This window comes from Bacillus sp. R86525 (genome assembly GCF_042466195.1).
Classification (GTDB): Bacteria; Bacillota; Bacilli; order Bacillales; family Bacillaceae_G; genus Bacillus_A; species Bacillus_A nitratireducens.
Genome location: NZ_JAXHPX010000007.1, coordinates 3,917,308 through 3,974,978 on the forward strand (window position 1 = coordinate 3,917,308; position 57,671 = coordinate 3,974,978).

At 34.9% G+C, this 57,671-nt stretch carries 60 protein-coding genes, 2 riboswitches and 1 other annotated feature (2 of these 63 only partly in view); of the genes, 18 read left to right on the forward strand and 42 right to left on the reverse strand.

Annotation, left to right across the window (positions count from 1 at the left end; translation table 11 throughout):
- The 8 genes from gudB to SJY24_RS22880 form a co-directional block, all read right to left on the reverse strand.
- Positions 1 to 366, reverse strand: the 5' portion of a protein-coding gene (gene gudB, locus SJY24_RS22845) for an NAD-specific glutamate dehydrogenase (RefSeq protein WP_071744887.1). Its footprint begins 921 nt before the window's first position; 366 of the gene's 1,287 nt are visible here — the first part of the coding sequence; the start codon lies at positions 364 to 366; its stop codon lies beyond the left edge, outside the window.
- Between the two features lie 356 nt (positions 367 to 722).
- Positions 723 to 1,331 carry a genetic competence negative regulator gene (locus SJY24_RS22850; RefSeq protein WP_377866286.1) on the reverse strand — a complete coding sequence of 203 codons (609 nt, stop codon included), beginning with the start codon at positions 1,329 to 1,331 and terminating at the stop codon, positions 723 to 725.
- A 77-nt stretch (positions 1,332 to 1,408) separates the two neighbouring features.
- Positions 1,409 to 2,284, reverse strand: a complete 876-nt coding sequence (locus SJY24_RS22855) for a MerR family transcriptional regulator (RefSeq protein ID WP_377866287.1) — start codon at positions 2,282 to 2,284, stop codon at positions 1,409 to 1,411.
- On the reverse strand, positions 2,284 to 3,060 hold the full coding sequence (locus SJY24_RS22860; protein WP_377866288.1) for a metallophosphoesterase: 777 nt from the start codon (positions 3,058 to 3,060) through the stop codon (positions 2,284 to 2,286). Before SJY24_RS22860 ends, SJY24_RS22855 begins: the two co-directional genes overlap by 1 nt.
- An 80-nt stretch (positions 3,061 to 3,140) precedes the next feature.
- A complete protein-coding gene (locus SJY24_RS22865; RefSeq protein WP_098762991.1) occupies positions 3,141 to 3,611 on the reverse strand; it encodes a LysM peptidoglycan-binding domain-containing protein in 471 nt (156 codons plus the stop codon).
- Positions 3,612 to 3,633: 22 nt separating this feature from the next.
- Entirely contained in the window at positions 3,634 to 4,197 is a 564-nt protein-coding gene (locus tag SJY24_RS22870) for a CPBP family intramembrane glutamic endopeptidase (protein WP_001025786.1), read from the reverse strand.
- A complete protein-coding gene (locus tag SJY24_RS22875) occupies positions 4,197 to 5,726 on the reverse strand; it encodes a RecQ family ATP-dependent DNA helicase (RefSeq protein ID WP_377866289.1) in 1,530 nt (509 codons plus the stop codon). The genes SJY24_RS22870 and SJY24_RS22875 overlap by 1 nt, the downstream gene beginning before the upstream one ends.
- On the reverse strand, positions 5,716 to 6,777 hold the full coding sequence (locus SJY24_RS22880) for a YpbB family protein (RefSeq protein ID WP_377866290.1): 1,062 nt from the start codon (positions 6,775 to 6,777) through the stop codon (positions 5,716 to 5,718). Before SJY24_RS22880 ends, SJY24_RS22875 begins: the two co-directional genes overlap by 11 nt.
- Before the next feature lie 281 nt (positions 6,778 to 7,058).
- Here SJY24_RS22880 and SJY24_RS22885 point away from each other — a divergent pair, with 281 nt between their 5' ends.
- Positions 7,059 to 7,307, forward strand: a complete 249-nt coding sequence (locus tag SJY24_RS22885; RefSeq protein WP_001151994.1) for a ferredoxin — start codon at positions 7,059 to 7,061, stop codon at positions 7,305 to 7,307.
- Between the two features lie 276 nt (positions 7,308 to 7,583).
- Here the strand turns inward: SJY24_RS22885 and SJY24_RS22890 are convergent, their stop codons facing one another.
- Positions 7,584 to 8,162, reverse strand: coding sequence for an ECF transporter S component (locus tag SJY24_RS22890; protein WP_000810848.1), 579 nt, complete (start codon positions 8,160 to 8,162; stop codon positions 7,584 to 7,586).
- Between the two features lie 164 nt (positions 8,163 to 8,326).
- Positions 8,327 to 8,466, reverse strand: a riboswitch (FMN riboswitch).
- 248 nt (positions 8,467 to 8,714) lie between these two features.
- On the opposite strand from SJY24_RS22890, the gene SJY24_RS22895 reads away from it, so the two are divergent.
- Positions 8,715 to 9,401, forward strand: a complete 687-nt coding sequence (locus SJY24_RS22895) for a hypothetical protein (protein WP_000710841.1) — start codon at positions 8,715 to 8,717, stop codon at positions 9,399 to 9,401.
- A gap of 170 nt (positions 9,402 to 9,571) precedes the next feature.
- Here the strand turns inward: SJY24_RS22895 and SJY24_RS22900 are convergent, their stop codons facing one another.
- From SJY24_RS22900 to SJY24_RS22965, 14 genes are all read right to left on the reverse strand, one after another.
- Positions 9,572 to 10,186: a peptidoglycan DD-metalloendopeptidase family protein gene (locus tag SJY24_RS22900; RefSeq protein WP_377866291.1), complete on the reverse strand. Its 615-nt coding sequence runs from the start codon at positions 10,184 to 10,186 to the stop codon at positions 9,572 to 9,574.
- An 85-nt stretch (positions 10,187 to 10,271) separates the two neighbouring features.
- Positions 10,272 to 10,853, reverse strand: a complete 582-nt coding sequence (locus tag SJY24_RS22905; RefSeq protein WP_377866292.1) for a cob(I)yrinic acid a,c-diamide adenosyltransferase — start codon at positions 10,851 to 10,853, stop codon at positions 10,272 to 10,274.
- A 134-nt stretch (positions 10,854 to 10,987) separates the two neighbouring features.
- Entirely contained in the window at positions 10,988 to 12,763 is a 1,776-nt protein-coding gene (gene resE, locus SJY24_RS22910; RefSeq protein WP_080119866.1) for a sensor histidine kinase ResE, read from the reverse strand.
- On the reverse strand, positions 12,763 to 13,479 hold the full coding sequence (gene resD, locus SJY24_RS22915) for a DNA-binding response regulator ResD (RefSeq protein WP_000426861.1): 717 nt from the start codon (positions 13,477 to 13,479) through the stop codon (positions 12,763 to 12,765). The genes resE and resD overlap by 1 nt, the downstream gene beginning before the upstream one ends.
- 301 nt (positions 13,480 to 13,780) lie before the next feature.
- Positions 13,781 to 14,938 carry a cytochrome c biogenesis protein ResC gene (gene resC / locus SJY24_RS22920; protein ID WP_377866293.1) on the reverse strand — a complete coding sequence of 386 codons (1,158 nt, stop codon included), beginning with the start codon at positions 14,936 to 14,938 and terminating at the stop codon, positions 13,781 to 13,783.
- A gap of 14 nt (positions 14,939 to 14,952) precedes the next feature.
- Positions 14,953 to 16,578, reverse strand: a complete 1,626-nt coding sequence (gene resB / locus SJY24_RS22925) for a cytochrome c biogenesis protein ResB (RefSeq protein ID WP_000910542.1) — start codon at positions 16,576 to 16,578, stop codon at positions 14,953 to 14,955.
- Positions 16,579 to 16,699: 121 nt separating this feature from the next.
- Positions 16,700 to 17,221 carry a thiol-disulfide oxidoreductase ResA gene (gene resA, locus SJY24_RS22930; protein WP_377866294.1) on the reverse strand — a complete coding sequence of 174 codons (522 nt, stop codon included), beginning with the start codon at positions 17,219 to 17,221 and terminating at the stop codon, positions 16,700 to 16,702.
- Between the two features lie 106 nt (positions 17,222 to 17,327).
- Positions 17,328 to 18,056: a 23S rRNA pseudouridine(2605) synthase RluB gene (gene rluB / locus SJY24_RS22935; protein ID WP_000440549.1), complete on the reverse strand. Its 729-nt coding sequence runs from the start codon at positions 18,054 to 18,056 to the stop codon at positions 17,328 to 17,330.
- A gap of 289 nt (positions 18,057 to 18,345) precedes the next feature.
- Complete coding sequence (gene spmB / locus SJY24_RS22940) at positions 18,346 to 18,876, reverse strand: spore maturation protein SpmB (RefSeq protein ID WP_002201161.1); 531 nt, start codon at positions 18,874 to 18,876, stop codon at positions 18,346 to 18,348.
- On the reverse strand, positions 18,873 to 19,469 hold the full coding sequence (gene spmA / locus SJY24_RS22945) for a spore maturation protein SpmA (protein ID WP_000247803.1): 597 nt from the start codon (positions 19,467 to 19,469) through the stop codon (positions 18,873 to 18,875). Before spmA ends, spmB begins: the two co-directional genes overlap by 4 nt.
- Positions 19,462 to 20,586, reverse strand: a complete 1,125-nt coding sequence (locus SJY24_RS22950; protein ID WP_377866295.1) for a D-alanyl-D-alanine carboxypeptidase family protein — start codon at positions 20,584 to 20,586, stop codon at positions 19,462 to 19,464. Before SJY24_RS22950 ends, spmA begins: the two co-directional genes overlap by 8 nt.
- 112 nt (positions 20,587 to 20,698) lie before the next feature.
- Complete coding sequence (locus SJY24_RS22955; RefSeq protein ID WP_377866296.1) at positions 20,699 to 21,613, reverse strand: superoxide dismutase; 915 nt, start codon at positions 21,611 to 21,613, stop codon at positions 20,699 to 20,701.
- Positions 21,614 to 21,719: 106 nt separating this feature from the next.
- Positions 21,720 to 22,211 (reverse strand): YpuI family protein, encoded by a 492-nt coding sequence (locus SJY24_RS22960; protein WP_000067564.1) that lies wholly within the window; start codon positions 22,209 to 22,211, stop codon positions 21,720 to 21,722.
- A gap of 22 nt (positions 22,212 to 22,233) precedes the next feature.
- Positions 22,234 to 22,623 (reverse strand): hypothetical protein, encoded by a 390-nt coding sequence (locus SJY24_RS22965; protein ID WP_016129016.1) that lies wholly within the window; start codon positions 22,621 to 22,623, stop codon positions 22,234 to 22,236.
- Positions 22,624 to 22,817: 194 nt separating this feature from the next.
- On the opposite strand from SJY24_RS22965, the gene mprF reads away from it, so the two are divergent.
- Positions 22,818 to 25,406 carry a bifunctional lysylphosphatidylglycerol flippase/synthetase MprF gene (gene mprF, locus SJY24_RS22970; protein WP_377866297.1) on the forward strand — a complete coding sequence of 863 codons (2,589 nt, stop codon included), beginning with the start codon at positions 22,818 to 22,820 and terminating at the stop codon, positions 25,404 to 25,406.
- Positions 25,407 to 25,410: 4 nt separating this feature from the next.
- Here mprF and SJY24_RS22975 read toward each other — a convergent pair whose 3' ends face one another.
- Complete coding sequence (locus SJY24_RS22975) at positions 25,411 to 26,217, reverse strand: hypothetical protein (RefSeq protein ID WP_377866298.1); 807 nt, start codon at positions 26,215 to 26,217, stop codon at positions 25,411 to 25,413.
- Positions 26,218 to 26,393: 176 nt separating this feature from the next.
- Between SJY24_RS22975 and deoD the strand changes: the two genes are divergently transcribed.
- The 4 genes from deoD to SJY24_RS22995 all read left to right on the forward strand — a co-directional run bounded on the left by deoD (position 26,394) and on the right by SJY24_RS22995 (position 30,074).
- On the forward strand, positions 26,394 to 27,101 hold the full coding sequence (gene deoD / locus SJY24_RS22980; RefSeq protein WP_000110708.1) for a purine-nucleoside phosphorylase: 708 nt from the start codon (positions 26,394 to 26,396) through the stop codon (positions 27,099 to 27,101).
- Positions 27,102 to 27,302: 201 nt separating this feature from the next.
- Positions 27,303 to 29,120, forward strand: coding sequence for a sensor histidine kinase (locus SJY24_RS22985; protein WP_377866299.1), 1,818 nt, complete (start codon positions 27,303 to 27,305; stop codon positions 29,118 to 29,120).
- Between the two features lie 107 nt (positions 29,121 to 29,227).
- Positions 29,228 to 29,758, forward strand: coding sequence for a tyrosine-type recombinase/integrase (locus SJY24_RS22990; protein ID WP_000806236.1), 531 nt, complete (start codon positions 29,228 to 29,230; stop codon positions 29,756 to 29,758).
- 121 nt (positions 29,759 to 29,879) lie between these two features.
- Positions 29,880 to 30,074 (forward strand): DUF3924 family protein, encoded by a 195-nt coding sequence (locus SJY24_RS22995; protein WP_001094855.1) that lies wholly within the window; start codon positions 29,880 to 29,882, stop codon positions 30,072 to 30,074.
- 201 nt (positions 30,075 to 30,275) lie between these two features.
- On the opposite strand, the gene SJY24_RS23000 is transcribed toward SJY24_RS22995, so the two are convergent.
- On the reverse strand, positions 30,276 to 30,401 hold the full coding sequence (locus SJY24_RS23000) for a hypothetical protein (protein ID WP_001117482.1): 126 nt from the start codon (positions 30,399 to 30,401) through the stop codon (positions 30,276 to 30,278).
- A 42-nt stretch (positions 30,402 to 30,443) separates the two neighbouring features.
- Complete coding sequence (locus SJY24_RS23005; protein ID WP_377866300.1) at positions 30,444 to 31,289, reverse strand: DUF72 domain-containing protein; 846 nt, start codon at positions 31,287 to 31,289, stop codon at positions 30,444 to 30,446.
- A gap of 159 nt (positions 31,290 to 31,448) precedes the next feature.
- On the opposite strand from SJY24_RS23005, the gene SJY24_RS23010 reads away from it, so the two are divergent.
- The 3 genes from SJY24_RS23010 (at position 31,449) to SJY24_RS23020 (ending at position 35,262) form a co-directional block, all read left to right on the forward strand.
- Complete coding sequence (locus tag SJY24_RS23010; protein WP_377866301.1) at positions 31,449 to 32,714, forward strand: ATP-binding protein; 1,266 nt, start codon at positions 31,449 to 31,451, stop codon at positions 32,712 to 32,714.
- Between the two features lie 258 nt (positions 32,715 to 32,972).
- The gene (locus SJY24_RS23015) at positions 32,973 to 34,613 is read left to right on the forward strand and encodes a Gly-Xaa-Xaa repeat protein (protein ID WP_377866302.1); all 1,641 of its coding nucleotides are present in this window, start codon (positions 32,973 to 32,975) and stop codon (positions 34,611 to 34,613) included.
- 220 nt (positions 34,614 to 34,833) lie between these two features.
- Positions 34,834 to 35,262 carry a hypothetical protein gene (locus SJY24_RS23020; RefSeq protein WP_377866303.1) on the forward strand — a complete coding sequence of 143 codons (429 nt, stop codon included), beginning with the start codon at positions 34,834 to 34,836 and terminating at the stop codon, positions 35,260 to 35,262.
- Positions 35,263 to 35,386: 124 nt separating this feature from the next.
- Here SJY24_RS23020 and SJY24_RS23025 read toward each other — a convergent pair whose 3' ends face one another.
- Entirely contained in the window at positions 35,387 to 37,429 is a 2,043-nt protein-coding gene (locus tag SJY24_RS23025) for a transglycosylase domain-containing protein (RefSeq protein ID WP_377866304.1), read from the reverse strand.
- Between the two features lie 311 nt (positions 37,430 to 37,740).
- Here SJY24_RS23025 and SJY24_RS23030 point away from each other — a divergent pair, with 311 nt between their 5' ends.
- The 3 genes from SJY24_RS23030 (at position 37,741) to SJY24_RS23040 (ending at position 40,289) form a co-directional block, all read left to right on the forward strand.
- Positions 37,741 to 38,361: a DUF47 domain-containing protein gene (locus SJY24_RS23030; RefSeq protein ID WP_000231441.1), complete on the forward strand. Its 621-nt coding sequence runs from the start codon at positions 37,741 to 37,743 to the stop codon at positions 38,359 to 38,361.
- 11 nt (positions 38,362 to 38,372) lie between these two features.
- Complete coding sequence (locus SJY24_RS23035) at positions 38,373 to 39,371, forward strand: inorganic phosphate transporter (protein WP_000380281.1); 999 nt, start codon at positions 38,373 to 38,375, stop codon at positions 39,369 to 39,371.
- Positions 39,372 to 39,488: 117 nt separating this feature from the next.
- Positions 39,489 to 40,289, forward strand: coding sequence for a sulfite exporter TauE/SafE family protein (locus SJY24_RS23040; RefSeq protein WP_000455750.1), 801 nt, complete (start codon positions 39,489 to 39,491; stop codon positions 40,287 to 40,289).
- 293 nt (positions 40,290 to 40,582) lie between these two features.
- Here SJY24_RS23040 and SJY24_RS23045 read toward each other — a convergent pair whose 3' ends face one another.
- Positions 40,583 to 40,810 (reverse strand): hypothetical protein, encoded by a 228-nt coding sequence (locus SJY24_RS23045; RefSeq protein ID WP_071744860.1) that lies wholly within the window; start codon positions 40,808 to 40,810, stop codon positions 40,583 to 40,585.
- A gap of 170 nt (positions 40,811 to 40,980) precedes the next feature.
- Here SJY24_RS23045 and SJY24_RS23050 point away from each other — a divergent pair, with 170 nt between their 5' ends.
- Positions 40,981 to 41,493: a Crp/Fnr family transcriptional regulator gene (locus tag SJY24_RS23050; RefSeq protein ID WP_000600570.1), complete on the forward strand. Its 513-nt coding sequence runs from the start codon at positions 40,981 to 40,983 to the stop codon at positions 41,491 to 41,493.
- Positions 41,494 to 41,522: 29 nt separating this feature from the next.
- Here SJY24_RS23050 and hmpA read toward each other — a convergent pair whose 3' ends face one another.
- The 3 genes from hmpA to SJY24_RS23065 form a co-directional block, all read right to left on the reverse strand.
- Positions 41,523 to 42,731 carry an NO-inducible flavohemoprotein gene (hmpA, locus tag SJY24_RS23055; protein ID WP_377866305.1) on the reverse strand — a complete coding sequence of 403 codons (1,209 nt, stop codon included), beginning with the start codon at positions 42,729 to 42,731 and terminating at the stop codon, positions 41,523 to 41,525.
- A gap of 191 nt (positions 42,732 to 42,922) precedes the next feature.
- Entirely contained in the window at positions 42,923 to 43,441 is a 519-nt protein-coding gene (locus SJY24_RS23060) for a hypothetical protein (protein ID WP_000735542.1), read from the reverse strand.
- A 114-nt stretch (positions 43,442 to 43,555) separates the two neighbouring features.
- Complete coding sequence (locus tag SJY24_RS23065; RefSeq protein WP_000794484.1) at positions 43,556 to 44,653, reverse strand: site-2 protease family protein; 1,098 nt, start codon at positions 44,651 to 44,653, stop codon at positions 43,556 to 43,558.
- A 151-nt stretch (positions 44,654 to 44,804) separates the two neighbouring features.
- On the opposite strand from SJY24_RS23065, the gene SJY24_RS23070 reads away from it, so the two are divergent.
- Positions 44,805 to 45,002: a hypothetical protein gene (locus tag SJY24_RS23070; protein ID WP_000776286.1), complete on the forward strand. Its 198-nt coding sequence runs from the start codon at positions 44,805 to 44,807 to the stop codon at positions 45,000 to 45,002.
- Between the two features lie 143 nt (positions 45,003 to 45,145).
- On the opposite strand, the gene SJY24_RS23075 is transcribed toward SJY24_RS23070, so the two are convergent.
- Positions 45,146 to 45,997 (reverse strand): YhfM domain-containing protein, encoded by an 852-nt coding sequence (locus SJY24_RS23075; protein ID WP_377866306.1) that lies wholly within the window; start codon positions 45,995 to 45,997, stop codon positions 45,146 to 45,148.
- Positions 45,998 to 46,105: 108 nt separating this feature from the next.
- Between SJY24_RS23075 and SJY24_RS23080 the strand changes: the two genes are divergently transcribed.
- Positions 46,106 to 46,882 (forward strand): class I SAM-dependent methyltransferase, encoded by a 777-nt coding sequence (locus SJY24_RS23080; protein ID WP_377866307.1) that lies wholly within the window; start codon positions 46,106 to 46,108, stop codon positions 46,880 to 46,882.
- A 39-nt stretch (positions 46,883 to 46,921) separates the two neighbouring features.
- Here SJY24_RS23080 and SJY24_RS23085 read toward each other — a convergent pair whose 3' ends face one another.
- Complete coding sequence (locus SJY24_RS23085; protein ID WP_000880630.1) at positions 46,922 to 47,131, reverse strand: hypothetical protein; 210 nt, start codon at positions 47,129 to 47,131, stop codon at positions 46,922 to 46,924.
- 262 nt (positions 47,132 to 47,393) lie between these two features.
- Positions 47,394 to 47,652 (forward strand) — a binding site (T-box leader).
- 57 nt (positions 47,653 to 47,709) lie between these two features.
- Between SJY24_RS23085 and brnQ3 the strand changes: the two genes are divergently transcribed.
- The gene (gene brnQ3, locus SJY24_RS23090) at positions 47,710 to 49,065 is read left to right on the forward strand and encodes a branched-chain amino acid transport system II carrier protein BrnQ3 (RefSeq protein ID WP_377866308.1); all 1,356 of its coding nucleotides are present in this window, start codon (positions 47,710 to 47,712) and stop codon (positions 49,063 to 49,065) included.
- Positions 49,066 to 49,088: 23 nt separating this feature from the next.
- Here brnQ3 and SJY24_RS23095 read toward each other — a convergent pair whose 3' ends face one another.
- From SJY24_RS23095 to gltP, 9 genes are all read right to left on the reverse strand, one after another.
- On the reverse strand, positions 49,089 to 49,445 hold the full coding sequence (locus SJY24_RS23095; protein ID WP_377866309.1) for a DUF3992 domain-containing protein: 357 nt from the start codon (positions 49,443 to 49,445) through the stop codon (positions 49,089 to 49,091).
- 10 nt (positions 49,446 to 49,455) lie between these two features.
- Complete coding sequence (locus SJY24_RS23100; protein WP_377866310.1) at positions 49,456 to 50,088, reverse strand: response regulator; 633 nt, start codon at positions 50,086 to 50,088, stop codon at positions 49,456 to 49,458.
- Positions 50,085 to 51,140 carry a sensor histidine kinase gene (locus tag SJY24_RS23105; RefSeq protein WP_377866311.1) on the reverse strand — a complete coding sequence of 352 codons (1,056 nt, stop codon included), beginning with the start codon at positions 51,138 to 51,140 and terminating at the stop codon, positions 50,085 to 50,087. Before SJY24_RS23105 ends, SJY24_RS23100 begins: the two co-directional genes overlap by 4 nt.
- On the reverse strand, positions 51,140 to 51,880 hold the full coding sequence (gene liaF / locus SJY24_RS23110; protein ID WP_000716083.1) for a cell wall-active antibiotics response protein LiaF: 741 nt from the start codon (positions 51,878 to 51,880) through the stop codon (positions 51,140 to 51,142). The genes SJY24_RS23105 and liaF overlap by 1 nt, the downstream gene beginning before the upstream one ends.
- A 108-nt stretch (positions 51,881 to 51,988) precedes the next feature.
- On the reverse strand, positions 51,989 to 52,651 hold the full coding sequence (locus SJY24_RS23115) for a PspA/IM30 family protein (RefSeq protein ID WP_000814139.1): 663 nt from the start codon (positions 52,649 to 52,651) through the stop codon (positions 51,989 to 51,991).
- A 54-nt stretch (positions 52,652 to 52,705) separates the two neighbouring features.
- Positions 52,706 to 53,062, reverse strand: coding sequence for a lmo0954 family membrane protein (locus tag SJY24_RS23120; protein WP_000808645.1), 357 nt, complete (start codon positions 53,060 to 53,062; stop codon positions 52,706 to 52,708).
- 224 nt (positions 53,063 to 53,286) lie between these two features.
- The gene (locus SJY24_RS23125; protein WP_377866312.1) at positions 53,287 to 54,603 is read right to left on the reverse strand and encodes a Na+/H+ antiporter NhaC family protein; all 1,317 of its coding nucleotides are present in this window, start codon (positions 54,601 to 54,603) and stop codon (positions 53,287 to 53,289) included.
- 94 nt (positions 54,604 to 54,697) lie between these two features.
- Positions 54,698 to 54,803, reverse strand: a riboswitch (SAM riboswitch).
- Between the two features lie 120 nt (positions 54,804 to 54,923).
- Complete coding sequence (locus SJY24_RS23130; protein WP_377866313.1) at positions 54,924 to 55,442, reverse strand: ribonuclease FAU-1 family protein; 519 nt, start codon at positions 55,440 to 55,442, stop codon at positions 54,924 to 54,926.
- A 68-nt stretch (positions 55,443 to 55,510) separates the two neighbouring features.
- Positions 55,511 to 56,785: a glutamate/aspartate:proton symporter GltP gene (gltP, locus tag SJY24_RS23135; protein WP_377866314.1), complete on the reverse strand. Its 1,275-nt coding sequence runs from the start codon at positions 56,783 to 56,785 to the stop codon at positions 55,511 to 55,513.
- A 492-nt stretch (positions 56,786 to 57,277) separates the two neighbouring features.
- Between gltP and SJY24_RS23140 the strand changes: the two genes are divergently transcribed.
- A protein-coding gene (locus SJY24_RS23140; RefSeq protein WP_377866315.1) for a murein hydrolase activator EnvC family protein crosses the window boundary here: on the forward strand, positions 57,278 to 57,671 show its 5' end (the start). The gene runs 881 nt beyond the window's last position; only the first 394 of its 1,275 coding nucleotides appear in the window; the start codon lies at positions 57,278 to 57,280; its stop codon lies off the right edge, out of view.

The window sequence follows — 57,671 nt, forward strand, 5'->3', positions numbered from 1 at the left end:
TCCACCTTTACCTCCACCATATGGTAAATCAACAATACCACATTTTAAACTCATCCAAATAGAAAGTGCTTTCACTTCATTTTCTGTTACGTTTGGATGGAAGCGAATTCCACCTTTCGTTGGACCAACAGCATCATTATGTTGTGCACGATATCCTGTAAATATTTTAACAGTCCCGTCATCCATACGAACTGGAATTTTCACTGTCATCATACGAATTGGTTCTTTCAATAATTCATATACTTCGTTTGGATAACCCAATTTTTCTAATGCTTCATTAATTACAATTTGTGTTGAATTTAACAATTCAAAATGTTGTTCCCCTTGTTGTTGTGTTTTCGTTTGAGTTCCCTTTTCGGCTACCATAGTAAGTAAACCCCCTGTAATTTCACTTGTTTAGTAAACCTTCATTGCCTAGTATACACCGTTAAATTTGGAATGCAATAGAAAACGCTAACAAATATATACAAACTATTTTGCGTTGCAAGCGTTTTCACTATTATTATAGTCCTTTTATTGCTTTTAGAAAAGTAAAATACTTAAATATTTAAATATTTTTTATTTTCACCAAAATACATTCAATAAAATCAGTATTTCATCAAGAAATACTGATCAAATTTTCAAATACAGGTCGGCTAGTCTTGTTGCCTAAACTTCACTTTATAGATTTTAGATTTTCCAATCTTCAGCTGAATAAAAATAAAACCTCAAGCTACGTTACATTAGCTGAGGTTTTGCTTTTTCACAAAGTAATTGTATATTTGTTCAATTGCTTGAGAATCCATTAATTCTTTACCATATTCCATTACGCGGTAAATTGTTGCTGTTGACGGATTACCGTATTCCGCTAAAATAGCTATAAAATCTGCCTTCAATAATTGAAATTGCTCTTCTTCTTCTATCCAAAGATAAAAACGATTATCCCATGTATACAACTTCCCATCAGTTACACCAAGGTTATATAAGCGATTTGACAAATTGATTACATCATCTAATGTAGCAAACTCGTAAAGTATATGTTCACTTTCATCAAGAGTCACTTGCATTTCAATAAACTCGTCACGGAACTCATCTTCTGTGTCCACTTCCTGATTTTCTTTCGTTACAATTACAACCATACCTTGAGCTTGTAGAGAAAATACTTCCACAGCAATCGGACCATCCGCTTCAAACCCTAATTCTTTATTTGCTTCTTGCATCATATCCCGGAATAGTTGCTGTACTTTCGGTGCATTTCTCCATAAATCTTCTTTCGTTAATCCTCGTTCTGATAAATCATCAAATGTTAGGAAAATTTTGATCTTATTGTAATTTAAACGTTCCAGTCTCATCTCATACCCTCCCTACGTAACCATTGCATCTAATTTTTATTATATGAAATAGAAAATAGATGGTTCTTTTCGAACAACTATTCTGACATTTTTAGCCATCCATCCCATTCTTCTTTCGTGTTACCAATAAGGATATTTTGAAGATTTAATTGATCCCCCATGCTTTTTCTTCCTATAAAACCAACAAAGAGATTTTTATTTTTTGCTTGCAACAAATCAATAAATCTTACTGCCTCTTCAAGTTCTCGTTCATCATCAAAAGATATAAACAAATACTTAGGTTTCAATTGTTCAATAGCTAGTAAAATACCTTCTTCATCTAAACTTGTCCCCATATACATTGCTTGATATCCTTTTATTCGTAAATACGTCGCGAAAATAAATCCTTTTAATATATTATTTTCTAAAACGAAAACTTTGTTAACGGAAGAATACACTGATGCATTATGATAAATCATTCCTAGACGTGTTTGTAAGAATGATACAACATATTTGAATTGTGACATTGTAATCTCATTATTATTCTTTAAAATTAACAATTTGTTTGCCACTTGAAGAATGATACTTATAACAACCTTTTCCGTTGAATATATACTAAAAACCTCGTTTATTAATGCAGAAGTTTTAATTTCATCAAATTCTAACAAAGCTTGTAGTATATCGTCCACTAAAACAACTTCTTTATCAGTAATTTTTTCTATTTGAATGTTGTTCTGCAACCGATTCCCTTCTAATAACTGAACGGCTTGTCCAATCATCATCCCCTCAGAAACTTTGTTCATTAACCATTTCAAAATATGAATATGCTCTTCCGTATACAAACGATGCCCCGCATGATTTCTCTTTGGGGCAATAATATGATAGCGTCTTTCCCATGCGCGAAGTGTACTCGGTTGAATTCCGAGTATATTCGAAACAGCTTTTATATTATAGTTTCCATTTGAAGTTGGCATTATTTCCCTCCACACAACGTAATGATATGCGTTTGAGAAGGTGCCCGAAAACGAAGAGGAAACAATGTTGTTCCATACCCATTACTAACAAAGAGTGTCATATTAAAATGCTTATATATGCCACCCTTTAAGTGTTTTTCAGATGGAAACAACCGAATTTGTCCTCCATGTGTATGTCCACTTAACACGAGCGAAATTTGTTCTTTACCAGACATTTTCTTTATTATATCAGGGTTGTGACTAATTAAAATGCGAAAACCTTCTTCTTTACAATCAGCCAATGCTAAATCTAAACGATCTCGTTCTAATCCAACATCATCGATACCGAGCAAGCAAATTTTCTCTCCTAATTCAGACTCAAATACAACTCTTGTATTATCTAATACCTTCACATTATTTTCTAACAATAAAGCATCTAATTCGTGATATTCAATTTCATAATCATTATTTCCCCATACAAAATATACAGGGGCTACTTCTCTTAACTTTTGAATATTTAAAGAGATTTGCGATAAAGGTACTCCTTTTTCAGCTAAATCGCCGCCAATAATTACGATATCCGCTTTCCCTTTCACTCGTTCAATTAGCGAGCTAGAAATGACCCTTCTATGAATATCCGAAATAAAAAAAATATTAACTTTTTGAAAACTTTCCGGAAATTCTTCGAATACTAATGTATGTTCCAGCACAGTATTACGCATCGCTTCTTTATACATTCCAAGAAGACATACAAAACCAATGCATATGAGAGTACATAATAATATAATCCATGTCATATATTTTTTACTCTCCCTCCTCGTAAAGTATAGTCCTTCATTTTATATGCAGCTATATATCACTCATTTAACTAGCTCTCTTACTTCGCAGACTTATCTTTTATAGGAATTTTTAATTCTTGTCCTACTCTCACTTCGTCTTCTCGTAAATCATTATACTTTTTAATTACTTCCATCCCATTTTCATCTGAGAAATATTGCTTCGCTATACTTTTTAAACTTTCTCCATCTTTCACAATATGAGTTGCTACTTTCTCAGACTGCTTTTGAGAATCAGTCTTAGCTGAATCAAAGAAAATTACTTCAAACGCACTTTTCCCAGCATTATTACTATCACTTTTCACCTGCGTGTATTTATCTGTATACCATAGAATACTAATAGGTAACAATATGAATAAAAATGTTAAAACTCGGACGAAAATATGATTCATTTTAAACTTTGGTTTTTTCTCTTTATTTCTATGAATTTCACTACGCGGCGGCAAACCTTCATCTTCTTCCACTCGCTCAACTTCTAACTCCTCTTCAAAATCAGGAATTCGTTTTCTCATGTTGTTCACCACCACCTTCCATTTATTTTCTTAATTGGAGTCCCATTATAAAATCAACAAGAAAGTGTGCAAAGATTGTTATAAACAAATTTCCTGTCCACTCGAATACATAACCAAAAACAAAGCTAATAAAGCAGACGAAACAAAACAAAAAAGGCTTCGTTATATACCGAATATGTAACACAGCAAAAATTAAACTCGCTATTACAATTCCAAAATGAGTCTGCACTACACCTCTAAATAAAAACTCTTCCGCAAAGCCAATAATAAATGTGATAACGAGTAAATGCATGACAGAGATTCCTTGAAACATTCTATCGTTAATGCCACCATCATCAAACCAAGATTCTGGAAACACTCGCATTGCAACATAATCTAATAACACAATACAAATCGCTAATAAGCCACCTAGTACAAGTATAGAAATCGGTTCCCATTTCCACAAACTATAAACTTCTCTTTTATCTTGAAATAATATGTATGCTAGTAAACAACCGATACCAATAATGATTAGTTGTGTTATGTATAGATTCAGTCTTATTTCCCTCGGACTCATATCTTCAACATTTTGCCTTTGAATGTTCATCATTCCTCCATCTTCCCTAGGCCGAAAAGCTTTTGTAACTCTGTTTCCCAATTATAGTCGAAAACTGACTGTTGCGCTCGTCTTTTTTTATAATCTGTTTTTGTAATACCACAGTAATCACAACAGTTTTCTATCTCTTTTTCCTTTCTATAACCGAACTGTTTTAATAAATATTCACGCCTACATCCTTGAACTTGTATCCATGACTTCATATTTTCTAACTCACTATATTTATTACGCAGTCTCACTTCCACTTCCGCTATTAATCTGTGCATTATTTCATCCGACAAGCTCTCTAGCAGAAGATTTCGCTGTTGTATGATTCCAAGATGTTCGAGATGATAACGGATAAAACGCCAATATTGTTCATTAAATCTTGCTGCATTATAACAAATTTCCTCTACATCTTCTATTGGTAATACTTTCGTTTGAAACATTCTTTCTTGTAGTAACGAAAATAAAAATTGTATTTGTGATTTACTTGGCAATTCATCTTCAATGATTGAAATTGGCAAATCATGATCCAATGGACTACATAACAAAATGGCTATACTCGGTTCACCATCTCTCCCCGCTCTTCCAATTTCTTGTAAATAGGAAGCTACATTTGTCGGATATTGAAAATGAATAATATATCTTGTATTCGCCTTATTGACCCCCATCCCAAAAGCACTTGTACATATTACAATTTGCAACTGGTCATTCATAAACTGTTGTTGAATTAACATACGCTCTTCATGTTCCATACCACCATGATAAAAAGCTACACCTTCAATTCCTTTTCCTCTTAAATACTCGGTTAAACGCTCTGTCCAGGCCCTACTTGAACAATACACAATACCAGGTCCTTGCAAATACATTATATGCCCAAAAAGCGCCTCTTTTTTTTCTTCTATCGTTTCCACAAATTGCACTTCCATCGCAATATTTGGACGATCAATTGAATACACATGCTCAGCGATATTTTTTAGATTTAAACTTTCGGCTATATCTCGCAGTACATCCTTTGTAGCAGTTGCTGTTAATGCTAGTACATTTGGAGATCCGATACTCTCAATTACTTTATCTAATTTTTTATAATCTGGTCGAAAATCATATCCCCATTGTGAAATACAATGCGCTTCATCTACGACAAATAATGAAATATGTATTTTTTTCAATTCTCTTATTAGAAGTTCCGACTGCAACATCTCTGGTGATACGAAAACAAATTTATAAAAAGATAGCTTTTTCATTGCTTCTCTTTTTTCACTTAACGTCCGAAAACTATTAAATGCAATAACTCGATTTTTCACGACATACTTTAATTGCGTAACTTGGTCTTCCATTAAAGATAATAATGGTGATACAACAAGCACCGTCCCCTCTTGCAGAAGCCCCGGAAGTTGATAACACATTGACTTTCCCCTTCCAGTCGGAAGCATTGCTACAACATCTTTCCCTTCCAATAAGTCCGTAATAACTCCTTTTTGTCCCGGACGAAATTCAGAATATCCAAACCACTTATATAAATATTCCTCAAGCTTCATTAATACCCTCCATCCGTGCCAATACAAGACGGACTTCAAAATAAGAGATTCCCTCTCCAACCGCTTGCTTCAACACACGCAATTTACGTGTTTGTAATGCTTCAATTACTTTTGATACTTTTTCTATTTTTTCTTTTTCCATAAACATCTCAATAGAAAATTCTTTTTCTCGTAAAGCAATCTCCACAAAATGATCTTCTATCGTGGCAACCTTTAAATTCCGAATTGTCGCTATTTCTTCTAAAGAGCGTCCTTGTCTCCAAAAATTATATGTTTTTTTCGTTGATAAGCTAAATAAATCAGCTTTCTCATTTGGATAAGAAATAATTTCAGCTAATAATGGAAATTCATTTTCTTTATTGCGAACTTCTTGAATAAGGAAATGAATTGTACCCCAAAATAAAAAGTACACTCGAAATACATCTTGTTTCGTAATTTCCGCTAATTGTTGTAAAGTACACCCGATACGTTCATAGCCAGTTAACCGATATGTTACGATTGTCGCTTCTACTGAATTATTTTTTTGTAAAAGAGTATGCATCTCCTTCCACAATCTTTTAGCCAATTCATTTCTCGTATATGGTATTCCCATGAGAAAACGTTTTACCCACATCATGATTTCTGTATCCTGTTGAATTGGAATAAATTTCGCATTCGCCTGTTGTATATTCGAAATGGTTTGAACGATTAATGATAATCTCTTCCAAAACGTTTCACCTATTTCACCATAGTGTAAACCATGTAAATACGTCGGAAAGGCAAATTCATCTTCCCATTTGTTTAATTGCATGATACCCGCAGTCGTTAACACGTATGTATTATCATGTATAGATTGAACTAAATCCGTCTGTAACAACTTGGCAACTTCTTGATCATAATCAGCCCTATTTAATGATTTATAAATCCCAAACAAAAAAGAAATTTGAAACATATTCCCATCTTGTAATGTTTGCGACGATCTCTTTCCTTTTAACAAATAATAAATCGAAGAAACGGTTCTTTCACCATTCAATTGTTTTAAACAATATAATAAAGTATATTGTAGCTGCATTACCGCTTCCACCTTTCAGTCTAACTTCATTCCTTTTTCAATACGATCGCATTTAACTTATCATATTCACACTACATGCTTGTATATATTCTATTGTATCAAACGAAATAACATTTAAGTATTTTGAAAATCTTATGAAATAATTCAAAAACAAGTTGACACCCTAATTGATAAGCATTATCATTATAATTTTATGTTGAAAAGTTTTAAAAACCGTTTTACAATAAGGTTATAATTTTTTGACGAACTTTTCACATACATATTATCAGGAGGGAAAAAAGATGGCAAAATATACAATCGTTGATAAAGATACTTGTATTGCATGTGGTGCTTGTGGCGCTGCTGCACCAGACATTTATGACTATGATGATGAAGGCATTGCATTTGTAACATTAGACGATAACCAAGGTATCGTTGAAATTCCAGATGTATTAATTGAAGATATGATGGATGCATTCGAAGGCTGTCCAACTGACTCAATTAAAGTTGCTGACGAATCATTTGATGGCGACTCTTTAAAATTCGAATAGTCTTTTATTAACTTCAAAAAATGCCCCTCATATGGATGAGGGGCATTTTTTGTTTTCTATTTTCATTCTATTTAATAAAAAACCATTAGTAGTCCATACTACTAATGGTTTTATTTTATCCCGCTATTTGCGGGCAGTAAGACCCCTACCTCAAAATTCAACGAAAGCAAAGAAGTTAGGTGAGGGTCGGGCTGCCCGTAAATGCCCTATTGGTGAAGGCTAATAATCAGTGGGAGATGAACAAAACCCCCACTGATTAAAGTTTCACTTTATATTTTATGCATTATTCATTTTTGCAAACACCCATACTTTCAGGCGTGAGAATAACGCTACAAATACAATTGTCACTACAATTCCTTTAATCAAATTAAATGGTAAGATTGCCGTTACAACCGTTGTTTTTATAGCATCACTAGACATAGCTGGTGAATTTAAAAACCAAGTGTAAGCTGGGAATATGATGATGTAGTTTAATACACTCATGATTAACGCCATTGTAATTGTCCCTAGCATTAATCCTGTCGTTAAACTCTTTACAGTACGATACTTTCTAAATAAGAAAGCTGCTGGTCCAATAAATAAACATCCTGCAATAAAGTTTGCAATTTCTCCAACTGGCACTCCCGTTAAGCTTCCTTGAATTCCGTAATGTAAAATATTTTTTATCGCTTCTACAATTACTCCTGCAATCGGTCCAAAAATAATCGCCGCAATTAAAGCTGGCACATCACTAAAATCAATTTTTAAAAATGGCGGAAGCCCTGGGAATGGAAAATCCAACATCATTAGTAAATACGCAATACTACTTAGCATCGCTACACTCACCATCTGCACTACACTGTTTTTTTGTTTCATCTTTCTCTCTCCTTTTCCATCGATCTTCTCATGGAAAGTGGAAAGGTTCTGCTATGCCTATTTTTTCATAGAACGAAAAAACCCCTTTGCGATTTACACAAAGGGAGAGTTTTAAGGCACATCAAACAGACGTTCAAATACTTATCTTTTTTGAACGCTTGAACCTCCATCTTCTCCCATCCAGACTATACTGTCGGCTTTGGAATCACACCAAATCCTGCCTTAACGGCTCGCGGGCTTAGAACGAAATTATTAACTGTTCATCACCGCCGGTCGGGATTTTCACCCTGCCCCGAAGATAGACCGATATTCTATTTTCCATTTCATTATACAACAACATGATCGTATTGTGAACAAAAAAAGTGTAACTTATTAAAAATAAGTTATTAACTTTATATAACCAAAAATACAATCAATATATTTTACAATACAACCCATATTTTTTTATAATTCGGTATTTCTCTTATGAATCCCCTAGTCATATATCGTTAAAAGTGATAAGATGTTGAATTGTTAAGATAAGAACATTTTCTGAGTTATGGAGGAAATGTCATGAAAAAAGATAAAAGACACTCTATTCGAGAAGCAATGAAAAAGAACTTAAGAAAAGAATACTTTTATTTGAAAAAAGAATTACTTTTCTACTGTCCAATTGATCTAGGCACATTCTCAAGAGAGACATACTACGCTACTTTTGACCAAGATGGCATAAGTATTTATCAGTACGATAAAAAAACAGAAAGTAAATTAAAATTGTGTGAGCGTCATCCATGGAAGAGTTGGAATAAGGTAAAAGTTGATCACTATTTAACAACTTCTCAATTTATTTTCCAAGGTGAGCGAAACTGGATTTTATCCCTTTTCCAAAAAGGAAAAGAAGCTCAAAAAATAATTGAAGAACATACATCTTTACAAATTGAAGTTGTTTCCCGTCCTTTTTCCAAGAAACTTCCTGGTTTCCGTTCTAATACACCATTGAATAAATACATCGGTAGCATTTGTTACACTGCACTTATTGCATTTTTATTAAAATGGATGATTCCATTTCAAGCACCACAAATCGCCCTGTATTCTCTTTCAATTGGCTTTATGCTTCTTGGTTTACTTTGTCTTACAATTGGTCTAATCGAACCAACTATCGTACTATTTCGGACAAAAGAAAAAACAAGAACAAAAGTTTTTTACTTATATAGCTACTTAGCTATTTCTGGATTTATATGTGTCTTTATTTTTTGGTAAAAGAAACCGTCCCAAAAGATTTTTTGGGACGGTTTTTCGTTAGGAATAGGTCACTCTTATCTTCGTATGTTATTGCTAAGTCAACATTTCTTGTCGAAACGTCGATATAAATTCATTTACTATCGTATTCTTAAAAATCTATTCAAAAGTTATACTTTGGGAAGTTCCCTTTACTTAACGTATAGTTGTTGGTTCGGATAGATTAGCTCTTGTCGTAATCCATTTTTCACTTTGATTTCCTCAACTGTCATACTAAATCTCCGAGCAATACTAACTAAAGTATCACCTTTTTGTACAACATATAATGATGATGACACGACTTGATTTCTTTGTTCATTTAAAACAAGCAACGGATTCATCGCATTCCTTTTCTCCATCGTCCATCTTCCTTGATGCACTTCTAAATGTAAATGTGCTCCTCGCGATTCTCCTGTATTCCCTACCTCTCCAATTCGCTCTCCTTTTGAAATATTATCCCCTTGAACTACATATCTCTTATTTAAATGCGCATAAACAGCCTCATATTCTCCATGTTTAATAAACACAACATTTCCATAACTACTTGAAAAATAAGACTTTGTCACCTTACCATTTTGAATAGCTGCAACAGGCGTTCCAATGGACGCAGCTATATCAATACCATAGTGTTTCCCGTGTCTTGTCCCAAAATAATCACTTACCTGCCCATCAACAGGCCATATCCACTGATTCTCTTCAGCGTAAACATGTAATTGAGATAAAAATAATATACTCAATATCACCACGCCACATTTTAACGCTTTCATATACATCCTCCGTTTTCTAATAACCGTCATACCTTCTCTATTGTGGGATATTACAGAAGAAAGTATACAAAAAAAAGGAAGTGAATTACTCCACTTCCTTCTCTTTTTTATTGCGAAAAACAAGTGCACTGCGGTTATATTCCACATCTTTCACTTGCAAACGCGCATTTATTACTCTAGCTACCGCAAACAAATAATCAGATAACCTATTTACATACTTTAGAACAATGTCATTGGTTTCTCCTTCTTTTTGCAATGACACTATACAACGTTCTGCTCTTCTTATAACTGTACGTGCAATGTGTATTGCAGCTGATCCCTCGCTACCACCTGGTAAAATAAAACGTTCTAATGGCGGCGCCTCTTCTGTATAAGAATCAATTTTTCTCTCTAAATACTCGACCATCTCTATCTTTACTTTATAGGGGATTTTCTTCTCTACTATTGCTAAATCTCCTCCACAATCAAATAGTTCATGTTGAATATTTTCTAGCTCGTTATAAATATCACGAAAACATTCCTCTTGCAATTTTGACAGCGCGTATCCGATATGAGAATTCGCCTCATCAATTGTGCCATAAGCTTCTACACGTATATGATCTTTATCCACTCGGCCACCTATTACACTCGTTTCCCCTTTATCTCCTGTTTTTGTATAAAGTTTCATTTCATTATGACACCTCTCTTTTCATACTGATTATTAAAGAAAAAAACTCTACCATTCTTTATTTAATTGAACTTACAAAAAAATAAAAAACAGTAGAGCTTTTATTCATTATCACTTTTTAAAAACATACATATCTAAATTATACGATTTGGTAAATATACAGAGAATGTGGTTCCTTCTCCAACGACACTGGATACAGAAATTTTCCCATCATGACCTTGAACAATATTTTTAGCAATCGCAAGCCCTAGTCCAGTTCCAACCTTTTTCCCACGCGTTCTCGCTTTGTCAGCTTTATAGAACCGATCGAACAAGAATGGAATATCTTCTTCTGGAATACCCGCACCTGAATCCTGCACTTCAAAAGTAAGGCCACTATTTTCCGTATTAATTACAAGTGTAACATGTCCACCCGCATTTGTATGACGGATTGCATTATCAATTAAATTCGTCAATACCTGCTCCATACGATCTGCATCAAACGGATATTGTTCAATTGGGCTTTGGAAATCAACTGTTAATTGAACTTCTTTATCCTTTGCAATCCCTTGGAATTTACGGCCAATTTTTTCGACAAATGGATGAATATCTACTTCACCAATATGTAACTCTACGTGACCACTTTCCATACGAGCTAAATCTAATAATTCATTTACAAGCTTACCTAAACGAACGGATTCATCATAAATGATTTGAACAAACTCATTAATTTCCTCTTTCGTTTGCACAATATCATCTAAAATCGCTTCACTATACCCTTGAAGCATGACCATCGGTGTACGAAGTTCATGTGATACATTCGCGATAAAGTCTTGACGCATCTTCTCAAGACGACGTTCTTCCGTCATATCACGCAACACTGCTACAGCTCCACGAATTTTCGTTTGATTGTAAAGCGGCGTCATAAGAACTACGTAGTTACCTTTTTGCAAATTAATTTCAACAACTTGTTGTTGCTCACTTTCTACAACGAGATGGAATAACTCAACAAGTTCAGAAGGTAGTTTTTTACTTAGCTCTATCTCTTTTTCTTCTTGCCAAACTTGTAAGAAATGTTCGGCCGGTGGATTAATAACTACGACTGCACCTTCTTGATTTAACGTAATAACCCCATCTGCCATACTACTCAAAATACTAGCTAACTGTTCTTTTTCTTGCTGCAAAGCATTCATATTAAACTTCAACTGTTTCCCCATTTGATTTAAGGCCGTTGCAAGCTCACCAATTTCATCCTGAGAAACCATAGGAGCCTTTGCATCAAACTTCCCACGTGCCACCTCAAAAGCAACCTCACGCATTTTACGAAGCGGTGCTGTAATTCGAGTAGATAAGAAGAACGCAAAGAAGGTTGTTAATATAATCGCAATCCCAGCCGATAAGAAAATAAAATCAGTCGTTCTCTCCATACCTTGTATCGGCACTTGTAATGATTCATATACGAACACTGCACTTTGATTTTTTGATTGCACCGGTTTTCCGACGATCATAATATCATTTTCAGTATTTTTATTCTTCCTACTATTAGAAGCTTTTCTAATGTTATTTTTAATTTCTTTTTTGTCTTTAAATACAGCAGCTAATTCTTTATCTTCTTTTAAATCATCTATTGTTAGAGTAACTAACCCTTCTTGTTTCGGAGAAGAGGAAATCTCCTTACCATCTTCTACAATAATGATTCTTGAAAGTGGATCAGAGAATTTGTACGCGATATTCTCAATCGTTTTTACATCGGCACCTTCTTCAATTAACTCTGAAACACTAGTTGCAACTTTTTGAAGCCTAGCTTCACTCATATCAACATAATATGTTCTAAAAAACTGCGAAAGTAAAATCGCAACAAATCCAAGAACAAACGAAACGAGAAGTAATATGGTCATCCATAACTTCCCTACTACACTTCTCCAAAGCATCAGTCGTTCACAACCTCAAACTTGTAACCAACGCCCCAAACGGTAACAATCATCTTCGCAGCATCTGGTGATTTTTTACTTAACTTCTCACGTAAACGCTTTACATGCGTATCAACTGTACGTAAATCTCCGAAGAATTCGTATTGCCATACTTCTTTTAACAATTGCTCACGGTCAAACACTTTATCTGGAGCTTTCGCTAAGAATAATAGTAATTCATACTCTTTCGGTGTTAAATTCACTTCATTACCATCTGCTGTAACACGATGTGCGTCGTTATCAATTGTTAAATGTGGGAACACGGTAACATCTTTTGTCGTTGTATCTTGTGTAAAGAATGTTGTTGGCACAGCACGGCGTAATACCGCTTTCACACGAAGCACTACTTCACGAGGGCTAAATGGTTTCACGATATAATCATCAGTTCCTACCTCAAACCCTTGTACCCGATTTACTTCTTCACCTTTTGCTGTCAGCATAATAATTGGTGTCGCTTTCTTCTCACGAACCCCTTTGCACACTTCGATACCATCTTTACCAGGCATCATAAGATCTAATAAGATTAAATCATAATCATTTTGTAAGGCCATTTCTAAAGCTGTATCACCATTATCAGCTTCTTCAATTGTGTATTGCTCTCTTTCTAAATACATTTTCAATAAGCGACGAATACGATCCTCATCGTCTACAATTAATATTCTTGATTCATTTTCCATTTCTACCCGCTACGCATTTTAGCGCAACGGTTCACACCTACCCTTCTACAATATAATGTTGCACTTATTCTCATTTAACAAAATATTTTTTAAACGTTTCACTTTCCATATTATGCTTCACAAGAATAATAAAGTTTGTTCATTTTTTTTCCAAAACTATGTATTTTTTTTGAACAGTCTATTTGGTCCTCGACATCATTTTACAAAATCAACCGCTACTTTGTCATGTTTTTCTCAAAAAAGAAGAAAAGTTGACAAAAATAAAATAGGAAAGTGACATACACTCTCCTATTTTATTTCTCTATGCATATGAATGTAAACCCGCAATAATTAAGTTTACTACAATAAAGTTAAACATAATGATTGCAAAACCAATTACTGCAAGCCAAGCAGACTTTTCTCCATGCCATCCTTTAGATAAACGTAAATGTAATACCGCAGCATAAAAGAGCCATGTAATAAGTGCCCAAACTTCTTTTGGATCCCAACCCCAAAAGCGCGTCCAAGCAATTTGAGCCCAGATCATTGCAAAGATTAACGCTCCTAACGTAAACACCGGGAACCCTATCGCAATAGAACGATATCCGATTTCATCTAGTAAATCACTATTCGTATTCTTTACTAACGGCTGAAGTGCCGCTGATACTCGCTTACGTAAAACAAGTCTTAATACAATATAAAGTAGTGTTCCGACTAACACTGACCAAATAACAGTATTTAATTTTTTCGCATTTACAATCGCAGGGACTTCAACTGTTGGCTCTAATTTATTTTCTGTCATTAATTTCCCTTCATGCGGTCCAACTAAAGCCGGAAGATTGTACTTCATCTCCACTTGTTGTTCATTTTTATCAATCCATTGAAACTTCGCTTCATATTTCATACTAGAAAATACCGTTGTTACTCCAATAAATCCAACTGTACAAACAAGTGTGAACACGACCGTTTCTAACCAAAAAGTTCGCTTACTTCTTGTCGATTGATCTACATTCTTCAGTAAGTACATTACACCCGTAATAAAACTAATTGCTAAAATCGCTTGTCCTGCTGCTGCCGTCGTCACGTGAATATGTAACCAATTACTTTTTAAAGATGGAATAAGCGGAGATATTTCCCTTGGAAACATACTCGCATAAGCAATTAATAAAAGAGCAACTGGTAATGCAAATAATCCGATTATACTTACACGGTACATAAAATACATTACAATAAATGCTCCGACAAGCATCATGCCGAAAAATGTACCGAATTCAAAAAAGTTACTAACTGGCGCATGACCTGATGCAATCCACCTTGTAACAAAATATACTGTTTGTGCAATAAACCCTAAAATTGTGATCGTTATTCCTATATTTGCCCATTTATTACCCTTTTCTTTAATTGCTCCTCCAAAAAATAAAGTTGCAATTAAATATAAGATGAACGCAGCGAACAGAAAATTACTACTTATTTGCACCATATCGTTTCCCCACCTTAACTAATTTTTTTATCATTCATTTTATCGTTTGGTTGTGGAATCGCTGTTCCTTCTAGTACTCTTTCAATATCTTTCTTTAAACTGAACCAATTTTTATTCGTATGGCCTGCAATCCACCATTCATCATTAACACGTTGTATCCAAATACGGCGATGATTCCAATACATACCTTGAATCACACCTACCATAAATATAAATCCACCTATACCAAGAATCCAAAGCGTCAAATCTTTTCTGACTGTAAGAGCTGTTGCATTTTGCATTTCCACACCTGCAAAGGACATTTTATATTTATTATTTCCATCAGGTTCTATATTTTGCTGAATTCCAACAAAACTCACTTCACCATCTGGTGTTTCTGGCGTAAACATTTTAAACACAAATGCAGGATTGTTTGGTAATTTCGTTTTTGTATTTGGTCTTCCATTCTCATCAAAATAAAAATCTGGGAAATAGCTTAATAGTTCTAGAGAATACCCATTTCCTAAATCGTATTTTTCTGTAGGGTCTGCTAAATTCACTTTAATTGGTCCCCACTTTTGATTATTATCTTTGTTTTGCAAATGGAAGGACATGCTTTTAAATTCACTTTCTTTGTAATCCACCTGATAAACAGCAAATTGATCAAATTTCAGTGGTTCATTCACTCGAATTTCCGCTTCTTTTACTTTTTCCAGTTTCGGTTTTTGTCCTGCTATATTCTCGCCGACTGCTTTATACAATACAGCATTTGTTTGGAAATTTTTCGCAATCATTTTATCACCTACACGGTCAATTGCTTCATCAAAAACTTCCTTGTCCTTACTTTTATCATAAACTTCCTTTATAAATTTCTCGTTTTTTAAATAGTATTGACCATGCGTTCCCGGTATTTCTTTCGTTTCGCCATCACGTAACCAAAGCGCTTCGTCTACGTACATACTCGGTAAAAAACGGAGCATTGCACCAAATAAAAAGATAATGAGACCGATATGATTCACATATGGACCCCAGCGTGAAAACCGTCCCTTTTCAGCTAAAATGTTTCCGTCTTCCACTTTCACATTATAGTTCGTTTTCTTTAAATTCATTTGGACTCTTTCCAAATCACCATCTTGCGGTGTACCAGTGCCGTATAATCTCTGCCTCTTTAAAAAGCTAGGGTGTCTTTTCACCCCTTGCTTCTTTAAAGCTTTATAAAGGGGAATGACACGATCTAAACTACATATCACAAGTGAAATACCAATTGAAGCAATTAAAATCATATACCACCATGAACCGTATAAATTATTAAATCCTAATTGATAGTACAATTGCCCTAAAAATCCGTATTCTTGTTTATAATATTCAGCTGGTGCAATCCCTGGAGTTATGTACATTTCTTGCGGAAAAATAGTTCCAATCGCCGATGCAGCTAAAGTAATTACAATGAGCCATACACCCACTTTTACAGAAGAGAAAAAGCTCCAAATTTTATCAACTATCGTTTTTGTTTGCGTGAGAGATCTCCGAGCACTCCCCTCATAGCGCATATCCAATAGTTTTATATTTTCATTGCTTTCAAATGGTTTCCCACAAGCTTCACAAAAAACAGTTCCTATTGGATTAACATGTCCACATTCACACTTAATTTCTTTCAACACTCTCACCGCCCCTGTATCTATATGTACTATTGTATATTCTAACCTCAAGTTACCGCAATACTCAGAATTTTTAAACCGAAGGCGCTATAGGTAAGCACCTCTTATGTAAAGGCTTTCTTTATTACGGAGTAATTTTCTTTAAATATCCTTCTAACTGTTCTTTCGTTTGTTCACCTATAATTTGTTCGACTACTATTCCATCTTTATCAATCAAAAAACTTGTCGGTAATGGTCCTACCCCATATGTACCTATGATTTTTGTTCCTTTATCAATGGCAACTGGGAATTTCAAATCATATTGTTTCACAAAGTTCTTAACCGCAATATCTGTTTCATCTGCATCTAATGCAATAATTTCAACGCCTTTTTCTTTATACTTTGGATATAATTCATTCATATAAGGCATTTCTTTTTCACAAGGTTTACACCAGGTTCCCCAAAAGTTTAAAAATACCCCTTTACCCTTTAAGTCCTTTAATTCAATTTTCTTTCCTTCCAAATCCGTCACAACAAAATTAGGTGCTTCTTTCCCAATTTGCATTTTTTCTTTATCAGTGAAAAACCCTTGATAGAGTGTAAATCCTACAGCACCGCATAAAATGAGTAGAATAATAATGCGAAATAATAAGCGATTTTTCTTCATATTCCCTCTCCTCTCCTCGGTAAATGATATGTATTCTCTTCTGTAAATGTTGTATTGAATAAATCACCAGCAGAGTACTCCACTGGTGAAATTTTAACTCTATAACTTATCTTGGCTTTGTAGAAGCAAGTGCGCGTAATTGTTTCACCTCATGAGGTGTCAATTCTCTCGCATCACCAGGTCGCAGACTTCCTACTTCTAAGAAAGCATAACGTTCACGCTTTAATTTTACTACTTTACAATCTAACGCTTCAAACATACGACGTACTTGACGGTTACGTCCTTCATGAATCGTTAATTGTACAATTGCCGTCTCTTTACGCTTGTCCCAAGAAGTAATTTTCACATTTGCTGGTGCTGTTTTCCCGTCTTCTAACATAACACCTCGTTCTAACATGCGAATTTTCTCACCTGTTAATGGCCCTTTAATTTTTGCAACATATGTTTTTTCAACTTTATATCTCGGGTGCATTAATACATTGGCGAAATCTCCATCGTTTGTCATCAATAATACGCCAGACGTATCATAATCTAAACGTCCGATTGGGAATAAACGTTGTCTGATTTCAGGGAAAAAGTCTGTTACAACACTTCTTCCTTTATCATCTGATACACTCGAAATTACACCCGTTGGTTTATATAGTAAAAAATAAATAGGTTCTTCTTTTTCAAGAGGGATGTTATTCACTTCTACTTTATCTTGAGGAGTTACTTTTGTTCCTAACTCCTTCACTATTTTCCCATTAACTTTCACTTTTCCTTGCTGAATTAATTCCTCAGCCTTTCTTCTCGATGCAATACCTGCTTGCGCAATCACTTTTTGTAATCGTTCCATTTCTTTTTTTCACCTCGAATTTATCTTACCTTACATTAGAAAGACTTGGCAACCGCATACACTTTACGGCTATTCGCTCCTTCTTACTTAAACAACATAGCGATGATGATAAACATATAAAGGTCAAATCATGTTTTTACCCTTTATTATTGTCCACATTTTTCATATTTCTCACAATAAAAGTTCATCATTTTGTCAAAAATACCGCATAAAAAAACCACTATTAAACTACACGTTAATAGTGGTCGTATACGTATTATAAGCGAAATAGCGCAAAAAATGAATAGCATTACCGAAACAATAGAGAAACAAACACAATCGAGCAAATAATTCCGATTAAATCTGCAAAAAGCCCTACCTTTAATGCATCTCCCATTTTTCTAATACCAACAGCCCCAAAGTATACTGTTAAAATATAAAAGGTCGTATCTGTGCTACCTTGCATCGTTGAAGCTAATCTTCCAATAAACGAATCTGGCCCATATGTAGCGATTAAATCAGTCGTAATACTTAAACCAGCAGAGCCAGAAATCGGACGAATAAGTGCAAGTGGGACAATTTCGGCTGGTACATGAATTAAATCTAACATCGGCTTCATTACCGATATCATCGCATCTAGAGCACCTGATGCCCGGAAAATAGAAATAGATACAAGCATTCCTACCATAAATGGCAAAATGGAAACTGCAATTTGAATTCCTTCTTTTCCGCCCTCTACGAACGATTCATACGTCGGAACTTTCTTTATCGTGCCATATAAAAGGATAAAACCAATTACACAAGGGATTACCCATAATGAAATTGTATTTACAATACTCATTTTTTCCGCCCCTTTCTACTCCTTCTTCGGTAAAAATAGCGGTCAATCCAAATTGCTCCGATCATCGATAACACTTGTGCTATAAATGTTACGCCAACAATTTCAGTAGGATTTGCTGATTCATAAGTCATTCGAATCGAAATGACGGTAGTAGGAATTAAAGTAATAGCTGATGTATTTAATGCTAGAAACGTCACCATAGAGCGACTGGCCGAATCCTTCCCTCCATTTAACTCTTTCAGTTGTTCCATCGCTTTAATACCAAGGGGGGTTGCTGCATTACCTAGTCCAAAAAAGTTCGCCATCATATTTGATAGAATAAATCCCATTGACGGATGATCCTTCGGTATTTCCGGAAACAATCTTTTTACTATCGGCATAAAAAGTGTAACTAACTTTTTTAACAACCCTGCTTCCTCTGCAATTTTCATTAAGCCAAGCCAAAATACTAAAACGCTAATAAGTCCAATACAAATCGTTACCGCATCTTTTGATCCTTCAAATACAGCTTTAGTTACTTCTTCCATCGTTCCGTTTATCATGGCATACACAATCCCTATGACCGCCATCGCTGCCCAGACGAGATTAACCATCTATCCCAACACCTATCATATAAGAAAAGATTTCTTTTACGTTATTCCAATACATTCCGGTTGTAGCTACTAACTTTCGTTTACTGTAAAACAAATTACGTTCTCCAACTTTTTCATTTCCTACATAAATTTCGGTCTTTCCAATCTTTAACCCATCCGTAAGTTTTGCACTTTTATCGAGCTCAACTTTTAATAACACGCTTTTTCTTTCCTCTTCAGTTAAAGGAACAGAAAAACTATTTTTCGTATAAACATGATTGGCGTATTTCTTTTCATTTATTTCAGCTAGCGCTCCTTGTCCTAAAACTGTAGTTTGCTTGAAATGTTCAAAACCTTTGTCAAATAAATTCATATGATCATCCCAATCACTAGAAGCACTCAAAGTTACAACAATTAAATCTAGTCCATCTTTTGAAGCTGTTGTAACAAGTGTCCGTCCTGCTTTCTTCGTAAAACCTGTCTTTCCTCCTGTTGCAAATTCATAATAAGATGTCACAAGCTTATGTTTATTTTTCCACGGATAATCCCAAGAATCTGATTTATACGTTTTTGTTCCAAAAATTTTCTTAAAGGTCTCGTTCCCCATTGCATATTTCGTTAATAATGCCATATCATAAGCCGACGAATAATGCGATCCATCCCCATCCAAGCCATGCGGGTTTGAGAAGTGCGTATCTTTCATTCCAATTTCTTTTGCCTTTTCATTCATTAAATATACGAACCCTTCTATACTCCCTCCCACATTTTCAGCAATTACTTGTGCTGCATCATTACCTGATCTAAGCATTAACCCGTAGACTAAATCTTCTAACTTCACTTTTTGTCCAGGTTTTAAATAAATTGCTGATCCTTCTACTCGTACCGCTTCATTACTAACCGATACTAGTTCTTTCATTTTTCCTGATTCAGCAGCTAACAATGCTGTCATAATTTTTGTTATACTAGCAATTTTTTGTGGCTCATGTTCTAATTTCCCATAAAGTACACGACCAGATTGCTGTTCCATTAAAACTGCGTTACGAGCACTGACACCACCGTTCATTTTTGCATATGTAGGAATCGGCATAACACTTGCGTACATTATAATTAGCGTAATTATTATACAAATTCGTCTCATATTTCCCCCCACGTCCTTTTGGCACTTTTTGTACAAGTGTATGCTTGGCCTTTTAAAATATGAACGAAATCTTCCTTCCACCTCCAATAAAAAAGACGCATGGGATATGCGTCTAATACGGTGTCCATTCAATTTGCTTTGCACTTTCAAATCTCTTTTCTACATCGGGCCAATTTACAACATTCCACCAGTTTTTAATATATTCATCTTTTCGATTTTGATATTGCAAATAGTACGCATGTTCCCATACATCAAGTACAAGGAGGGGAATCGTATCCCATTGTGTAAATAACTGATGAAGTGTACTTTGCAAAATTTCTAACCTTCCAGATCGGGGGACCCAAACGAGAATCGCCCAACCTGAACCTTCCACTTTAGAAGCTGCTTCTGTGAAATGTTTTTGAAAACGTAAAAAACTCCCAAAATCTTGTTCGATTCGTTGTGAAAGAGCACCTCTTGGACTTCCGCCACCATCTTTTTTCATGTTATTCCAAAATATCGTGTGTAAGTAATGACCTGATCCATGAAAAGCAGCTTCTCTTTCCCAATGCTTAATTAAATCAAATTGATTTGTTTTTCTCGCTTCTTCCATCATCTTCTCTGCTTTATTTAATCCTTCCACGTAACTACGATGATGTTTATCATGGTGTAACATCATAATTTCTCGTGAAATGTACGGTTCTAACGCATTATATGGATAAGGTAATGGCGGGAGTGTATGCCCCCCAATCGGAACAGCTCGTTCGCTATCCCCTCTTTCACATAGTTCATATCCCTCTCCTTCTTGCATAAATACTTCCTGTAAATGATGTTGAATATGTTCTACATCATCACTTATTTCATACATAAACTCGGCATCTGTGTCGTATTCATGCTCCTTCATACGCTCTAATAATGTTTGAATTTTATAAGCAAGCATATGGACATCATACACTTCCATTGCACGGCTATCTAATACTTGAAGAACACTTTCACACCAGCTTTCTACTTCATGAAAGTAATCTGTAAATACACCTTGCTGACTCATGTCACACCTCCTTGATGCTTTCCACTTTAACTATATTCAATTAAAATCCCTTATATAACTGGACAAAAGGAAAAGAAGCTAAGTGTCCTTAGCTTCTTTTCCTTAATTAATATTTGTGCAACATTTTTGTTTGATAATCTGTCTCATAATATTCTAGTTCTTCACGCATCAATTGAAATTTCCCTTCTAAATCCTTCATCATTCGTTCTATAGATCCAGGTGGTGTTTGCTGAAAAACAATAGAATTTTTCCCTGTATAAGCAGAACGACTATTTTCATACCAATGATCATTCTTTGGCGAAAAAAACTCTGCAATTACTTGATGATAAATCTTATATAAAACTTTTTCAGCTGCTGTCTTTCGAAATGGCTGGCTATTCAGCAAAACAAAACATGCATCAAGTCCTTCTTCACAAAAAACAAGAAGTCTTCTTATTGACCCTAATATCCCTTTATAATATTGCTCGTTTCCTGTTGGTGTTTCCTCCAATAAAGAAGGTAACGTATGATAATTTACATAATTAGTTATTAAGGAAATGACATCTTCTAAAAATATAGAAACTTGTTCTGTTTGATTTTCAACCATCAAATTAGACATGGCTTCTCTCTCCTTTGCCGTTTTACGCTATTTCTACTCTTTTATTTTTATGTAATTCAGCTAATATTTCTTGTACTTTCACCACTGTTCCTTCGTCAAAGTATCGTTGAAAGTCTGTTACTTCATTGAGATACAAGCGCTTCTGCGCTCGTAGCTCTTTATTGTTCACTAAACAAGCGATTGCTACAATATCTCGTAAATATACGTCTTGTTCTTCTACTTTATAAACTGGATTTCCTTCAAAAGGGGTAATTTCTTGTAAAATTTCTTCAAAATATCGAACATATAAGACAGAAAAGGTTTTCTCTTGATTATTTAATACATATGTCACTTCAGATCTATTAAAAAAATCTTCTGATGTATTCGGTTTTGCTTTTTCTAACTCATATCCTGCATAACCTATTATAATCATCTACTTCCCCTCCCTCCCTTCCTTCCTTCTTTCACCTCATTTTAACTCAATTTTCCGATAAACGAAATATTCTTTTAAATATAACCTATATAAAAAATAGCTTCCCTATACAGGAATTTACCTTTTTATTTTTCTTGAAGTTTGTCATAATAATATTATTGTCTCAGTTTTCTTACACAAGGAGAGTTGTATTTATGTCGTTTTCATGGAAACGTTTCTTACAAATCGGGAAAATACTCTTCCCATTTGTTGTCTTAACAATTGTTTTCTTTCAAGCTAAAAAAGAATTAGCAGGCATTTCTTTTTTAGAAGCGATTGAAACAATTAAAAACATTCCAACTGGTGGAGTATTTTTAGCGATTACACTCGGTGCATTTGCCGTTTCAACAATGTTCTTTTATGACTTTGTTATGCTTCGTTACTTAAAAGCCGATATACCTGTGCAAAAGATTTTCCGCATCTCATGGATTGCAAACACTTTAAATGGATTTATCGGTTTTGGTGGTCTTGTTGGTGCCGGTGTACGTACAATGTTATATCGTCCGCATATAAAAGATAATGGGAAACTTATTAAAAGCATAGCTTGGATGACAACCGCTTTTATTAACGGATTAGCCATTCTTTCATTCCTCGGCCTTATTGGAATATTAGACACTAGTTTTATTCTGCACGAAAAACCGTGGTTATGGCCTGTTCTTATCTTCTTTGCTCTTTTCGTTCCTATATATATTGGATTTTCTAAAATTAAAAATAGAAAAACAAAACAGCTAGACGGACAAGAGGATGTAGAAGAAGAAGAGAAAAATCCAACTGTTTTATATTCATTAGTTTCATTAGTTGAGTGGGTATCTGCTGGTATCGTTATGTACGTCATTTTAATATTGTTTGGAATTGATATTGAATTTCAAAAGTTTTTAGGTGTTTATGTAATTGCAGCTTTAGCCGGTGTCGTAAGTCTTGTCCCTGGTGGCCTTGGTTCATTTGATCTTGTTTTCTTAACTGGACTCGGACAATACGGCATTGATACAGGTGTATTACTACCTGCTATGTTATTATATCGCCTTGTCTATTACATCTTACCATTCTGCCTTGGTCTCATTTTTGCAGCCTTTGAAATGACAGGAGCAGCCATTAAAAAAATTGAAGATAAACCATTTATTGCACCTGCATTAGAAACAACTGGTGTAATTTGGACTTTACAACGTGATTTTTTAGGAAAATTAGGTTCATGGGCATCTGCCGCTTTAACAGTATTCGCTGGCTTGATGGTTATTCTATCAACAATTTTACCAACTAGTATTAACCGAGCTCACGCCTTACATATTTTAGCTCCCAAGCACCTTATTCAATTTTCTTTTAGCTTATCATTAACATTTGGTATTCTCCTCCTGATTCTTTCGCGAGGAATATATTATGGAACAAAGCGTTCTTACTATATGACGATTGTTTCTTTAATTGGAGCAGCAATCTTTAATACCCTAAAAGGAATTGATATTGAAGAAACCTTTATTTTATTAATCGTACTTGCTGTGTTGTATATGCTTCGTAAAAGATTTGTACGCGAGAAAATGGAAGTCTCTCTTTCTGATATCGTAAAAGTATTTATCTTCTTATTGCTTACGTTATATTTATATAAAAACTTAGGCATTTTATTTGCAGGCGCAAAAGAAGCATTCCAACCCGATTTTGTCGTTCGAAATATTACACAGGTTAAACGAAGTGCATTAGCAGCCGCCTTTTTCGTTCCTACTTTTTTACTTATCGGTTCACTAATTGCCAATCGTTACCGTAGTGAATTTCCCGGGCAACCAGCTAATGATAAAAGGTTAGAAAACTTCTTAGAGGAACATGGCGGAAATGTACTTAGTCATTTAGGTTTTTTAGGAGATAAACAGTTCTTCTTCAGTAGTGACGGAAAAGCACTTCTTCTCTTTTCAATTACTGGAAAACGTCTTGTTGTACTTGGTGATCCAATTGGTGATCCATCCTCCTACCGTACTGTGTTGCAAGAATTTTTAGCTGAAGCTGATCGATTTGGGTATATTTGCGTATTTTATCAAATTGAAAGTAAATGGATGAGCTTATACCATGATTTCGGCTATAACTTCTTTAAACTTGGCGAAGAGGCTGTCGTTGATTTAAATACGTTTACAATAACAGGGAAAAAACGTGCTGGCATGCGAGCTACTTTCAACCGTTTTGAACGAGAAGGTTATACATTCTCTATTCATGAGCCACCATTCTCAGACGAATTATACGAGGAATTAAAGAAAGTGTCTGATGCTTGGCTTGGCGGAAAAAAAGAAAAAGGATTTTCACTTGGGTACTTCGATCGTGAGTATATTAGCCGTGCCCCTATCGCTACTTTATCTGATGCAGAAGGAAAAATAATTGCCTTTACAACCTTTATGCCAGTATATCAAAGTGGCATATTATCTGTTGATTTAATGCGTTATTATCCAGACGCTCCTAGCGGGATCATGGATGCAATTTTTATCCACTTATTCCACTGGGCAAAAGAAAATGAATACCATTCCTTTAATATCGGTATGGCACCACTCTCAAATGTCGGTTTATCAACGCAATCGTTCTGGTCTGAACGAGTTGCCGCTGCAATATTTAATAACGTTCGTTACACATATAGCTTCAGCGGTTTACGACATTTCAAAGAAAAATACAAACCTGCATGGAGTGGAAAATATTTAGCATTTCGAAAGAATCATTCTTTACCAATTACAATGCTCGCTGTAACAAAATTAATAGGAAAACGAAAAAACAGCTAAGTACTTAGCTGTTTTTTCGTTTTTGCACTTGTATACTAAACTCTTTTGTATATTTCTTACCATTTATATAGAAATCTCCCCATATTTTATATGTTCCTTCTTCAGGAAATGTAATTCTATATTGTAATTGTTCATCCGTATCAACAGGAATGGCGTATAAAAAATGCTCCCTCGTCTCATCAACGATATAAAGAGCGTTGACTTCACCTCTCCCTGAATTTAATTTCAGCTTTTCTCCCTTTTTCGCTTGAAACTGAAATGTTAATGTTGTTGCCTCATTCGGGTGTAATGCACCAAATAACAGAGACACTTGATGCTCTCCTATATTTTTTGTAAGTACAGTATCAACAGGTAGTTTCTTTTTATTCTTGTTCTTGTCCTTGTCCTTGTTTTTCTCCTTCTTTTCTTCACCAAAATCTTTCTTAGAAAATGATTCCACGGACTTGTTTTCATCTTCATATAAAAATATCGTGTACTCTTCACCTTTCGTTACATCCGAAGATAGCTTATACGATCCATTTCCAGCAAATATAGGCTTCGTCTGTTGTATGTTTTTCAAATTCCCATCTACTATCACTGCTCGAATTTGATCGTTCACACCACGAACTTCATTATTCATTTTATTTAGCAATTGAAACGAAATATCGACTTTTTCATTTCCCTTTTTATTTTTCACATCCCATTTTACTTCCTGAACATCTCCTGTCGTTTCAACTGACTCTTGATATTTTTTTATATAAAACCCTCCTGCCACAATAAGTACTAATGCAATAAGTCCAATGACAAGATTTTTCAAAATATCACCTACCATTTTTAATGTCTCTTTCCATATAAAACTTCTTATTGTATATATTCTAGATTATTATTTATTAAATCCTCCTATTTCGTACATATTACAAATAATAAAAAGATTTTAATTGACAGGATCCGTAGTGTATAATGCAAATGATATTGATTTCTATCAATACATAATAAGGAGGACTTTTCATGAGTGTACATATTGAAGCAAAACAAGGCGAAATTGCTGAATCTATTCTATTACCTGGTGATCCATTACGTGCAAAATATATCGCTGAAACATTTTTAGAGGACGTTACTTGCTATAACAACGTGCGTGGTATGTTAGGTTTCACTGGAACTTATAAAGGAAAGCGTGTATCTGTTCAAGGTACAGGTATGGGTGTTCCTTCTATTTCTATTTATGTAAACGAATTGATTCAAAGCTACGGAGTAAAAAATTTAATCCGCGTTGGAACTTGTGGTGCCATTCAAAAAGATGTAAAAGTACGTGACGTTATTATTGCAATGACAGCTTGTACGGATTCTAATATGAACCGCTTAACATTCCCAGGATTTGATTTTGCACCAGCTGCAAACTTCGATCTTCTAAAGAAAGCTTATGATGCTGGAACAGAAAAAGGCTTACACGTTCGTGTTGGTAACGTTTTAACAGCAGACGTATTTTACCGTGAAAGCATGGATATGGTTAAAAAGTTGGGAGAGTACGGTGTATTAGCAGTAGAGATGGAAACAACTGCTCTTTACACATTAGCAGCTAAATACGGTGTAAATGCATTATCTGTATTAACAGTAAGCGACCACATCTTTACTGGTGAAGAAACGACTTCTGAAGAACGTCAAACTACATTTAACGAAATGATCGAAATCGCTTTAGATGCAGCAATTCAGCAATAGTACATTAAAGAACTTGTCATACGTCTGGCGAGTTCTTTTTTATGCTAAAAAACTTCAACAGTCACTATACCTTCTACTTTATGTGACTTTCTATAAAAAACTACTTTACAGAGAGACAGATTTCTCCCTCTACTTTTTTGTAACGTTTGTTATAATTAAGAAACCATTTATATTACAGTATTTTTCATACGAGGTGAAACAGTGAAAAACAGAAGCATCGTCTTTAAACTATTTTTATTAACATCAACTTTATTTACAATTATATTTCTCCTTTTTTTCCTTGGACAATCTCTATTTTTAGAGAAGTTTTATATTAATAAGAAAGTAAAAACCGTTCAGACGGCTTTTGAAAAATTCGTAAATAATTACGAAAAAAGCGCCCAAGACTTTGAGGACACTAGAAAATTAAAACAAGAATTTCATGATAAAACAAATGCCGAAATCCAATTTTTAGATTCTAACGGAATTATTAAAAGTGAAAACAGTTTTTACATTGATGTGATTAACCCTAACAATAATAAAACCTATTCCATCCCCCTTAACAACCTTTTAACACCTGAAGAATATAATAAATTCGTAAACTTAGGATTAAAAAAAGATGGAATAATTTATGTAGACGGACTACTCCAGCCGAATAATATAATAACACCTCAAGAATTAATAACTAATAATACTAGATGGGAAAACGAACAATTCAATTCAGATTTTCAATCTATTAGTGGGAATCCATCTAAAAATAAACTTAAAAATCGATATAATAATACTGGTTCTCCAATCCATTTTACTGGGGTAATATCTAAATTACAGCTTCCTTCCAAGACTGAGATTCGTCTTGCAAAGGATTTTGAAACATTACAAGCTGTTCAATACTTTGCAAGAACTATTAGGCAAGGTACTTCTAATTCAAATCAATTAAACACGTATATTTTAGATAGTGGGGAAAATATAAAAAACAGTGTCTTTGTAAAGCCTATTATGGAAAACGGAGAAATTAAGGAATACGCTTTTGCGATAGCATCTTTACAACCTGTTAATGAAGCGATGCTCGTTTTAAAAGATTATTATGTCTATGCCTTAATTATCGTGTTTCTCGTTATTATTTTGTTATCCTTCTACTACTCAAAAATCATCGTTAAACCATTAATTAAGATAAATCGCGTTACAAAAAAAATGGCTAATTTTGATTTTAGCGAGAAATTACCTGTTTCAGCAGATGATGAAATTGGTGGGTTATCCGGTAGTATTAATACACTCTCTGTAAACTTAAAAGACCGAATTGATCGATTAAATGTTGCCAATACAAAATTACAACAAGATATTGAACGCGAACGCCAATTGGAAAAAACGAGAAAAGAATTCATTTCTGGTGTGTCTCATGAATTAAAAACACCACTCAGTGTTATTCGTAGCTTCGCTGAAGGTATTAAAGATGGCGTAAGTAAAGATACGACATATTACACAGATGTTATTTTGGAAGAAACAGAAAATATGAATAGGCTTATTGTAGAAATGTTAGAATTAGCAAAACTAGAATCAGGTACGTACAAACTAGACATGTCGACGTTCTCGATCGGCGAATTAGTTCAACAAGTCTACGCAAAATTATCATTTAGCATGGAGGAAAAACATTTGCAAGTGGACGTCCAGGCCGACTCTTCTTTATTTGTTAAAGCAAATCGTAGCCGTATTGAGCAAGTGGTTGTGAACTTACTTAGTAATGCAATTCGATACACTCCAGATGGAGAAAGAATACACGTCTCTGTTGTAGAAACGGAAGATAATGTGAAAATTGAAATCGAAAACACAGGTAATCCTATTCCAGAAGAAAGCCTTGAAAAGATTTGGGATCGCTTCTACCGTTTAGACGCTTCTCGTAGCCGTCATACTGGAGGTACTGGTCTTGGGTTATCTATTGTGAAAAACATTTTAGATCTCCATCACGCCGAATACGGTGTGTATAATACTACTAATAGCGTTGTATTTTATTTTAATTTACAAAAAGTAAAAGAAGTCAAATAATTTGTCTTAATTTCACTAGGAGTTCACATGAAATTCACACTCTCCCTTTATAGTTAGAAACAAGTTAATCCTTTCCTTTACACACATAAAAGAGGAGAGTGCGTGAAATGAAACAAGCAGGACAACCAATTCAAAACGAAAAACAATTAGAAACTATCAAAAATATACTTTTACAATCTTCGAAACGTGATGGCTTATTATTCGTATTAGCTGTAAATTCTGGCTTGAAAGTAAGTGAAATCTTACAATTAAAAGTTAGTGATGTAATCGATGAAAACGAAAATGTTCGCCATTCCATTTTATTTTACAATGAAAAAGTAAAGAAACATAAATGGTTTGCTGTAAATGAAGACTTACAGCACGCAATCGAAGACTACATGAAAGAACGTAAAACTTGGAAACGTAATGAGCCATTATTAAAGTCTCAAAAAGGGACAAAGTCTATTACGAGACAGCATGCATGGTACATTTTAAACAAAGCTGCAAAAGAAGTTGGATTAGAAGGGATTAGCTCACATACACTTCGAAAAACTTGGGGCTATTGTGCATACAAATCAGGTGTTGATATCGCATTTTTACAACACTTCTTTGACCACAGTACTCCATCAAAAACTTTAAAGTATATCGGTATTGCTTAATAACTCTTATACATAAAAAAGGTTACCATTTATAAATCTGGTAACCTTTTTTATGTTTCATATTCTCTTTTCTTGTCTCTCCTATACTGTAGTGGTACTCTAATAGTAAGGGGGAGAAATTATGAACACATTAACAATTGAATTACCGAAAGAAACGGCTGAAAAACTTGATTTATTAAAGAAAGCTTATCAAAAGAAAACAGGTGCTACTATTTCTGAAAGCACTCTCGTTCAAACACTTATCTCAAAGGAATTTATCCAAGCGATAACTCCTTTTGATTTACAACAAATCATCAATGGAAAAGAACAGCAGTAATCGCTGTTCTTTTTTTATTACTATTTAAAATATAAAGTGAAACTTTAATCAGTGGGGGTTTTGTTCATCCTCCACTGATTATTAACCTTCACCAATCGGGCGTTTACGGGCAGCAGGGCTCCCACCTAACTTCTTTGCTCCAGCCACATTTTGAGGTAGGAGTTTTACTGCCCACAAATAGCAGGATAAAAAGTTTTTTACTTATTTTCCGAAAAACCATTGACAATGATAATGATAACCATTATCATTTATTACGAAGCCAACAATTGATGAATCAACCAAACGCTCAGTAACATTGTTACCCCTCTTTTTCATATAGAAAGGCACTGTACATTCCCCCTGTTTGTACAGTGCCTTTCTTGTGTATTATCATTCAAACAAATTTAATTGCTCAGGCTTCGGCTCACCATATGTAATGTTCATCATTTTCATAAGCTGTTTCGCATTATCCGCGGCATCTCCACCTGAATTATTATTAAACAATACATATATATCCTTCGTCTTCTTTTTCAATCGCTCTAATCGTTCTACCCATTCCGCCAACTCTTTATTATTATAACGATATAAACAGCGAACCGCTCTCCAATTTTCTCCTTTATCCAGCCAACCATGAACATTTCGGCCATGAAAACGTATTAACGCCATGTCTGAGTTTGTTGCCTCTAATATAAGCGGTACTGATCCTATTCCTGCCTGAGGCTCATCGCAAATTGTATGAATCCATTTTTCTTTTTCTAAAAACTGTAACGTCTTATCTCTCATTTCTGGATAAAACCATGTTTGATTTCGAAATTCTATTGCACATGGTAAATCTTCCATTTTTTCTTTCGTATATCGAAGTAAATCTACATTTTTCACTTTACAATCAAACCATGGTGGATATTGAAATAAAATCATTTTTAATTTATTTGCTTCTATTAAAGGAAGAATGGATTGTTTATACACATCAAACATCTCATCGAACGTAGAAAAAGGGATTTCCCCTTTCATATGTCCTGTCATCCCTTGATAGGCTTTTACTATAAAAGAAAAATCTTTCGGCGTTTCCATCGCCCATTTTGTATAATTCCGCGCAGGTTGTATCGCATAAAATGAACTATCTACTTCCACAATGGGAAAATGTTCACTATAAGTTCGCAATTTTTTTCTATTTTCATAGGGATTTATATATAAAGAATCATGATCTCCCCACCCTGTCACTCCAATGAAAAGCAAATATATCCCTCCCTTTTTAACTTCACCTTCTATCCATTCTACTCACTTCCCGGACATTTCAGCTAATCAATTTCATTAAGTAGCCCTTCTTTAAGAGTATCCGTATAAAAATATGATATACTAAATGGAAGAATTTTTAAATTGAGGGGTTATTTATTTATGCTTCCAAACGATGATATTGTATCTCATGAAAAACGAATAGAAGAACTAGAAAATAAAGTGCGGTTATATGAAGAGCTTGTGAATCAATTACCACATCATTTCACATACAAAAATCCACATATTGGTTTACAAATAAAGAAAACGAGAACGACTCATTCCATTCAAAACATACAAAAAGAGAATAAAAAGGCTGATTTTCAACTTACTTGCGATTCATTATTTTTATTTGAACAACTTGAAACATACTTTGTTCATATTTTTGATGCTTTTTCACATCATGTCACCTTTGTTGATAGTAAAGGAAATATAACTTTATGTAATCAAGCTGCAGCAGATGATTTTGGTGTAGTACGAAATGATATAATTGGAAAGCCAATTCAACAATTACTAAACTTGCCAGAAGAACAAATTAAAGCAATTGAAACATTAAGAACAGGAATAGAAATATATAATGAAGAAGTGTTAGACAAAAACTATGGTATTTTAAACAATCGAATTATTCGGGACTATAACGGAGAGATTTTTAGAGTTATTAGTGTCTTCCATTATTTAAACACAGAACGTGATGCAGAAAAATTTTCATTAGCAGGACGAATCGCAGCTGGGATTGCTCATGAAGTACGAAATCCCCTTACAACGGTACGTGGGTACTTGCAATTTCTACAAGATAACGTTTCTCCATCCAATAAAGAATTGTTTAAAAGTCTACTCATTCCTGAACTAGATCGTGCAAATAGTATTATCACAAAATTTTTAGCCATTTCAAAAACGCGTGAATTTACTAGAGAACCTTTTCCCATCAATACGTTTTTACGCGAATATATTCAACAACTACTTGCTAGTGAAGTTTTTTTACACAACATTTCTATTGACTATGAATTTTCTACGGAATTAGATGGTGTACTTGTCAATATCGATCGTCATGAACTTGTGCAAGTTTTTTTAAATTTATTTCAAAATGCTATCGATGCTCGAGGCGAAAGACCTCTTTCCATTCAAATCTCTAGTTATCGCCTAGATAACTTTGTTCGGATTACTTTCACAGATAACGGAACTGGGGTTCCTCCAGCTATTCAAGAATATATCTTTGATCCATTCTTCTCAACAAAAGATTCAGGAACAGGACTGGGCTTGTCAGTAACGAAGAAAATTATTCAAAATCATAACGGTACATTAAAAATGTCTAGTAATCAAAACGGTACAACTTTCACTATTTCTATTCCAATTTTACCTAAAGCGAACTATGAACGAATGAATCATTAAAAAGGTTGGGCTGTTCCACGAACTGCACGCAAATTGTTAGATATAATCTAACAATTTGCGTGCAGTTTTTTTATTCTAACCTATTCTTTTTTAACTCATATAAATCTTTCTCTATCTCTTAATTGTTCTTTGTTTTCACAAGATGGGTAAACTTCTTATTTTTTTAGAAATAGTAGTTTGTCCCTCACGAATTCGGTTTAATTTTCATTTTATTATATAGTTACGACTATTTATTCTATAAAAGAAAGGAATGAACAAATGCCCAACAAAAATAAAGGGAAAGTGTTTTATGGTAATGATTGTTGCGAAGTAAGAGCTTGCAGTTATATTAACATCTCTAAGGCAGAACTAAAAGAGTATGCTAGACTTCTTCAATCTCTTAGTCAAAGTATTCAAGCTGTATTTCAAAACCCTTCTCAAGATAACATCGATAAACTAATTGCTCTCCTGAATAATCTCCAAAAATTCCTCAGTTGCTTAGATTTATCACCTGCACAAGAAAAAATTGGTAGTTCTATTATAGCTAACTTATTAACTATCCTAAAGTCCTCACCTTTCTCATGCGGAGCATTGTACGTTGAACTACAAAGTTTGCTTAATTATTTATTGTATATTGCTAAGTTATTCAAAATCGATTGCTGTACTATCGATAAACTAGTTAAGCTCATTACAGAAATTCAAGCTATCCTAGTTCAATATGGATCAGGTTGCCTTGGTGGAGGAACAATAGGACCTACTGGTGCTACTGGACCTCAAGGGCCGGCTGGCGCTCGGGGTGCTACTGGACCTCAAGGTATTCAAGGGACTCAGGGTCCGGCTGGTGCTCAAGGTGCTACTGGACTTCAAGGACCTCAAGGTATTCAAGGTGCTCAAGGTATTCAAGGTGCTCAAGGTCCGGCTGGTGCTACTGGCGCTCAAGGTGCTCAAGGACCTGCTGGTGCTACTGGTGCTCAAGGCGCTCAAGGTGCTCAAGGTCCGGCTGGTGCTACTGGTACCCAAGGCGCTCAAGGTGCTCAAGGTCCGGCTGGTGCTACTGGTGCCCAAGGTGCTCAAGGTCCGGCTGGTGCTACTGGTGCCCAAGGCGCTCAAGGTGCTCAAGGTCCGGCTGGTGCTACTGGTGCTCAAGGTGCTCAAGGCGCTCAAGGCGCTCAAGGTGCCCAAGGTCCGGCTGGTGCTACTGGTGCCCAAGGTGCTCAAGGTCCGGCTGGTGCTACTGGTGCTCAAGGTGCTCAAGGTGCTCAAGGTGCTCAAGGTGCCCAAGGACCTGCTGGTGCTACTGGTACCCAAGGCGCTCAAGGTGCTCAAGGTCCGGCTGGTGCTACTGGTGCCCAAGGTGCTCAAGGTCCGGCTGGTGCTACTGGTGCCCAAGGCGCTCAAGGTGCTCAAGGTGCCCAAGGTCCGGCTGGTGCTACTGGTGCCCAAGGCACTCAAGGTGCTCAAGGTCCGGCTGGTGCTACTGGTGCTCAGGGTGCTACTGGCGCTACTGGACCGGCGGGCACACCAATCCCTGTAACTATAGCAGCAATAGGAAATTCTAATCCACAAACTATATCTCCTGGAACAAACATCCAATTCAATCAAGTTTTCGAATTAAATAATATAACTTTTAACGACACTTCAGATACTTTAACTGTTCTAGAAACAGGAGTATACGATATTAGTTTCTCAGCATCTACAACCTTCCCAGGTTCTTCACCATTTGGGTTCGGTATTTCATTCAACGGTCAACCACCTACTCGTAATTTTTCAACTAACGTTATCGGTAGTGCTGTTTCTTTCTCTACAATCGTTACTTTACAAGCTGGTACAACAATTGCTGTACAACCTACAGCAAATACTATTTCTATTCCTAACACTGGTGACACAACAGCTACACTATCAGTCTTCCGAATTTACTAACTTTTAGTTTTTATCTTATTTTTGAAAGATCAAGCATATTTGATTTATAGTGATTTGTATTATTTTGATTGTATGTTAAATCTCTCTTTTAATAAAAAGGAGTACTTATTTTGGAGGATAAGTACTCCTTCTTTACGTTTCTTTACTTCAAATTTACTTTAGCTTAATTCTCTTTTTGTATGATAAATATTGAAGACAAAGACATGAAAGAGGGATGATAATGAGAATTATATCACTGACACGTTTTTGGTTTGTTCTTATGGTATGCATAATTTTATGTATAGGATTTCTTTTAACTCTAAAATATTCAAACATTTCAAAAGCAGAAAGAAAAACAGTTCCATACGAACTGCTGTATACAAAACAAAACGACATCCCATATTCCTCTTCCACACAAAATAAAAAAAAGGTTATAAAAGGAATGCTTATTACAGAAGCTTCTAGTTACGAAGCACTACTTCAAATTGCTGAAACGATTAAAGATCAGTATACAAATAAAGAAATTGATGAAATCACACTTTCTATCCACAATAAAAATAATGGTACTTATGAAGAAGAATTACCTTACGAACCTATTAGTAAAGGTACAGTAATCGTCACATACGATCCTCAATCCTTTGGCAGTACGAACATTATACTTAACGAGTAATATCATTTATCCCAATTGATATGTACTAATAACTAGTAAAGATATACAAAAATCTCCATCGATTAAAGTTTCACTTTATTTTCCATACGAAAAAGAGGCGAATTTCGTTATTCGCCTCTTTCTTTTACCAAAATGATGGAATCCACTCTTTCACTTTGTCAAACCACTCTTGTTGCTCTTTTTTTCTTTGTTGTTCCTCTTCTTTTCGTTTTTTCTCTTCTTCTTTCCTTCGTTTTTCTTCCTCCATCATTTTTAATTGCTTTGTATAATCCGCCTCAGGTATTAGTGATAACTGAAATGCCTTTTGATCTGGATTTCCATTCGCTTTCTTCATAATGTCCCGGAACATTGTCGTTGTAATTTGGCTGCCTCCTGGCACATAATGCTCACTATCCGTTTTATCATACCCTACCCAAATCGCACCTACTAAATCCGGTGTATATCCAACAAACCACGAATCCTTCGCACCAGTGCTTGGTCCATTTACAAGCTGGGTAGTCCCCGTCTTGCCTGCGGTATCAATATTATTAACTTTCGCTTTTTCACCCGTTCCCCTTTCAATAACACCTTTTAATAAGTATGTCATCTTTTGGGCAACTTTCTCGTTCGTCACACGAGTTTCTTTCTTATACCATTTTCCAATTATTTCCCCTTCAGCATTTTGGATTTCTCTAATGGCATGAGCTTCTACTTGGACACCATCATTTGCGAATGCGCTATACGCTTGAGCCATTACAAATGGAGAAGTCCCTACATGCATACCTCCTAAAGCAATCGGATACGTACGATCTTCAGGCTCTAATGGAATACCAAACCGCTCTAAAGATTTCAATCCTTTATCTAATCCAATTTGCTCTAATAGCCAAACTGCTGAAACATTATATGACTTTGCCACTGCTTCATACATCGTCACATTACCATGGAACGTATGATCACTATTTTGTGGTGCATATTCTTTAATATTAAATGGTTCATCTTTTAAGACATCGTATACTTCATATCCTTGCTCTAACGCTGGTACATACACTGCAAGAGGCTTTAACGTTGAACCGGGCTGCCTTTTTAATTGTGTTGCATGATTAAACTGTAAAAATTGATAAGGCCCTCTACCTCCAACTAAAGCTGGAACACCGCCAGTTTTGGGATTCATAAGGACCACTCCAGTTTGCATAAGCTGATCTGAACCACTATCTTTAAAATAACTATCATTATTCACAACATCTTCAACCGCTTGTTGTTTTTTCGGGTCAAGTTCCGTATAAATACGATAACCACCTGCTAAAATTTCATTTTGTGTTAATTCATACTTGTCCATCGCTTCTCTAACAATATAATCTACGTATTGAGAATATTTCCCCTTATATTTATCGTCAACACCACGTCGTAATACAAGACCTGATTCTTTCTCCTGATTATATTGTTCTTCAGAAATATATCCTTGTTCCTTCATTAAACTTAATACGACATTACGTCTTTCAATGGATTTATTAAAGTTTTTATACGGCGAATACGCAGATGGCGCTTTAATTAATCCTGCAATCGTTGCAGCTTCTGAAATTGTTAAGTCTTTTACATTTTTATCAAAATAAGATTTAGCTGCTCTTTTTATCCCCCAAGCACCTTCACCAAAATAAATTTGATTCATATACATTTCTATAATTTCATCTTTTGAATAAGTACGCTCTATTTTTTTTGTTAAAAAATATTCCTTTATTTTACGTGAGTATGTGCGATCTTGTGTTAAAAATACATTTTTTGCTAGTTGTTGTGTAATTGTACTACCACCAGCCACAACTTCACCAGCTGTAATGTTCTTAAATACAGCGCTTATGATTCCACTATAGTAAATGCCATGATGACTAAAAAATTCCTTATCTTCTACCGCAACAATTGCTTGAACCATAATATCAGGAATATCTTTCCTTTTAACCCCTTCTGTTTTAGAAGAAGCTAATTTAGTCGCAACTTCATTATTTGCATCATAAATTAAAGTCGGTTGTGGCACAGCTTGTTTTAATTCAGATATATCTTGAATGGAAATTATTATATTTACAGCAATAAATAGAGTAACGAGCAAACTTCCCAATACAATTAATGAATTGCGTAGTTTTTTCCTCTGATTGAACCACTCAAGCGTTTTTTTTAAGTGAGTGTTCTTCAATTTCATTCGTTCACTTCCTTCGTTTGTTTACACGCTTCTTTTTAAAAGGAAGAATATACCTCCTTTTAAATTTATTATAATAACGTAGTCTTTCCTAAAGTGTAAAGCTTTTCTTTCACATTCATACTTTTTACAAGAAAAGGACATTCTACAAGTAAGATATTCACCATTAGTATTAATATTATTAATGCAACAATGTGAGTTATGTTAAGTTTTTGTAAACTTTTCGATAAAATGTTTTAAAAAACGACAGTTTTTTGTTAGAATTGACTAGCCAATATATTTTACATATATTACTTTTGTGGGGGTAACTAATAATGGTCTTTAAATCAAAAAAAGATAAATTTTCTGAAATGTTAATGAATGTTTCCGAAAATTTAAAAGAAGGCGCGCAGTTTTTCGTGGAGTATAAAATTAAAAATGCTAGCGATTTAAAAGAGTTTTCTATGCGCATGAAAGATTATGAGTCAAAAGGTGACTCATTCATTCACGAAATCATTATGGAGTTAAACAAAGCGTTTATCACTCCTATTGAACGTGAAGACATCCTACAACTTGCAATGAGTATGGATGATGTATTAGACGGATTAGATCATAGTGCTGGTCTATTCGAAATGTATTCTATTACAGAAGCTGATGAATACATGATTAAATTCGTAGAAGCAATTAATCAATGTGCAATTGAAATTGCAAACTCTGTTGAACTACTGTCTAAAAAGAAGTTAGTCGACATTCGTACGAACGCGATTAAAATTAAGGATTACGAATCACAATGTGATGATATTCGCCGTCATGCGATTAAGCACTTATTCTCTCGTGAAAAAGATCCGATTAAGATTATTCAATACAAAGAGATTTACGAAGAGCTTGAAGAAGTAGCAGATAGCTGCCAAAGCGTTGCAAACGTATTAGAAACAATCATTATGAAGAACGCGTAAGGAGTTTGATCATGGATACACTCTTGATACTGACCGTTTTAGTAGTCATTTGCGCTTTAGCTTTTGACTTTATCAATGGATTTCACGATACAGCAAACGCTATTGCAACGGCTGTTTCAACGAAAGCTCTAAAGCCTAGACATGCAATTGTTATGGCAGCTATTATGAACTTTTTAGGTGCGATGACATTTACAGGTGTAGCAAAAACGATTACAAAAGATATCGTTGACCCATTTGCTTTGCAAAATGGTTCCCTTGTAATTTTAGCTGCTTTGCTTGCGGCAATAGCTTGGAACTTAATTACTTGGTACTACGGTATCCCAAGTAGTTCTTCGCATGCAATCATTGGCGCAATCGCTGGTGCAGCAATTGCTGCTGCCGGTATTAGCTCATTAAACCTTAAAGGATTCATTAAAATTCTTGAAGCTTTAATCATTTCACCGATTATCGCTTTTGTTATTGGTTATATCGTATACAGTATTTTTAAAGTAGTCTTTAAAAACTTTAACTTAACGAAAACGAACAAAAACTTCCGTATATTCCAGATTTTCACTGCAGCATTACAAGCTTATACGCATGGTACGAATGATGCGCAAAAAGCAATGGGAATCATTACGATGGCTCTTATGGCCAATAACTATCATACTTCTGACGACATCCCGTTCTGGGTACAATTATGTTGTGCAATCGCAATGGGTCTTGGTACTTCTGTCGGTGGATGGAAAATTATCAAAACTGTCGGTGGACAAATTATGAAAATTCGTCCTGTAAATGGTGTAGCTGCCGATTTATCATCATCACTTGTTATTTTCGGTGCAACATTCATTCACTTACCGGTTAGTACTACGCACGTTATCTCTTCTTCTATTTTAGGGGTTGGTGCTTCTCATCGTGTGAAAGGTGTAAAATGGGGAACTGCAAAACGCATGTTAATTACATGGATTATTACACTTCCAATTTCAGCTTCTTTAGCTGCGTTATTTTACTCCTTATTACACTTAATCTTTTAATTAAAAGTCGTCTTCCTTATTTTTCTAGGAAGACGACTTTTTTGTGAACAAGCCTATTCCTTATTAAAAAGCGTGTATAATGATTGGTGGATAAGTTATATAGAGGAGTTGGCAATTTTGGAATACATCATGTTACTTTTCATCGGATTAATCGCCGGGACCGTCGGGAGCCTAGTCGGACTTGGAGGCGGAATTATTATCGTTCCGTTATTAATTGGATTACACAGTTTATCACCACAACTCGCAGTAGGAACTTCTATGGTAACAGTCGTTTTTACAGGGCTGGCTTCTACCCTTACTTATATGAAACATAAACGGGTAGATTATAAAAGTGGACTTATTTTATTTATCGGGAGTGGCCCTGGTGGTATTATCGGATCATGGGCAAACAAATTTTTAAACCAAGATACATTTTCTTTATACTTTGGGATTTTTCTTATATTCGTCTCCATTCTTCTTATACTACGAGACAAATTGAAACCTCTTTCCCTATCAAATATGACTGTAATTAAGCGATCTTTTACAGATAACGAAGGAAATACTGTAGACTATCAATTTCCACCATTTCTCGCTATCTTTATTGCCTTTATAGTTGGATTTATATCCGGATTATTTGGAATCGGTGGTGGTGCCTTACTTGTGCCAGCGATGATGCTCCTTTTTGCGTTCCCAGCACACATTGCTGTAGCAACTTCAATGTTTATCGTATTTCTCTCAGCAATTGTAAGTTCTTTAACTCACATCTCTCTAGGAAATGTCAGCTGGGCTTATGCATTAATTCTTATTCCTGGTGCATGGGTTGGCGGAAAAATCGGGGCTTATATTAACACAAAATTAAGCGGTAATGCCGTAATTAATTTATTACGTATCACATTAATTATTCTTGGAACTAGATTAATTATTACTTCATTTTTATAACGCGTTCTTTCTAGAATGCGTTTTTTCTTATACACATGAATATAAAAAGGCTCCTAGGAGAACAAATAAAACTAAACAAACACTTAATAACATAAAATTTGAAATATGTACTTTCTTCAAGTTGATCACTCCTATAGCTACGACTGTTATCTTTATGATAGCGAAAAAACAGGTCGCATGCAGTTACAAAGTGCTAACAATGCAAAATCATTTATTACAAATTTTATCCTTATATTTCATTTCTTTGTATAATCTATCGATTCAATAAAAAAAGATGTCATATTGACATCTTTTTAGTGAAGAAGTGACCATCCCATAAAGTCTTCATGTACTTGGCACGCCCTCTTATCATTTCGATCATATAATTCAGCATAACTATCTGTTTCTTCATCATAAGCCATCGTATAAATAATTTGGCCGTCTATTTCAACGGATAAAACGACTCCACCATTCATCTCTTCTACATGAATGGTAGCATTCGCTGGAATTCTCATATCCGTCATCTTCATCGCATCTAACAATATACTAAACCCCCTACAGCGTATTCATTGCTAGTACTATTACACACTAAATAGTATACTACTGTAATAGCATACATTTCGTCAATGAAATTGCTGTTTAAAAAGCATATTGTCTTTATACATATACGCTAAAATATAAGAAATAGAAATATTTTAATGGGGGGCTAACATTGATTCTACATAAGGGAGATGTATTATTCCGTCAAGGTGAGGACGGTCCATTATATTTTATAAAAACAGGTTTATTAAAAGTTATTCGGTTAGAAGCAGACGGAACACCATTTTTATTTAATATTATCGTTCCTGGTGAAACGATACCTCACCATTCTTTAATTTCACCGAAGGAATATCACGGTACAGCTATCGCTTTAATGAAAACAGAAGTTGAGCCTATAATTAGCAATGAATGGTACGATCAACTTCAGGCAAATCCTGCATCTTATGAAAATATCGCTATGCAATTACAATCGAAATTAAGAATGATGCAACAGCGTATCGATCAATTGACAACTGTCTCTCCTAAAGAGCGCCTTCATCGTTTACAAGAGTGGTTCACCTTATATTTAGGTGACATCCCTATTTATGAAATATTAACACAAACTGAAATTGGTCAGCTCATAGGTGTACGCCGCGAAACAGTAAATCGCTTACTTAGAGAACAAGCAAAAAACGAGGTAAAATAATACCTCGTTTTTTGCTTGGCAACGTTAACCTATTGTAAGCTTGCTGCGGGACCGAAAAATTCATAATGAATGTTCTCTTGTTTAACACCCAAATCAATTAATGCAGCATTTATATGCTTCATAAATGGTACTGGGCCACAGAAATAAAATTCCGCTTCAGTTGTTGGAATAATAGTTTGTAACCATTCACGTTCAATGAATCCTTCTTTGTCAAAATTCTTCATTTCCACATCTTGCTCTGTCGGTGAAGAGTAGCAAGTATATGCTTTCACTTGTTCATACTCTTTTTCTACTGTCTCAACATGCTCTTTCATCGCATGTGTATTACTATTTATCGCCGCATGAACAAAGCATACATTACGCTTTGATTCTTGTTCGATTAGCGTATTTAACATACTCATCATCGGTGTAATACCTACTCCACCACTAATTAGTACAACAGGTAATGTTGACTCCATATTTAACACGAAATCTCCCGCTGGTGCACTTACTGGTAAGACATCTCCTTCTCCTACATGATCATGTAAGTAATTAGATACTTTACCATCTGGTGTATCTACACCTTTTTCTTTCTTTACACTAATGCGATAGTATTCTTTTCCAGGAGCATCAGATAAGCTATATTGACGATTATGCGTATATGTTTCACCTTCAATATTTATTTGAATCGTTACATATTGTCCTGGGATGAATGATGAAACTTTCCCGCCATCTTCAGGTTTTAAATAAAATGATGTAATAACATCGCTTTCCTTCACTTTTTTAACAATCACAAAGTTGCGGAAATCTTTCCATCCACCTTCTTTATGTGCAGCTTCTTCATACATACCCGCTTCAATGCTAATGAATGCATCAGCAATGACGCCATACGCTTCTCCCCATGCATTTAAAACTTCATCAGGTGCGCCCGCGACCTCTTTAATCGCTCGTAGTAAGCATGTGCCTACTATTGGATAATGCTCTGCTTTAATACCTAAACTTCTATGCTTATGACCAATTTGCTTTACAACTGGAATAATAGCCTCTAAATTATCAATGTACATTGCAGCTGCATAAACCGCATTTGCTAATGCTTGTTGTTGTCTTCCTTTTTTCTGATTCGTATGGTTGAAAATATTCAATAACTCCGGATGTTCCGAAAATAAAATTTGATAAAATCTCGTAGTAATTTCAACGCCTTTTTCCTGTAATAACGGTACTGTTGACTTAACGATTTCAATTGTTTTTGCACTTAACATTGTATCCCACTCCTCTATTTCTTTAACTGTTTTTAGTTTAACTGAATTGTATAATTCATATTGTGATTTTAATCACTATTAACATGGTGTTTTTGTGAAAAATATATGAACAATGCACATATTAAGTAAATTTTAATTAGCCATCATTAATAGTGCTCAAAAAAAAGCTAACTAGAATTCTAGCTAGCCTACTACTTCGTTTGTATTGCTTGTTCAATTACTTGTATATTCTGCCCATCTCCAAACTCGGTATACCCCCACACATTCGTTTCACCTTTATATTTATTTACAAGTATATCCAAGTCATGATATACGCGATGAGCATAGACTACATACTCAATATTCTGAAGCTCCACACCCTTTTTTACAATTTCATAACTTCTATTTACATCACGTTTTATTTTTTCATTTTTTATTTCTTTATGTATATTTTTTAAAGAAGGCTCTTGCTCTTGAAACCATTGTTTAAAATGTTTCCAATCCCCATCTGTATATTTCTCTGCCTTACCATAGTTCAAGAAATTATTATAACTTTCATGTGTCGTACGAACAAATTCGAGTGTCTTCTTCTTCTCTTGCACATCTTCTATTTGTGCTACTGTATTTACTCCAGCAGACTTATTCGCATAATACAATAGTACTTTCATAAGACTATAGCTCGCTATTGCCATTACAGTAATAGTTACCAATACACTTAACAATTTCTTCATATACAGAACTCCTTTTCTACTATGAATATTACAATGTACTGTTACACTTGTAACATTCTCTTGCAGAAATGTAATTCCTGTTTAAATTCTTCTTGTCATTCTGACACTATTTTTTTACAAATTTCTCTTTGGTAAATGCTCTTGTAAAACAATATAACCTTCATAAGCTGTATAACCGAGTATAGCCATTAATCCGATATAACAAGCAAAAACCGTCCATTTTGTTTTCGTATCAACTTTATAATAATTTTCTTGTTGTTCCTTTTCTATTTCCCATTCATTTAATTTTCTTTCCGACACTTCAAATGCTTCTCTTATATGAATTGTATACTCATCTTTCTCATCTTCATATGGGACATAATCAAGTGGCTCAAACTTTGGTAAAAGGTACTCTAGCACTTCGATTTTTTGAATTTCTCCGGTTTTTAATTCTTTCTCACGCTCTCTTTGTCTTAATACATTCATCTCATGATGAATCATATAAATAGTTCGATGCACCGCACCAGTTTCTTTTAATTCCTCTTCAAGCCTAGCAACATATTCTTTCATTCCATCGATTTTATATCCTAATTCCTTAATCGGTTCCTCTCTCTTTATTACTCTATACAATTCCATACAACCGATAATAACAATAAATCCACCTAAAATACTTTTGAAGTAAATAGAATAGCCAAGTAGTACAACTAGCCCTGCTCCCCAAATTTTCGTACTTACAACTGAAATTATTCGTCCACCATCTAACGGAGAAACTGGAATTAAGTTGAAGAAATTAATCATACTTCCAAGTAAAATAATCAGCGCCCAAAACGGCTCTTTCGTTATTATATAAAGTGGGATCGCGGGTAAAAATGAAAGTAATCCGAAAAGAGGTCCCATATATGCAATGTAAGCTTCATCTTTTGCATTTTTCGGCATCTCTTTCATCCCAATAAGAGCTCCCATAAATGGTATGAAGATTGCTGGCGATGTTGGTATACCTTTTCTTCTAGCTGCCCATAAATGCCCCATCTCATGTACAAACAACAAATAAACGAGTGCTACCCCAAACTTCCAACCATATATGACTGCGTATGCACCAAGCGATAAAAACATACTAAATACTGTTGAAAATTTTGCTAACTTAAAAATGGCAAATACCCACTTTAACTTAGACAGTAAAAATAATCCTATTGCAACGATAATTCCCCATAACCCTTTTTTATTATTTTTCATATTCCTCTCCTTTATCTCGCTTTACTGAGTCATTTACACTCACCAAAACTTATTCTTGTCTTTATTATGACATATTTTTTTCTATTGTTAGAAATAATGTTTATTACATCCATTTTTAGCCAAAAATATAAATGAAAGGAGGTATATACAAATGAAATTACAATCTCTTATGATAGGCGCTCTATCGTTTTTAGCTTCAACTCTTATTTTTTATACCGTTAGCTACGTATTATTATTAGATTTGTTGCCAAATCACTTATTTATTGCTCTTATCATTCTTTCCGCTCTTATGATTTCTTTTCTTATTACACGAAAATCAATGAGTGAGCCATCTGCAAAAGCAAAGTAATAGAGAGGGGATTCTTTCCCCTCTCTTATCATTTCCTAGGAAAATCTATATAGACTTTACGATTCACATTTATCCCGCAAACGCCCGATTGATAAAGGCTAATAATCAGTAGGGGATGCCCCCCCACTGATTAAAGTTTCACTTTATCCTTGTAAATTCATTTTTTCCCCATACTCTTTAACAATTTGAATAATATTTTGAAATGCTCCTACTTTTTCTTTCTTACTATTTAATATTTGTAAATCGTAATTATCATAATAGGTTTCTAGTGCTTTTAATTGTGCTTCTGAAGCATCTTTTATCGGAACAGTAACATTCAATTCATACTGTTTATACCCTTCCTTTACTTTTTCAGCTGAAATCATTTCACTTTCTTTTGCTCCAATTAATTTTTGAACCTTTTCTGGAAAAATCAATTGCAAATAATATTCTTGTTCCTTCGCTAACTTATTATATAGTGATTGTGAAATCGTATAACGTACTTTATAATTCATTTTTTGCTCACCCGCTTTAATATGAAACGCGGTAATCTGCAAATCTTTTTTCGTTATTTCCGTTAAAGGCCCTACCTGCATCTCATCTTCTTTTTGTTCTGGAATCTTTGGAAATATAGCCAAAAGTTTTTCCGTATCTTTTTCGTTCAGCATATACATATCTTGCTTATACTGCACCCATCCTCGGCGGTCTTCTCCTCTTAACCATGCATAATACGTTTCTATTTTCCCATCTCTACTAATTTGTATTTCATATTCTGGTTTACCAAAGCTACCTGTTACTTCTTGTTTTTCTGCCTTGTTTATAATATCCACCACTAACTCCGCATCCATTTTCTTTAATTTTTTTTCTTCTGTACCTTTTTGTATAACAGTTATTTGTAATAGTTCTTTCACTTCATTCACTGTCTCCTCTACTTGTTTCGATTCTTTCTTTTGCTCTGCTTGACCACACGACGCGAGTAAAATAACACATAAAACCATTAAATATTTCCCTTTCAAATCGATTCTCCTTTTCCAATAAGAAATTCTTATAATCCTCATACATAAAACAAAAACGTTACATTATATAGAATGAGCTATACTATACAATGAAGGGAGGATTTTACAATGTCCATTAATTTTCATGATGCAAATAATAGGTATACGTATGCAAGTCGTAACGCACATATTTCATGGCAGGAAACAATAAACAATATTGTAGATGTGCAAAATAAACAAGTAATTGATATAGGTTGTGGTGGCGGCATTTACACGAAAGAACTTGCTCTTATGGGAGCCAAAAGTGTTGTTGGGCTTGATTTTTCAAAAGAAATATTACAAGCTGCAAAAGAAAACTGTAACGGCTTCCCAAACATTTCATTCATTCACGGTGATGCGCACAACATTCCATACCCTAACGAAACATTCGACCTTATCATTTCGCGTGCCGTCATTCATCACTTACAAGATATTCCTATTTTTATACGAGAGGCTTCTCGCATATTAAAAAAAGACGGTATACTTATTTTACAAGACCGAACTATTGAAGATTGTACAATTCCAGGAAGTCCTGATCACATTCGTGGATACTTTTTCTCTGTATTTCCAAAACTCATTGAAATAGAATCAAAAAGAAGACCAAAAACCACTACTATACAGCAAGAATTACAACAATATTCTCTTCAAGCATTCCCCATACAAACACAATGGGAAGTACGAAAAACACATGATTCTGTAGAAGCATTGCTGCAAGATTTCTCTCCCCGAACCGGACGATCCATTCTATATGAATTAACAGATCATGAACTTTCTCAACTTCTACTTCATATCCAAACAGCATTACAAAACGTCTCTCCTATTATCGAAAGAGATCGTTGGACCATTTGGAGCGCCATGAAATTGTAAGGAAGGAAGCCTCACAAAATAATGTGAGGCTTCCTTCTTTCATAATCTAATTTTGCAACACTCTTGATATCCTCCACTCCTGGCCTGTGCACTTCCACACTTCGGACATACTAAATATCTAGACTGATTTGTCAACAAACTACCTTTTTGAAAGAGTAAAACTTCTGCTTGTTTAAACGAACGCGAATAATATAACCACATAAAACCAATTATAGCAATAATGCCAAATAATACTCCCATCGCAAGCATTTCAGTCACCTCTTTTGGTTTGTTCTTTCCAGCAAGTGGATTGTTGTATTATTCTCTGTAAATTCTAACAATACCTTCTTTACTCCTATAAATATCGATTTTCTCCATAAACTTTACAATTCCCTATAATGTTTTACAGCATTTTTACAAACAGCATTCAACCTTATATTCTCAGCTATATTTCTACAGGAAAATATATTTCCAAAAAAATATGTTGACTTTCTAAAAAAAACGTGTGAAAATACTGTCAGAATACTTGAATAAAAATTCATTGACGAGAACGAGTACGTTATAGGACTGTTCCCCAGAGAGTTGGCGATTTGCTGAAAGCCAACGTTCAGTGCTTAACCGAAAATCATCTCCGAGAAGTAGAACCGAATGCTGAAGTAAGTTCTTACCGGATGTCCCCCGTTACAAGGAACACGTATCATGTTGTACGTTGCAAAGCCGTATACATATAGATTTATTTCTACATGTATAAATTAGGGTGGTATCGCGGGTAAATATAACTCGTCCCTTTCTTTAGGGACGAGTTTTTTGTGTTCTTACAATGAATTTACAACAAAGGAGGAAAAACAATGAACACTGTATCAAAAAAACATGTTTTTTTCACAGGCCTTATGCTATTTTCTTTATTTTTTGGGGCAGGAAATTTAATTTTCCCTCCAATGCTTGGACAAAATGCTGGTGAAAATTTTTGGCCAGCGATGATTGGCTTTTTACTAACAGGAGTTGGTTTACCGTTACTTACTGTTATCGCTATTTCTTTATCAGGAAATGGAATGCAGCAACTTGCGAGTCACGTTCACCCATTATTCGGGATATTCTTTACGGTAGTTGTATACATTGCAATTGGTCCATCTATGGGCATTCCGCGTGTCGCTAACGTCGCTTATGAAATGGGGGTTAGTTCTTTCTTACCAGAAACCATTCGCTCTAGCAGCCTAGTGCTATTTTTATACACAGTCATCTTCTTTTCTATCGTATTTTGGCTTAGTTTAAACCCTTCTAAGCTCGTCGATCGTATCGGAAGTGTATTAACACCTATTTTATTACTCTCAATTTTTTTATTATTCGTTAAGAGTGTATTTACACCCCTCGGGCAATCTGGACCAGCCATGCAAGAGTATCAAACTTCTCCAATTTTCAAAGGTTTTATGGAAGGATACTTAACGATGGATACCATTTCAGCACTTGCATTTGGGATTATCGTTGTAAATGCAATTCGCTCAAAAGGTGTGAGTGATCGTAAATCAATTGCCATTGCAACAGCAAAAGCAGGACTTATTGCCGCTACTGGTCTCGTCCTTGTATATGGTGCACTTGGCTGGCTCGGTACAACTAGTGTCTCTCTTGGATACGCAAAAAATGGAGGACAGCTACTTACCGTTATCGTACAACAATTATTCGGTCCATATGGTCTAATTCTGTTATCTCTTATCGTTACACTTGCTTGCTTAACAACATGCGTTGGACTTGTATCTGCGTGCAGTCAATACTTCTCAACATTATTGACAAAATTTTCATACAAAATGTTAGCAAGTGTCATTTGCTTGTTAGGATTATTAGTTGCCAACTTAGGTTTAACAAAAATTATCGCCATCTCTGTTCCTATTTTACTTGTTGTATATCCAATTGCGATTGTACTCGTGTTATTATCATTACTTCATAAATATTTCGGTGGCTATCGATCTGTTTATGTATGTGCTTTAATCGGAACAGCAGTTGTTAGCGTTTTTGACGGATTAAAACAAGGGAATATTCCTGTTTCATTTATCACATCTTATTTTGAGTTTATTCCATTATATAATGAAGGAATTGGCTGGTTAGTACCAGCGTTAGTTGGGGCTATTATCGGTTTTGCTATCGCAAAATTAAGTGGTGCAAAAACAGTGCCATTAACGGATAATTCACCTGAATCGAAAGCATCATAAAAAACTCCCATTTCGGGAGTTTTTTACATTTGATAAGAAGTATGATTAAAGCTACTTACTTTATAAGCTTTCGTATAGTAATCAATATTCGTATCCACCGTTTCTACTTTTACAACATCATAGCAATCTTCTTGCTTTACTAGAAATAAATAATATTCTTCTGTTGCCTCAATAATTGCGATACGATCTGTTTCAATATCATATTGTTCACAAAGTGCTTGCAACGCATTCACATAGTTACCTAATTTTTTCGTTTCATCCATTCCAAATATCGTTTGAACTAACATACACTCTCTCCCCTTTGTATGTACTGTTAACACTATAATGATAACGCTTACAATATTAACCGTCAACAAAAAGCTTTGACCATATATAGTCAAAGCCTCCTTCTTATTTCGTCAATTGATGTCTAAACGCATAAATAACCGCCTGTGTCCTGTCACTTACATTTAACTTATTTAATATATTACTCACATGTGTCTTTACTGTTTTGAGGGCAATAAACAACTCATCTGCAATCTCTTGATTACTTTTCCCCTCTGCAATTAATAACAAAATTTCAGACTCTCTTTCTGTTAACTCCTCATGCAAAGGTTGTTCTTTCTTCTGACGCATACGAGACATCATTTTGCCAGTAACTTTTGGCTCTAATACCGTTTCTCCATCATAAGTAGCTCGTACAGCGTCTGCTATATTACTCGCTCTTGATGTTTTTAATAAATAACTTGTCGCCCCCGCCTCAATAACAGGATACAACTTCTCATCATCTAAAAAGCTCGTTACAACCACAATTTTCGCTTCTGGCCATTCCTGAATAATAGCACGTGTTGCTTCAACACCGTCCATCTCATCCATGACAAGATCCATCAAAATAATATCCGGTCTTAATTGCAAAGCTAACTCTGAACCTTTTCTTCCATTTTCAGCTTCTCCAACTACTTCAATATCTGGCTGCGTTGATAAATATGCTGATACACCCATTCGAACCATTTCATGGTCATCAACTAGTAATACTTTTATCATGACTCTCCCCCTCTCTCAATCATAATCGGTACTTTCACTTCTATTTGCGTACCTTTATTTGGAAAACTAAGCACTTTTAATGTACCACCAATTTCATGAACTCGCTCTTGCATTGATCTTAAACCGTATGAACCTGCCTTATTAACCCCAACTTTAAAACCAACACCATCATCAATAATTTTCAAAATCGCATATTGATCAATTTTACGTAGGCGTACTTCGGTTTTCTTTGCCTTCGCATGCCGTAAAGTATTAGACAACGCCTCTTGTACAATACGGAATAAATGATCTTCTACACCTTTTTTTAATTGAATTGGTTCAATTAACCATTCAATTTTCATATGTTGCTTTCTAGACAGTTCTGTTAATAATTCTTCTATACCCTCTGTTAGTTTCTTACCTTCCAACTGCACTGGGCGTAGATGAAGGAGCAATGCTCTCATTTCTGATTGTGCATTTACAACCATATTCTCAACAAGCTGCAACTGTTTTTTCGTCGTGTCTGGAATTTCAGCTACTTGTTCATTAATAGCTGACATCATCATCGACATTGCAAAAAGCTGCTGACTTACAGAATCATGCAGCTCTCTCGCCAATCGATGCCTTTCTTGGGAAATCGCTTCTTGTCTCATCTCTTCATTCCAATGAGCTCGTTCATTCGTTACTTTTTGAAATAGCCCAGCTTGCTCCTCTAATCGACGAGCAAGGCCAATTACTTTTCGTTCCACTTCATGAAATTCATCATCCGCAGTAAACGAAACATCACTTGGAAAATTCCCTCGCTCTACTTCAAATAGAAAAGTATTTAATCCTTGTATACGCTGCTCTATATAATAACCGATTGCATACCCTACAATTCCTCCGATAAGAAGACTAGTACTCATAATAAACAAGCCAATTGGAACAGAAGTAATGGATTCTTTCCATAGTAAATCATAAACTTGTTGTTCGCTTTTCCATACATATACAATTGTACAAATAAGTGCGATACTCACAGAGGACAACATAGAATAACGGATATACATCCACGAAATATTCTTTTGTTTTTTCATTATACTTTCCTCACTTCCGTATCGCCTACGACAAGCGAAGAAATAATTTTTATACGGCGAGGAGCTTCTTTATACTGTTCTGTTCTAAACGTAACATTACGGTTAAATCCTGTTTCTTCGTGTCCCGGCAAGAGCACTCGCCCAACAATAACAGAATGATTTAAAGACAGTTCGATATCATATGGCACATATAAACGAATATTACCAACGACTCCCCGAATAACAATTACCGTTTCTCCCTCTGGAATCATCGCAGTTGTTAAATCAATCTCGACATCACAAGCACCATATTGGACGTTAATATCCTCAAGTTCATAAATATGATCCATCATTCGTACATTACCTACGAACATATTTTTTATATACGGTTCTGTACGATATATTTGTTTTTCTTCATCTATATATCCCTTTTCTTTAATTTCAACTTTCATTGCTTTTTGCTGGTGCCCTTGTTGAATAAGTTGATAACCAATTAAAGCTAAACAAGCAAATACAACAAGTACGAATGCTGCTGACGAAAATAAGAAGAATAAGAATACAATACCACCGACAAATAAAAATACATTCCCTCTTACATATCGATTTTTCTTTCGGTAATGCCTTCCAAACATAATCATAATAAATGCAAATATTAGACCACCTGGTTCAAAATGTCCAAGTATCATGTCAAGAAAAAGACCGAATCCAAATATGATGAGGAGCATCCCCATTAATTGTGTTTTTGAAAAGTGCTTCTTCATTTCAGCTCCCCTCCCTCTTTGTCACATATACATAGAAGAAAAGGCATTGCTTTCCAACACCTTTTCTTCTATCACTATATCATAAGCCTGTTTTATTATATACTACAATTATTTTGTTAACTCTTTCGTTAATGATACTTCATTTTTCTCTTTCATTTCACGCTCGAGTTTTGCGATTTTCATATCAAATGTATCACGCTCATGCTCTTCATTTATACGAAGCTCGATGTCACGAATGTGATCTTCAATTTCTTCGAATCGTAAGAACGGATTATTTTCATCCATTTTATGAATGGCAGTATTCATACGGCGATTTGCATGCGCCATATTTTCACGTGCCATTAATTCCATACGCTTTGCGTTCATTTCTTTTAATTTATTTTTCATTTCTGAAAGACGACGCTCTAACTCATCAATTTGCTCTACAACGCCAGCATACATTTCTTCTAAGCGAGTTACTTGCCCTTCATAATACGCTACTTCTTCTAATGCACGTTCATGCAATTGTAATTCGCCTGCTTCTTGTGCGATGATAGCTTGCTTTGATCTTTTATTAACAAAATAACGTGCTTGCTCAAGCTCACGAGCAAAGTTAGATTTTAATGTTTTATGACGCTGAATTAACTTCTCAATTTTTGTTATTTCACGCTCACTGTCGCGTAAATATTGGTTTAACATAGCGATTGGATTTTTTCTTTCTTTCTCATCTAACACATTATGAAAATCAGCTAAAATTGCATCACGTACACGTCCGAATAAAGATTGTTTCATTATAATCTTCCTCTCTTCTACTTTATAATTTGATTTGATTTGATTTATTCTATATTAGTTTTTCATTAACTTGTTCCACTCATCTTCAAAGTTGCTATATGGTTTAGAACTTTCTGGAGCAGAATCAACAACTACATTTTTTTCTTTTTTCCACTCACGGTAACCGTAGTATAAAACTACTAATGCTGCGATACCGATTAATGCTGGGGAATGAGAAAGTGCAATGGACAAACCGATTAAACCAACAATACCCCAAGCTAACTTTCCAAAGAATGATTTAGCTCGCACAAATGATTTATAGCTCCAGTACACAACTCCTGCTCCAATGGCGAACCCTACAATACCAGCAAGACTACCAAGAGCAATTAAAGCCAAAATACCGGCTGCGATAAACGCTAGAAATTGTTTCATCTTGTGCTTGCCTCCCTTCGATTTGATACTCTTATCTTAACTATTTTTTCTTTTTTCCATAACGAGCTTAAGAACCGTTTTTAACTCAGACTTAAGGCTGAGTTAAATTCAGCCTTTTGTAAAAACATACGGTAGGATAATCCCCTCTTTTACCATACAAAAAAGCCGTACAGAGAATATTCTCTGTACGGCTTCTGTTGCTACGAATAAAAATTCATATTTAATTATGCTGTTTTATGATACTCTTTTTTTTCCGCCATTTTAGAAAATCTCGGGAAACCAATTAATATAGAAATGATTCCACATACTCCAACTAAGATCGGATAAAATGCATATGGTAACAATTCAACCGGAGATAACGCAGCAAATCCTGCCGCAGTTAACATTTGAGCACCATATGGGATTAACCCTTGCACACAGCACGAGAAAAGATCTAGTACACTCGCTGATTTACGTGGATCAATTTCATATTGATCCGCAATGTTCTTCGCAAGAGGACCTGTAAAAATAATCGAAATCGTATTATTCGCTGTACACATATTCGTCATACTCACTAAACCAGCAATACCGAACTCTGCTCCTTTTTTCGAACGAATATTATGCGTTAAAAGATTCATTAAATATTGAATACCACCATTATATTGGATCAGTTCTACCATACCACCGATTAATATAGCAAGTAGTACTAGCTCCATCATACCGCCCATTCCAGTCGTTACACTTTTAAAGAAACTCTCTAACGTGTAACTTCCATCTATAAGGCCGATAGCACCTGATAATATTGTTCCACCAGTTAACACAATAAGTACATTCCAACCAAGTAGTGCTGTAATAAGTACTCCTGCATACGGTAAAATCTTTATCCAGTCAAAACTATGGGCTTTAACTTGTGTATCACTTCCTAAAGTAATTATTACTAATAGTACAATTGTAATAATAGCGGCTGGTAATACAATTAAAAAGTTCGTTTTAAACTTATCTTTCATTTCTGTTCCTTGTGAACGAACAGCAGCAATTGTTGTATCTGAAATAAATGATAAATTATCACCAAACATTGCTCCGCCAACAACAGTAGCCATCGCAAGTGCAATGGAGATATCAGTTTGCTCACTAATCCCTACAGCAATTGGTGCTAGTGCTGCAATTGTTCCCATTGAAGTTCCCATCGCTAATGAAATAAATGCCCCTATAACAAAAATTCCAGCAACGATAAATCCTGGTGGCAAAATAGATAACGCTAAATTAACAGTTGAATCAACTCCGCCCATTCCTTTTGCTGTTTCAGAAAACGCCCCTGCAAGTACAAAAATTAATACCATAATCATAATATCCGGATTTCCTGCACCTTTAGCAAATCGTTCTACTTTCACATTAAAGCTTTCTTTACGATTCATCACTAAAGCAATTCCTACAGCAATTGAAATTGCTACAAGTATCGGCAATTTATAGAAATCACCTGTAATAATTCCAGAACCAATAAATAGCGCCAAAAATATTCCAAGTGGTAATAACGCTAAACCATTTCCTCTCGTTTCTTTCAAAGTATCATCTCTCCCTAGTTTTCAACCTTTTCTAATGAACAACAAAAGACCTCTTCCAACGAGAAGAGGTCTTATACATCTATAAGAAACACTCTTCTCATCTTTCAAGCACATGCTTGCTGGATTTGGCACAGCACTCTAAAATCGAGTCCGCTGCCGAGGCATCGTAGGGCCAGTCCCTCCGCCTCTCTTTATAAGAAGGTTTCATATTTATTTTTTAATAATAATTTCTTTCCTAACTTTACTCGCTTACAAAACAAAAGTCAATTATTTTTTGTATAGATTTTTTTGGTAATTATACAAAAAGGTGAATAGACCAATCATTTTAACTTTTTAATTTCTTTATCCAATATTGAGATCCAAGAAAATTCTCCATTCTTTATCGTTGCTACAATCCATTTCGTTATACACCATGCTAATTCATATTCTTCCTTAGTAACATCACCTATACTATAGGCATCCTCTAACTCATCTTCATCCAATACATAAATCTCACCGCTCGGTAACAATACTACATCTAAGTATAAATCATCAAAATAAGGCAAACCACGATCGTCAATTTTAAATTCTTTCGTCACATCGATATAATATTGCACTAATTTTTGCTGATCATCTAACATAGCTGTAATTGCAAAGTTTTTGCCGTTTATAAAATATTGCATCCATGTATACCCATCACCTGCAATGCAAAGCTTTTTACCATCGTATTCTTTATGACTAGGTTCTCTCACTTTTTTTATGTCCAGTATTCCTAACATTCCATCCTCTACTTGCTTAACCCTATAATCCTTCTCTATTAGTCGCTTCCACGAAGAACCGTCACCATATTTACGTTTCATTACGTCCGCTCCTCTTCTATATATAGAAAAGCCCCCACATATTATGTGAGAGCTTGTTCATATTATAATTAAGCTGCTTGACCCTTTTCAGATATCTCTTTTAAATAGGCTTGTCCTTTTTCAGCGTCATATTGACCTTCCCACTTAGACATAACTACAGCCGCTAAAGAGTTACCTACAACGTTAACTGCTGTACGAGCCATATCAAGAATACGGTCAATACCTGCAATAAACGCTAAACCTTCAGCTGGAATACCTACTGTACCCAGTGTTGCTAATAATACAACGAATGATACGCCCGGTACACCCGCGATACCTTTTGATGTAACCATTAATACAAGTAATAACGTAATTTGTTGTGTAATGGATAATTCAATACCGTACATTTGCGCTAAGAAAATTGCCGCAATCGCTTGATATAAAGTTGATCCATCTAAGTTAAATGAATAACCTGTTGGAATAACGAAAGATGTAATTGCTTTCGGACAACCGAACTTTTCCATTTTCTCCATAATTTTCGGTAAAACCGTTTCTGAACTTGCTGTAGAATACGCTAAGATCAGCTCGTCTTTTAAAATCTTAAAGAATTGGAAAATGTTTATTCCAAAGATTTTCGCTGTAAGTCCTAATACGACCACAACGAAGAATATCATTGCCCCATATACTACAATGAGTAATTTCCCTAATGGAATTAATGAAGCTAATCCGAATGTAGAAACTGTAACACCAATTAATGCGAATACACCAAATGGTGCAAACTTCATAACTTGGTTCGTTACATAAAACATTGCATCTGCTACACCTTGGAAAAATTGTAGAACTGGTTTGCCACGCTCACCAACTGCTGCTACACCTAAACCAAATAATACTGAGAAGAAGATAATAGCAAGCATATCGCCATCAGCTAATGATTTCATAATGTTCGTCGGAACAATATTTACAAACGTATCCGCGAACGAATGACTTTGTACTTGCTCTGTCGTATGTGTATATTTAGAAATATCTGTTTTTGTTAACTTATCCATATCAACGCCTTTTCCAGGTTGGAAAATGTTTGCTATTAATAGACCAACAACAATTGCAAGTGTTGTAATAATTTCAAAGTAAATAATTGTTTTTCCGCCTAGTCGACCTAACTTTTTAATATCGCCAACACCAGCAACCCCAACAACAATACTCGCTACAACAATCGGTACAACAATCATCTTAATTAATCGGATGAAAATATCACCAATTGGTTGTAAGTACTTCAACACTTCTTGATTGCCAAAGAAAATCGCTCCAACTGCAATACCAAGCGCAAGTCCTATTAAAATTTGCCATGCAAGTCCTATTCTTTTCATACTTGTGGTAACCCCCTCTTCGATGTGTCACTCTATCTCTCATTCTATCTCTATAAAACTTGAAATTAAGAGTATTACATATTATTCGACAATTCACTACATTTTGTCCCTGTTAAAAATCATAAATCAAAATTTAAAATCTGACAACAAAATAAGTTTGCACGAATGCAAATAATTTTCTTGACAAAAACAAACCTCATGTCAGAAAACCTCACATGAAATCGATTCCTTACTAGTAATTGATAGGTTTTTAAAATACTGTTTCATTACGAAAAACTCCATCATTTCCCATATTTTTTTTAAAAAATATAGAAATTGATATCTTTTTCTATACATTCAAGAATTTTAACTTTATGACAAACACTACGAAAAGATACTAAATTCCGACAAAACTTAGCAAAATTATAAAATTTTCTTTACATTATGATTACAACGATAGACACTCTTCTTCTTATGATATATAACATTCATAGGGAAAGGAGCCAGACAACAATGAAAAAGAAATTTGCAGCGATTAGTGTTTTAGCAGCGGGAACGATTTTTGCTTCCCCGTTACTTTCACCCGTGTACGCTGAAACAAATCAAGATAAATTAACTGACATTCAATCCGAATTAGAAGGCAAACAAAATGACTTACAAAATAAATCAGCTGAGAAAGAACAAATAGAAAAAGAAATCCAAGAATTACAAAAGAAAATCGACGAATTAACTACTTCTATTAATAAAAACGAAGCCGAATTGAACGATACAAAAAAAGAAATTAGCAACACACAGCAAGTTATTACCGAAAAAAAGAAACATATAGAGCAATTACAAACAAATATAGATACACGACAGGAAGTTATTAAACAAAGACTACAATCTATGCAAGAAAAGCCTCGTACGA

Excerpts from the sequence above, each read along its gene's own strand:
- SJY24_RS23035 (WP_000380281.1), top strand. The coding sequence starts at position 38,373 with ATGGATACACTCTTGATACTGACCGTTTTAGTAGTCATTTGCGCTTTA.
- resA (WP_377866294.1), bottom strand. The coding sequence starts at position 17,221 with ATGAAGAAAAATCGCTTATTATTTCGCATTATTATTCTACTCATTTTA.
- SJY24_RS22890 (WP_000810848.1), bottom strand. The coding sequence starts at position 8,162 with ATGAAACAAAAAAACAGTGTAGTGCAGATGGTGAGTGTAGCGATGCTA.
- SJY24_RS23030 (WP_000231441.1), top strand. The coding sequence starts at position 37,741 with ATGGTCTTTAAATCAAAAAAAGATAAATTTTCTGAAATGTTAATGAAT.
- deoD (WP_000110708.1), top strand. The coding sequence starts at position 26,394 with ATGAGTGTACATATTGAAGCAAAACAAGGCGAAATTGCTGAATCTATT.
- SJY24_RS22885 (WP_001151994.1), top strand. The coding sequence starts at position 7,059 with ATGGCAAAATATACAATCGTTGATAAAGATACTTGTATTGCATGTGGT.
- SJY24_RS23010 (WP_377866301.1), top strand. The coding sequence starts at position 31,449 with ATGCTTCCAAACGATGATATTGTATCTCATGAAAAACGAATAGAAGAA.
- SJY24_RS22975 (WP_377866298.1), bottom strand. The coding sequence starts at position 26,217 with ATGGTAGGTGATATTTTGAAAAATCTTGTCATTGGACTTATTGCATTA.
- SJY24_RS22905 (WP_377866292.1), bottom strand. The coding sequence starts at position 10,853 with ATGAAACTTTATACAAAAACAGGAGATAAAGGGGAAACGAGTGTAATA.
- SJY24_RS23065 (WP_000794484.1), bottom strand. The coding sequence starts at position 44,653 with ATGAAAAATAATAAAAAAGGGTTATGGGGAATTATCGTTGCAATAGGA.
- SJY24_RS23130 (WP_377866313.1), bottom strand. The coding sequence starts at position 55,442 with ATGAAACGTAAATATGGTGACGGTTCTTCGTGGAAGCGACTAATAGAG.
- SJY24_RS23060 (WP_000735542.1), bottom strand. The coding sequence starts at position 43,441 with ATGAAGAAATTGTTAAGTGTATTGGTAACTATTACTGTAATGGCAATA.
- rluB (WP_000440549.1), bottom strand. The coding sequence starts at position 18,056 with ATGGAACGATTACAAAAAGTGATTGCGCAAGCAGGTATTGCATCGAGA.
- SJY24_RS23120 (WP_000808645.1), bottom strand. The coding sequence starts at position 53,062 with ATGAAACAATTTCTAGCGTTTATCGCAGCCGGTATTTTGGCTTTAATT.
- SJY24_RS22950 (WP_377866295.1), bottom strand. The coding sequence starts at position 20,586 with ATGAGACGAATTTGTATAATAATTACGCTAATTATAATGTACGCAAGT.
- SJY24_RS22875 (WP_377866289.1), bottom strand. The coding sequence starts at position 5,726 with ATGAAGCTTGAGGAATATTTATATAAGTGGTTTGGATATTCTGAATTT.
- liaF (WP_000716083.1), bottom strand. The coding sequence starts at position 51,880 with ATGAAGAAGCACTTTTCAAAAACACAATTAATGGGGATGCTCCTCATC.
- SJY24_RS23115 (WP_000814139.1), bottom strand. The coding sequence starts at position 52,651 with ATGAAACAATCTTTATTCGGACGTGTACGTGATGCAATTTTAGCTGAT.
- SJY24_RS22995 (WP_001094855.1), top strand. The coding sequence starts at position 29,880 with ATGAACACATTAACAATTGAATTACCGAAAGAAACGGCTGAAAAACTT.
- SJY24_RS22965 (WP_016129016.1), bottom strand. The coding sequence starts at position 22,623 with ATGATTATAATAGGTTATGCAGGATATGAGTTAGAAAAAGCAAAACCG.
- SJY24_RS23100 (WP_377866310.1), bottom strand. The coding sequence starts at position 50,088 with ATGATAAAAGTATTACTAGTTGATGACCATGAAATGGTTCGAATGGGT.
- resC (WP_377866293.1), bottom strand. The coding sequence starts at position 14,938 with ATGGTGCAAATAAGTAGTAATTTTCTGTTCGCTGCGTTCATCTTATAT.
- resD (WP_000426861.1), bottom strand. The coding sequence starts at position 13,479 with ATGGAAAATGAATCAAGAATATTAATTGTAGACGATGAGGATCGTATT.
- brnQ3 (WP_377866308.1), top strand. The coding sequence starts at position 47,710 with ATGAACACTGTATCAAAAAAACATGTTTTTTTCACAGGCCTTATGCTA.
- spmA (WP_000247803.1), bottom strand. The coding sequence starts at position 19,469 with ATGGTTAATCTCGTCTGGGCAGCGATGGCGGTCATAGGGATTGTGTAT.
- SJY24_RS22870 (WP_001025786.1), bottom strand. The coding sequence starts at position 4,197 with ATGAACATTCAAAGGCAAAATGTTGAAGATATGAGTCCGAGGGAAATA.
- SJY24_RS22895 (WP_000710841.1), top strand. The coding sequence starts at position 8,715 with ATGAAAAAAGATAAAAGACACTCTATTCGAGAAGCAATGAAAAAGAAC.
- SJY24_RS22880 (WP_377866290.1), bottom strand. The coding sequence starts at position 6,777 with ATGCAGCTACAATATACTTTATTATATTGTTTAAAACAATTGAATGGT.
- gltP (WP_377866314.1), bottom strand. The coding sequence starts at position 56,785 with ATGAAAAGAATAGGACTTGCATGGCAAATTTTAATAGGACTTGCGCTT.
- mprF (WP_377866297.1), top strand. The coding sequence starts at position 22,818 with ATGTCGTTTTCATGGAAACGTTTCTTACAAATCGGGAAAATACTCTTC.
- SJY24_RS23020 (WP_377866303.1), top strand. The coding sequence starts at position 34,834 with ATGAGAATTATATCACTGACACGTTTTTGGTTTGTTCTTATGGTATGC.
- SJY24_RS22900 (WP_377866291.1), bottom strand. The coding sequence starts at position 10,186 with ATGAAAGCGTTAAAATGTGGCGTGGTGATATTGAGTATATTATTTTTA.
- SJY24_RS23105 (WP_377866311.1), bottom strand. The coding sequence starts at position 51,140 with ATGAAAAAACAAAAGAATATTTCGTGGATGTATATCCGTTATTCTATG.
- SJY24_RS22955 (WP_377866296.1), bottom strand. The coding sequence starts at position 21,613 with ATGAGTCAGCAAGGTGTATTTACAGATTACTTTCATGAAGTAGAAAGC.
- hmpA (WP_377866305.1), bottom strand. The coding sequence starts at position 42,731 with ATGTTAAGTGCAAAAACAATTGAAATCGTTAAGTCAACAGTACCGTTA.
- spmB (WP_002201161.1), bottom strand. The coding sequence starts at position 18,876 with ATGAGTATTGTAAATACAATTTCATTATGGGTAATCCCTTGTGTAATT.
- resE (WP_080119866.1), bottom strand. The coding sequence starts at position 12,763 with ATGCTTTGGAGAAGTGTAGTAGGGAAGTTATGGATGACCATATTACTT.
- SJY24_RS23085 (WP_000880630.1), bottom strand. The coding sequence starts at position 47,131 with ATGCTTGCGATGGGAGTATTATTTGGCATTATTGCTATAATTGGTTTT.
- SJY24_RS23025 (WP_377866304.1), bottom strand. The coding sequence starts at position 37,429 with ATGAAATTGAAGAACACTCACTTAAAAAAAACGCTTGAGTGGTTCAAT.
- SJY24_RS23015 (WP_377866302.1), top strand. The coding sequence starts at position 32,973 with ATGCCCAACAAAAATAAAGGGAAAGTGTTTTATGGTAATGATTGTTGC.
- SJY24_RS22860 (WP_377866288.1), bottom strand. The coding sequence starts at position 3,060 with ATGACATGGATTATATTATTATGTACTCTCATATGCATTGGTTTTGTA.
- SJY24_RS22960 (WP_000067564.1), bottom strand. The coding sequence starts at position 22,211 with ATGTCTAATTTGATGGTTGAAAATCAAACAGAACAAGTTTCTATATTT.
- SJY24_RS22855 (WP_377866287.1), bottom strand. The coding sequence starts at position 2,284 with ATGCCAACTTCAAATGGAAACTATAATATAAAAGCTGTTTCGAATATA.
- SJY24_RS23080 (WP_377866307.1), top strand. The coding sequence starts at position 46,106 with ATGTCCATTAATTTTCATGATGCAAATAATAGGTATACGTATGCAAGT.
- SJY24_RS22990 (WP_000806236.1), top strand. The coding sequence starts at position 29,228 with ATGAAACAAGCAGGACAACCAATTCAAAACGAAAAACAATTAGAAACT.
- SJY24_RS23070 (WP_000776286.1), top strand. The coding sequence starts at position 44,805 with ATGAAATTACAATCTCTTATGATAGGCGCTCTATCGTTTTTAGCTTCA.
- SJY24_RS22850 (WP_377866286.1), bottom strand. The coding sequence starts at position 1,331 with ATGAGACTGGAACGTTTAAATTACAATAAGATCAAAATTTTCCTAACA.
- SJY24_RS22865 (WP_098762991.1), bottom strand. The coding sequence starts at position 3,611 with ATGAGAAAACGAATTCCTGATTTTGAAGAGGAGTTAGAAGTTGAGCGA.